This is a genomic window from Saccharopolyspora sp. NPDC049426 (assembly GCF_040676935.1).
In the GTDB taxonomy this organism is placed as follows: domain Bacteria; phylum Actinomycetota; class Actinomycetes; order Mycobacteriales; family Pseudonocardiaceae; genus Saccharopolyspora.
Map to the genome: position 1 here is coordinate 1 of NZ_JBFAPZ010000001.1, position 57,671 is coordinate 57,671.

The 57,671-nt window shown below is 70.3% G+C and carries 53 protein-coding genes and 1 tRNA gene (1 of these 54 running past the window's edge); 18 read left to right on the forward strand and 36 right to left on the reverse strand.

What is annotated here, in order from left to right; genetic code table 11:
• Together AB0J78_RS00005 and AB0J78_RS00010 are read right to left on the reverse strand one after the other, a co-directional pair.
• On the reverse strand, positions 1-182 hold a 182-nt coding region (locus tag AB0J78_RS00005; protein WP_363785156.1), incomplete at its 3' end, for a hypothetical protein.
• A 258-nt stretch (positions 183-440) separates the two neighbouring features.
• Complete coding sequence (locus tag AB0J78_RS00010; RefSeq protein WP_363785158.1) at positions 441-824, reverse strand: HAD-IA family hydrolase; 384 nt, start codon at positions 822-824, stop codon at positions 441-443.
• 111 nt (positions 825-935) lie between these two features.
• Between AB0J78_RS00010 and AB0J78_RS00015 the strand changes: the two genes are divergently transcribed.
• The gene (locus tag AB0J78_RS00015) at positions 936-1,349 is read left to right on the forward strand and encodes an Rv3235 family protein (RefSeq protein WP_363785161.1); all 414 of its coding nucleotides are present in this window, start codon (positions 936-938) and stop codon (positions 1,347-1,349) included.
• Here the strand turns inward: AB0J78_RS00015 and AB0J78_RS00020 are convergent.
• The 7 genes from AB0J78_RS00020 to AB0J78_RS00050 form a co-directional block, all read right to left on the reverse strand.
• A complete protein-coding gene (locus tag AB0J78_RS00020; protein WP_132626876.1) occupies positions 1,346-2,494 on the reverse strand; it encodes a GAF domain-containing protein in 1,149 nt (382 codons plus the stop codon). The genes AB0J78_RS00015 and AB0J78_RS00020 overlap by 4 nt on opposite strands.
• Before the next feature lie 56 nt (positions 2,495-2,550).
• A complete protein-coding gene (cydD, locus tag AB0J78_RS00025; RefSeq protein ID WP_363785164.1) occupies positions 2,551-5,781 on the reverse strand; it encodes a thiol reductant ABC exporter subunit CydD in 3,231 nt (1,076 codons plus the stop codon).
• Complete coding sequence (gene cydB, locus AB0J78_RS00030) at positions 5,778-6,800, reverse strand: cytochrome d ubiquinol oxidase subunit II (RefSeq protein ID WP_363785167.1); 1,023 nt, start codon at positions 6,798-6,800, stop codon at positions 5,778-5,780. The genes cydD and cydB overlap by 4 nt, the downstream gene beginning before the upstream one ends.
• A gap of 9 nt (positions 6,801-6,809) precedes the next feature.
• A complete protein-coding gene (locus AB0J78_RS00035) occupies positions 6,810-8,327 on the reverse strand; it encodes a cytochrome ubiquinol oxidase subunit I (RefSeq protein WP_363785170.1) in 1,518 nt (505 codons plus the stop codon).
• Positions 8,328-8,498: 171 nt separating this feature from the next.
• On the reverse strand, positions 8,499-9,185 hold the full coding sequence (locus AB0J78_RS00040) for a helix-turn-helix domain-containing protein (RefSeq protein ID WP_363785172.1): 687 nt from the start codon (positions 9,183-9,185) through the stop codon (positions 8,499-8,501).
• A gap of 4 nt (positions 9,186-9,189) precedes the next feature.
• Positions 9,190-10,395: a fumarylacetoacetate hydrolase family protein gene (locus tag AB0J78_RS00045; protein ID WP_363785174.1), complete on the reverse strand. Its 1,206-nt coding sequence runs from the start codon at positions 10,393-10,395 to the stop codon at positions 9,190-9,192.
• On the reverse strand, positions 10,392-11,273 hold the full coding sequence (locus AB0J78_RS00050) for a hypothetical protein (protein WP_363785177.1): 882 nt from the start codon (positions 11,271-11,273) through the stop codon (positions 10,392-10,394). Before AB0J78_RS00050 ends, AB0J78_RS00045 begins: the two co-directional genes overlap by 4 nt.
• Before the next feature lie 334 nt (positions 11,274-11,607).
• On the opposite strand from AB0J78_RS00050, the gene AB0J78_RS00055 reads away from it, so the two are divergent.
• Positions 11,608-12,390 carry a DUF2470 domain-containing protein gene (locus AB0J78_RS00055; protein WP_363785180.1) on the forward strand — a complete coding sequence of 261 codons (783 nt, stop codon included), beginning with the start codon at positions 11,608-11,610 and terminating at the stop codon, positions 12,388-12,390.
• An 85-nt stretch (positions 12,391-12,475) separates the two neighbouring features.
• Here AB0J78_RS00055 and AB0J78_RS00060 read toward each other — a convergent pair whose 3' ends face one another.
• The gene (locus tag AB0J78_RS00060) at positions 12,476-12,853 is read right to left on the reverse strand and encodes a hypothetical protein (RefSeq protein WP_363785182.1); all 378 of its coding nucleotides are present in this window, start codon (positions 12,851-12,853) and stop codon (positions 12,476-12,478) included.
• Positions 12,854-12,988: 135 nt separating this feature from the next.
• On the opposite strand from AB0J78_RS00060, the gene AB0J78_RS00065 reads away from it, so the two are divergent.
• From AB0J78_RS00065 to AB0J78_RS00075, 3 genes are all read left to right on the forward strand, one after another.
• Complete coding sequence (locus AB0J78_RS00065) at positions 12,989-13,798, forward strand: CPBP family intramembrane glutamic endopeptidase (protein WP_363785185.1); 810 nt, start codon at positions 12,989-12,991, stop codon at positions 13,796-13,798.
• A 119-nt stretch (positions 13,799-13,917) separates the two neighbouring features.
• Positions 13,918-15,138, forward strand: a complete 1,221-nt coding sequence (locus AB0J78_RS00070) for an arginine deiminase (protein WP_363785188.1) — start codon at positions 13,918-13,920, stop codon at positions 15,136-15,138.
• Between the two features lie 272 nt (positions 15,139-15,410).
• Positions 15,411-15,971, forward strand: coding sequence for a ferritin (locus AB0J78_RS00075; protein WP_363785190.1), 561 nt, complete (start codon positions 15,411-15,413; stop codon positions 15,969-15,971).
• A gap of 27 nt (positions 15,972-15,998) precedes the next feature.
• Here the strand turns inward: AB0J78_RS00075 and AB0J78_RS00080 are convergent, their stop codons facing one another.
• The 15 genes from AB0J78_RS00080 to AB0J78_RS00150 form a co-directional block, all read right to left on the reverse strand.
• Positions 15,999-16,526: a hypothetical protein gene (locus AB0J78_RS00080; protein WP_363785193.1), complete on the reverse strand. Its 528-nt coding sequence runs from the start codon at positions 16,524-16,526 to the stop codon at positions 15,999-16,001.
• Entirely contained in the window at positions 16,526-17,026 is a 501-nt protein-coding gene (locus AB0J78_RS00085) for a SigE family RNA polymerase sigma factor (RefSeq protein WP_363785196.1), read from the reverse strand. Before AB0J78_RS00085 ends, AB0J78_RS00080 begins: the two co-directional genes overlap by 1 nt.
• 378 nt (positions 17,027-17,404) lie before the next feature.
• The gene (locus tag AB0J78_RS00090) at positions 17,405-18,352 is read right to left on the reverse strand and encodes a DUF5926 family protein (protein WP_363785198.1); all 948 of its coding nucleotides are present in this window, start codon (positions 18,350-18,352) and stop codon (positions 17,405-17,407) included.
• Between the two features lie 24 nt (positions 18,353-18,376).
• A complete protein-coding gene (locus AB0J78_RS00095) occupies positions 18,377-19,162 on the reverse strand; it encodes a glycerophosphodiester phosphodiesterase family protein (protein ID WP_363785201.1) in 786 nt (261 codons plus the stop codon).
• Positions 19,163-19,213: 51 nt separating this feature from the next.
• Complete coding sequence (locus AB0J78_RS00100; RefSeq protein ID WP_363785203.1) at positions 19,214-20,125, reverse strand: DUF4328 domain-containing protein; 912 nt, start codon at positions 20,123-20,125, stop codon at positions 19,214-19,216.
• Positions 20,122-20,454: a rhodanese-like domain-containing protein gene (locus AB0J78_RS00105; RefSeq protein WP_363786324.1), complete on the reverse strand. Its 333-nt coding sequence runs from the start codon at positions 20,452-20,454 to the stop codon at positions 20,122-20,124. Before AB0J78_RS00105 ends, AB0J78_RS00100 begins: the two co-directional genes overlap by 4 nt.
• Positions 20,455-20,656: 202 nt before the next feature.
• A complete protein-coding gene (locus AB0J78_RS00110) occupies positions 20,657-22,180 on the reverse strand; it encodes a cation acetate symporter (RefSeq protein ID WP_363786326.1) in 1,524 nt (507 codons plus the stop codon).
• A 104-nt stretch (positions 22,181-22,284) separates the two neighbouring features.
• A complete protein-coding gene (locus tag AB0J78_RS00115) occupies positions 22,285-22,599 on the reverse strand; it encodes a DUF485 domain-containing protein (RefSeq protein ID WP_207922257.1) in 315 nt (104 codons plus the stop codon).
• A gap of 352 nt (positions 22,600-22,951) precedes the next feature.
• The gene (locus AB0J78_RS00120) at positions 22,952-24,694 is read right to left on the reverse strand and encodes a cation acetate symporter (RefSeq protein WP_363785205.1); all 1,743 of its coding nucleotides are present in this window, start codon (positions 24,692-24,694) and stop codon (positions 22,952-22,954) included.
• A 150-nt stretch (positions 24,695-24,844) separates the two neighbouring features.
• Positions 24,845-25,249, reverse strand: a complete 405-nt coding sequence (locus tag AB0J78_RS00125) for a hypothetical protein (RefSeq protein ID WP_363785208.1) — start codon at positions 25,247-25,249, stop codon at positions 24,845-24,847.
• Positions 25,250-25,259: 10 nt separating this feature from the next.
• Positions 25,260-26,096: a LytTR family DNA-binding domain-containing protein gene (locus AB0J78_RS00130; RefSeq protein ID WP_363785211.1), complete on the reverse strand. Its 837-nt coding sequence runs from the start codon at positions 26,094-26,096 to the stop codon at positions 25,260-25,262.
• A 301-nt stretch (positions 26,097-26,397) separates the two neighbouring features.
• A complete protein-coding gene (locus tag AB0J78_RS00135) occupies positions 26,398-27,309 on the reverse strand; it encodes a S49 family peptidase (RefSeq protein WP_363785214.1) in 912 nt (303 codons plus the stop codon).
• A 9-nt stretch (positions 27,310-27,318) separates the two neighbouring features.
• The gene (locus tag AB0J78_RS00140; protein ID WP_132677624.1) at positions 27,319-28,572 is read right to left on the reverse strand and encodes a histidine kinase; all 1,254 of its coding nucleotides are present in this window, start codon (positions 28,570-28,572) and stop codon (positions 27,319-27,321) included.
• 168 nt (positions 28,573-28,740) lie between these two features.
• On the reverse strand, positions 28,741-29,592 hold the full coding sequence (locus tag AB0J78_RS00145; protein WP_363785217.1) for a DNA-formamidopyrimidine glycosylase family protein: 852 nt from the start codon (positions 29,590-29,592) through the stop codon (positions 28,741-28,743).
• Positions 29,593-29,699: 107 nt separating this feature from the next.
• Positions 29,700-30,137 carry a DUF983 domain-containing protein gene (locus tag AB0J78_RS00150; RefSeq protein WP_363785219.1) on the reverse strand — a complete coding sequence of 146 codons (438 nt, stop codon included), beginning with the start codon at positions 30,135-30,137 and terminating at the stop codon, positions 29,700-29,702.
• A gap of 248 nt (positions 30,138-30,385) precedes the next feature.
• Between AB0J78_RS00150 and AB0J78_RS00155 the strand changes: the two genes are divergently transcribed.
• Positions 30,386-30,784, forward strand: a complete 399-nt coding sequence (locus AB0J78_RS00155) for a PPOX class F420-dependent oxidoreductase (RefSeq protein WP_210968004.1) — start codon at positions 30,386-30,388, stop codon at positions 30,782-30,784.
• A 105-nt stretch (positions 30,785-30,889) separates the two neighbouring features.
• Positions 30,890-30,962, forward strand: a tRNA-Gly gene (locus AB0J78_RS00160).
• A gap of 138 nt (positions 30,963-31,100) precedes the next feature.
• Here AB0J78_RS00160 and msrA read toward each other — a convergent pair.
• Complete coding sequence (gene msrA / locus AB0J78_RS00165; RefSeq protein WP_363785222.1) at positions 31,101-31,757, reverse strand: peptide-methionine (S)-S-oxide reductase MsrA; 657 nt, start codon at positions 31,755-31,757, stop codon at positions 31,101-31,103.
• 20 nt (positions 31,758-31,777) lie between these two features.
• Positions 31,778-33,196, reverse strand: a complete 1,419-nt coding sequence (locus tag AB0J78_RS00170) for an acyltransferase (RefSeq protein ID WP_363785224.1) — start codon at positions 33,194-33,196, stop codon at positions 31,778-31,780.
• Between the two features lie 221 nt (positions 33,197-33,417).
• Between AB0J78_RS00170 and AB0J78_RS00175 the strand changes: the two genes are divergently transcribed.
• Entirely contained in the window at positions 33,418-34,662 is a 1,245-nt protein-coding gene (locus AB0J78_RS00175; RefSeq protein ID WP_363785227.1) for a hypothetical protein, read from the forward strand.
• Between the two features lie 78 nt (positions 34,663-34,740).
• On the opposite strand, the gene AB0J78_RS00180 is transcribed toward AB0J78_RS00175, so the two are convergent.
• The gene (locus AB0J78_RS00180) at positions 34,741-37,962 is read right to left on the reverse strand and encodes a glycosyltransferase (protein ID WP_363785230.1); all 3,222 of its coding nucleotides are present in this window, start codon (positions 37,960-37,962) and stop codon (positions 34,741-34,743) included.
• A gap of 139 nt (positions 37,963-38,101) precedes the next feature.
• Between AB0J78_RS00180 and AB0J78_RS00185 the strand changes: the two genes are divergently transcribed.
• From AB0J78_RS00185 to AB0J78_RS00205, 5 genes are all read left to right on the forward strand, one after another.
• The gene (locus AB0J78_RS00185; RefSeq protein ID WP_363785233.1) at positions 38,102-38,386 is read left to right on the forward strand and encodes a hypothetical protein; all 285 of its coding nucleotides are present in this window, start codon (positions 38,102-38,104) and stop codon (positions 38,384-38,386) included.
• Positions 38,355-39,833, forward strand: a complete 1,479-nt coding sequence (locus AB0J78_RS00190) for an ATP-binding protein (protein WP_363785236.1) — start codon at positions 38,355-38,357, stop codon at positions 39,831-39,833. The genes AB0J78_RS00185 and AB0J78_RS00190 overlap by 32 nt, the downstream gene beginning before the upstream one ends.
• Positions 39,830-40,492 carry a response regulator transcription factor gene (locus AB0J78_RS00195; protein WP_363785238.1) on the forward strand — a complete coding sequence of 221 codons (663 nt, stop codon included), beginning with the start codon at positions 39,830-39,832 and terminating at the stop codon, positions 40,490-40,492. The genes AB0J78_RS00190 and AB0J78_RS00195 overlap by 4 nt, the downstream gene beginning before the upstream one ends.
• Positions 40,493-40,740: 248 nt before the next feature.
• The gene (locus AB0J78_RS00200) at positions 40,741-42,162 is read left to right on the forward strand and encodes an SLC13 family permease (protein ID WP_363785241.1); all 1,422 of its coding nucleotides are present in this window, start codon (positions 40,741-40,743) and stop codon (positions 42,160-42,162) included.
• 18 nt (positions 42,163-42,180) lie between these two features.
• Entirely contained in the window at positions 42,181-43,317 is a 1,137-nt protein-coding gene (locus AB0J78_RS00205) for a glycerate kinase (RefSeq protein ID WP_363785243.1), read from the forward strand.
• A 2-nt stretch (positions 43,318-43,319) separates the two neighbouring features.
• Here the strand turns inward: AB0J78_RS00205 and AB0J78_RS00210 are convergent, their stop codons facing one another.
• On the reverse strand, positions 43,320-45,122 hold the full coding sequence (locus AB0J78_RS00210; RefSeq protein ID WP_363785246.1) for a gamma-glutamyltransferase family protein: 1,803 nt from the start codon (positions 45,120-45,122) through the stop codon (positions 43,320-43,322).
• Between the two features lie 170 nt (positions 45,123-45,292).
• Positions 45,293-46,600, reverse strand: coding sequence for a UDP-glucose/GDP-mannose dehydrogenase family protein (locus tag AB0J78_RS00215; protein WP_363786328.1), 1,308 nt, complete (start codon positions 46,598-46,600; stop codon positions 45,293-45,295).
• A gap of 160 nt (positions 46,601-46,760) precedes the next feature.
• On the opposite strand from AB0J78_RS00215, the gene AB0J78_RS00220 reads away from it, so the two are divergent.
• Both AB0J78_RS00220 and AB0J78_RS00225 read left to right on the forward strand, forming a co-directional pair.
• Positions 46,761-47,717 (forward strand): aldo/keto reductase, encoded by a 957-nt coding sequence (locus AB0J78_RS00220; protein ID WP_363785249.1) that lies wholly within the window; start codon positions 46,761-46,763, stop codon positions 47,715-47,717.
• Between the two features lie 116 nt (positions 47,718-47,833).
• Positions 47,834-48,592, forward strand: a complete 759-nt coding sequence (locus tag AB0J78_RS00225; protein ID WP_363785252.1) for an SDR family NAD(P)-dependent oxidoreductase — start codon at positions 47,834-47,836, stop codon at positions 48,590-48,592.
• Between the two features lie 61 nt (positions 48,593-48,653).
• On the opposite strand, the gene AB0J78_RS00230 is transcribed toward AB0J78_RS00225, so the two are convergent.
• On the reverse strand, positions 48,654-50,288 hold the full coding sequence (locus AB0J78_RS00230; RefSeq protein ID WP_363785255.1) for a TM0106 family RecB-like putative nuclease: 1,635 nt from the start codon (positions 50,286-50,288) through the stop codon (positions 48,654-48,656).
• Positions 50,289-50,463: 175 nt separating this feature from the next.
• Here AB0J78_RS00230 and AB0J78_RS00235 point away from each other — a divergent pair, with 175 nt between their 5' ends.
• Entirely contained in the window at positions 50,464-51,219 is a 756-nt protein-coding gene (locus tag AB0J78_RS00235) for a DUF6474 family protein (protein WP_363785258.1), read from the forward strand.
• 54 nt (positions 51,220-51,273) lie between these two features.
• On the opposite strand, the gene AB0J78_RS00240 is transcribed toward AB0J78_RS00235, so the two are convergent.
• From AB0J78_RS00240 to AB0J78_RS00260, 5 genes are read right to left on the reverse strand one after another with little or no spacing between them, the layout of a single operon-like run.
• On the reverse strand, positions 51,274-52,272 hold the full coding sequence (locus AB0J78_RS00240) for a glycine betaine ABC transporter substrate-binding protein (RefSeq protein ID WP_363785261.1): 999 nt from the start codon (positions 52,270-52,272) through the stop codon (positions 51,274-51,276).
• A complete protein-coding gene (locus AB0J78_RS00245; RefSeq protein ID WP_363785263.1) occupies positions 52,269-53,036 on the reverse strand; it encodes an ABC transporter permease in 768 nt (255 codons plus the stop codon). Before AB0J78_RS00245 ends, AB0J78_RS00240 begins: the two co-directional genes overlap by 4 nt.
• Entirely contained in the window at positions 53,033-54,247 is a 1,215-nt protein-coding gene (locus tag AB0J78_RS00250) for an ATP-binding cassette domain-containing protein (protein WP_363785265.1), read from the reverse strand. Before AB0J78_RS00250 ends, AB0J78_RS00245 begins: the two co-directional genes overlap by 4 nt.
• Positions 54,240-54,887: an ABC transporter permease gene (locus AB0J78_RS00255; protein WP_363785267.1), complete on the reverse strand. Its 648-nt coding sequence runs from the start codon at positions 54,885-54,887 to the stop codon at positions 54,240-54,242. The genes AB0J78_RS00250 and AB0J78_RS00255 overlap by 8 nt, the downstream gene beginning before the upstream one ends.
• 4 nt (positions 54,888-54,891) lie before the next feature.
• Positions 54,892-56,619 carry a BCCT family transporter gene (locus tag AB0J78_RS00260; RefSeq protein WP_363785270.1) on the reverse strand — a complete coding sequence of 576 codons (1,728 nt, stop codon included), beginning with the start codon at positions 56,617-56,619 and terminating at the stop codon, positions 54,892-54,894.
• Between the two features lie 336 nt (positions 56,620-56,955).
• Between AB0J78_RS00260 and AB0J78_RS00265 the strand changes: the two genes are divergently transcribed.
• Positions 56,956-57,432, forward strand: coding sequence for a hypothetical protein (locus tag AB0J78_RS00265; RefSeq protein WP_363785273.1), 477 nt, complete (start codon positions 56,956-56,958; stop codon positions 57,430-57,432).
• Positions 57,433-57,486: 54 nt separating this feature from the next.
• Positions 57,487-57,671 carry the 5' portion of a YcnI family protein gene (locus AB0J78_RS00270; protein ID WP_363785276.1) on the forward strand. Its footprint extends 544 nt past the window's final position, so 185 of the gene's 729 nt are visible here — the first part of the coding sequence; it begins with the start codon at positions 57,487-57,489; the stop codon falls past the right edge of the window.

Consider the following 57,671-nt stretch of genomic DNA (forward strand, 5'->3'; position numbering starts at 1 on the left):
CCAAAACAGTCCACTGTTGAGTTCTCAAAGAACACACCCACACCATCGCCACAACCCCACTTCCAGGGCGTGAACTCCGGGGAGTCATTTCCTCGGTGATTCCCGCTCTCGCGGTGTTTCCCACTGTAGACCATCCTGATTTCCTCGGTCAAACCGGGGGTCTCATTCTCGTCCGTCGCCATTCCGTGACCTACAAGCAAGCCCCGTACCCGGCGACATCAAGCGAAAACAACCGCTCAATCGGTATTCACATTATCAAAAGGTCTTACCCGTTTTTCCCGGGTCCCACCACGCTAACACCCTCAGGTTTAAGCGAGGTTCTCGGGGCCCCGTCAGGCCCGGCCCGGTTTTCCCGGCCCGTGTCGCTCTGACCTGAAATACTTTACGCACCCCGAAAAACCCCATGAACACCACCCCCCCTTTAAGGGTAAAACCCCAGGTCAGAGGCCAAGTTCGAGGTCGAAGAGGGCTTGGAGCTCCATGACCGTGGATTCGAGACCGGAGTGGTGGACCCCGACCATTCCCGCGGTGACCGCGCCATCGACATTGCGGCGGAGGTCGTCGACGAACACGCACTCCCCCGGTTCGAGTCCGAGGCGGCGCGCTGCGAGCCGGTAGATCTCGGCATCGGGTTTGGCGAATCCGACGACTCCGGAGAGGACGACCGCGTCGAACGCATCCGGCAATGCCGGATCCGCGAGTCGATCGGCGTTGGAAACGACGGCGGTGCGCACTCCGGCGCCGCGCACCGCTCTCGCCACCGCGGCCATCCCCGGTTCGTCGAGCACCCCGGCGTAGTCCAGCAACAGTCCTCGCAGATCCACGTGAAGCACCGTAGGCCACACGATCGAGTGGCACTGGCCGAGAAGTGACCGGAACAGGGGTCCTCGCGCCTCTTCCACATCGAAGGCGACATCAACGATGAGGGAGGCGCCATGACCGCAGTCCAGCCCAGCACCGACCTGCTGCCGAGCACCAACCTGCTGCCCCGCACCGATACACCGCTGTCCGCCGTCCCCGATCCCGCTCAGCGCACGGCGGTGTCGGTGGCATCGGTGATCGGCAGGCAGGTCTTCGACGTGCTGGCCGGGCGATCAGGTGCGGGGAACGTGCGCGAGCACCTGACCGCCGCGGTGTTCGGCAAGCTCCTCGGTCTCCGACTGCGGGGAGCCGACCACCCGCAGTACCGGCTGCGCTCGGTGCACGCCTGCGCGATCGGTGACTCGGCCGTGGAGGCGTGCCTGGTCGTGGGCGCGCACCGGGTTCGCGCGCTGGCGCTGCGGCTCGAACGGCGGGCGGAGCGCTGGGTGTGCACCCGGCTGTCCCCGATCGAGCGGAACGCGATCTAGGCGAGCGGGACTTCCCAGGTGACCGTCGTACCGCTGTCCGGGGAGGAGGTGAGGGTGCAGCGGCCACCGGCAGCGGCGGCGCGTTCTTCGAGGTTGCGGAGTCCGCGCTTGCTCACGTCGCGGGGGATGCCGCAGCCGTCGTCGACGACCTGCAAGCGCAGCCCGGGCTCCGACCGGCGGACCCGGACCAGGACGGTGCGAGCACCGGAGTGGCGCACGACGTTGGACAGCGCCTCGCGCAGCGCGGCTCGTGCGTGGTCGGCCACCGGGACCGGTACGTCGGTGAGGTCGCCGTCGATCTCCAGCTTCGGCGGCCGCCCCAGCAGCTCGCCGGCGATCTGCACCTCGGAGCGGATCGAGTCGTCGAGCGCAGGTGCCTGGGTGGGTGTCTCCGGGTCGGCCGAGCGCAGCGTGCGGGCCGTGGCGCGGACTTCGGCGATGGCCTGGTCGATCTGCTCGACGGTCTCCGCCAGCCGGTCGGCGTCCGCGGTGTCGAGGCTGCCCGCGACCCGTCGTTGCAGCACGTCCAACTGCACGCCGGCGGCGTAGAGGCGCTGCACGATCACGTCGTGCAGGTCGCGGGCGATGCGTTCGCGCTCCTGGTAGACGGCGATCCGCTGGCGAGCGGTGGAGCCTTCGGCGAGCACGAGCGCGAGTCCGGCCTGAGCGGCGAAGGAGGTGAGCACGTCGACGGCGACGCGGTTGAAGGTCGAGGCGCCACGCCGCCGGTAGACGGCGAGCGCGCCGAGACGTCGTTCGCGGGTGCCGAAGGGAGCGACGGCGAACGGGCCGTAGACCCGCAGCGACGCGGGCACGTACGGCGCGGTCAGCGGATCGTCGATCAGGTCGTCGACGACCACGGGAACGCCGCTGCGCGCGACGCGGGCGGCCGCGGAACGGGAGGACAGCACGGTGCCGACGGGGTCGGCGAGCGGACCGGTGGCGCTCGGTGCGCCGTAGGCGGCTTCGACGGTGAGCCTGCCGTCGTCGGAGCGGACGGTGACCACGCCGAGGTCCGCTTCGGCCAGTTCCGCGGCGCGGCGGACCACCAGCGGCAGCACGGCCTCGGGGTCTTCCGCGGACAGCGCCACTCTGGTGATCTCGGTGGACGCGGTGAGCATCCGTCTGGCGAGAGTGGAATCCATGACGCTTTCGAGGCTATAGCGCCCGTACACGCGATGAAGGGAGTCGCGACTGCGGTTCATGACACATCCGCCGTGGTCACGGCTGAGACGGTGCCGCCGTCCACCCGCAGCACCAGGTCGGCGCCCGTGGTCTCGGTGATCCGGTGCGTCACGTGCACGACGGTCCGGCCTCGGAGGTCGGTGCGAAGGCGGTTCAGCAGCGCGTCGGCCGTCTCCGCGTCGAGGTGCGCGGTGGGTTCGTCGAGCAGCACCAGGTCGGCGTCGGCGAGCAGGGCGCGGGCCAGGGCGAGCCGCTGGGCTTCGCCGCCCGAGAGCTCGGTCCCACCGCTGCCGACCGGTGTGTTCAGGTCCCAGCCGGTCAGCGCGGCGGCGTCGAGCGCTTCGGCGAGTTCGGCGTCGGACGCGCGTGGGGCCGCGAGCCGCAGGTTCTCGCGGATGGTGGTGGTCACCAGCTGCGGGTCCTGCGGGCACCAGGCGACGCGCTCGGGCACCCGGGCCAGGCCGCGCGAGGCGGGCAGGAAGCCGAGCAGCAGCGCGAGCAGGGTCGACTTGCCCGCTCCGGAGGGTCCGACGACGGCCACGTGCGATCCCGCGGGCACGTTCAGGTCGAGGCCGGTGAGCACCGGTTCGCCGTCGGGCCAGGCGACGTCGGCGCCGACCAGTTCGATCTCGCCGCCGGTTCGAGCCAGCGGGGTTTCGGCCTCCCGGCCGGTGAGGAGTGGTGCGATCCGGTCGTGGGCGGTGCGCATCGAGCGCCACTGCTGCGCGGCGGGCGGCAGCAGCGCGACGGCTTCGGCCGCGGCCAGCGGGACGAGCCCGAGCAGCGGTGCGAGTTCGGGGGCCAGGCGCCCTTCGGCGACGGCGACGGCCGCGAGGTGGGCGCTGCCGAGCACTGCCGCGCCGATCAGCAGCGTGTGCGCGGCGGTCGCGGCACCGGTTCCGAACGCGGCGCGGCGCGCGCGGGCGGCGAGCCGCGTGTCCGCGGCGGCGAGTTCGGCTCGGCGGCCGGTGTGCGCGCCGAAGGCGAGCAGCTCCGCGGCGCCGTCGAGCAGCGCCAGCACCTTCGCGGCCACGACGCGACGGCCTTCGGCGACCGCGTCGCTGGCGCGGCGTTCGGCGATCACCGCTGCGGCGGGGGTCGCCACGCTAGCCACGGTCAGCGCGGCGGCGAGCACGAGACCGGCTTCGGGCAGCACCAGCACCTGCACGACGACGGCGGCGACGAGCACGGCGAACGCGATCAGGGGTGGCAGCAGGACGCGCGGGATCAGGTCGCGGACCTTGTCGACGTCGTCGACGAGTCGCGCCACTCCCTCGCCGCGCCGGAGTCCGGCGGTGCGGACCGGTCCGAGGCGGACCAGCCCGACCCACAGGCGTTCCCGCAGGTCACCGGCAGTTCGGAAGGCGGCGTCGTGGGTGACGAGGCGTTCGACGTAGCGCAGCGCGGCACGCGAGAGCGCGAAGGTCCGGACACCGACGACCGCGACGGACAGCGTCAGGATCGGGGGTTGCTGGGAGGCGCGAGCGATCAGCCAGGCGGACACGGCGGTGAGCGCGAGACCGGACAGCAGCGACAGCGCCCCGAGCCCCGCGCCGGCCAGCATCCGGGGGCTGATCAGGTCGCGCAGCCGCCCACGGCCGGTGGCCGCCTCCTCGGCCTGCGCCTCGACGGCCGGAGCGGACATCTCGACCTCGGCGCCTTCACCGGTCGGGCGGTGACTGGCCAGGACGACGGTCGCGCCCGATGCCGCGGCGCGTTCGATCGCCGCGTCGACGTGCCGCGCGCTGGCCGCGTCCAGGTGCGCGGTCGGTTCGTCGAGCAGCAGGAAGGTCGCCGAGCCGCGCAGTCGCAGCAGCGCGCGGGCGACGGCGACGCGCTGCCGCTCGCCGGCTGACAGCTCGTCGATGCGGCGGTCCCGCAGGTGGCCGGCGGACGCCTCGGCCAGCGCCTCGTCGACGTGCTCCACCAGGTCCGGCTGATCGGCGGTGGCCACCAGCAGCTCGTCGCGGACCGTTCCCCCGGTGAAGGTCGGGTGCTGCGGGACCCAGGCGATCCGCCGGCGCCACTCCGCGACGCCGGGGGTGGCTCCGCCGCAGGTCACCGTGCCGGAGTCGGGGCGGGTGAAGCCGAGGAGCACCGACAGGGTCGTGGATTTCCCGCTGCCGCTGGGACCGACGTCGCCGAAGGCGAGCCGCACCACGGATCCGGGGCGCGCGGTGAAGCTCAGCCCGTCCGGCACGAAGGCGTCGCGGCGTCGCACTCGCAGTCCGGACACCCGCAGCACGCCGGGCTCGTCGTCCGGCGAGCCGGAGATCGCGAAGCCGGTCTCCTCGGGCGCGGACACGATCTCGTCCACCCGCCGGACGGCTTCCACACCGTCCTCGCTGGCGTGGTGCGCGGCACCGACCGCGCGCAGCGGCAGGTAGCACTCCGGCGCCAGGACCAGCACCAACAGCCCGGTGGTCAGGTCGAGGTCGCCGCCGACGAGTCGCAGTCCGATGCCGACGGCGACCATCGCCACCGACAGCGACGAGAACAGCTCCAGCACCAACGCGGACAGGAACGCGATCCGCAGCGTCGCGACGGTGCTGCGGCGGTGCTCCTCGCTGACCCTGCGCACGACCTCGCGCTGCGCCCGCGCGCGGCCGAAGGCGGTGAGCACCGGCAGCGCGCGGATCAGTTCCAGCAGGCGTGCGGACAGCCGGTGCTCGGAGTCGGTGGCGCGGGCGATGCGCTGCTCCGTGAAGCGGCCGACGAGCCAGGCGAACAGCGGGATGAGCGGCACGGTCAGGACCACGACCAGCGCGGACACCCAGTCCGACCAGAGGATCCAGGCGCCGACCAGCGGCGGCACGATCGAGGCGGTGACCAGCGCGGGCAGGTACTTGGTGAAGTAGGCGTCGAGCGCGTCCAGGCCGCGGGTGGCGAGCGCGGTCAGCTCGGCGGGGCCGCGCCTGCCGATCCACTCGGGCCCGCGCCGCAGGGCGGAGTCGAGCAGCAGCGCGCGCAGTTCCTCCTTGGCACCGGCGGCGGCGCGGGCGGACACCGACTCGGTCGCCCAGCTCAGCACGGCGCGGGCGATCACGGCGGCTGCCAGGACCACCAGCCGGTCGCCGATCTCGGCCGCGGGCACGCCGCGCACGACGACGTCGGCGAGGGCGCTGCCGATCGCCCACGCCTGCGCGATGAGCGCGATCGCGTTGCCCGCTGCGAGCAGTCCCGCGACCACCAGGGCGCGCCGGGTCGCTCCGGACAGCCGGGGCAGCGCGCCGAGCGGCCCGGTCACGGCGCGTGCACCGGCGGGATGTGCTTGGTGCCGATGCGCTTGCGGAACACCCAGTAGGTCCAGCCCTGGTAGATCATCACGGCCGGGGTTCCGAACGCGGCGACCCACGTCATGATCATCAGCGGGTAGTCGCTGGCGGCGGTGTCCTCGATCGACAGCGAGAACGCCGGGTCCACTGTGGACGGGATGACGTTCGGCCACAGCGCTCCGAACAGCGTCACCACGACGCCGGTCAGCGCGACGGCCTGCAGGAAGAACGCCTGGCCCTCGCGATCGGCGGCGACCCTGGCGACCCCGAGCAGTCCGGCGGCCAGTGCGATGACCAGCGGGATCCAGGTCCAGGCCGAGCCCTCGCGGAACTGGGCGAGCAGCACCAGCGCGACCACCGGCAGCAGCAGCGGCACGCCCGCGCGCAGCGCGAACCGCCGGGCGCGCAGCCGGATCTCGCCCTCGGTCTTGAGCGCCAGGAACACCGCGCCGTGCAGCATCGAGAAGGTGACCACGGCGATCGCGCCGACGACGCTGGGCAGGCTGAAGATCGTCCACCAGCCGCCGACCCGGTCACCGTTGGCGTCCAGCGGCAGTCCGAAGACGTTGGCCGACAGGACCAGTCCGACCATGGCCGGTGCGATCCAGGACGCCAGCACGATCACGGTGTCCCAGGTGCGGCGCCAGCGGTCGGTGTCGACCTTGCCGCGGTACTCGAAGGCGACGCCGCGCCCGATGAGCGCGAGCAGCAGCAACAGCAGCGGCAGGTACGCGGTGGAGAACAGCGAGGCGTACCAACCGGGGAAGGCGGCGAAGGTGGCGCCACCGGCCACGATCAGCCAGACCTCGTTGCCGTCCCAGACCGGGCCGATGGTGTTGATCATGACCCTGCGGTCGGTGTTGCCGTGCTCGCTGCGCCGGGGCCCGAAGATCGGCAGCAGCATGCCGACGCCGAAGTCGAAGCCCTCCAGGAACAGGTATCCCAGCCACAGCAGGGCGATCACGAGGAACCAGAAGGTGGGCAGATCCATCTCGGCCTCTCAGTACGCGAAGGACAGGGCTTCGTCGGAGTCGGACTCGCCGGGTTCCTTCTCCGGTGGCATCACGGCCGCGAAGCCTCCTCGGGCGAAGCGGATCATCAGGAAGACCTCCACGACCAGCAGCACCCCGTACAGCGCGGTCAGGCTGATCACCGAGGTCAGCATCTCGCCGGGCGTGACGCCGGAGGACACGGCCGAAGCGGTGTACATGAAGACACCGTCCACACCGGACGGGTTCGGGTTGGGCGCGACCACGAACGGCTGGCGGCCCATCTCGGTGAACACCCAGCCCGAGATGTTGCCGACGAACGGCGCTCCGATGCCCAGCAGCGCCAGCGGAACCCACAGCTTGCCCTTGGGGAAGCGCTGCTTGCGGGTCAGCCACAGCACGACCAGGCCACCGAGCGCGGCCAGGCCGCCGAAGCCGATCATGAACCGGAATCCCCAGTAGGTCACCGGCAGCAGCGGCTGGTAGTCGATCGGCTGTCCCGCGAACTGCCCCAGCCTCGGGTCGTTCGGGTAGTGCGTGCCGTACTCGGCCTGGTACCTGGGGATCAGCTCGTTGACCCCGTCGACCTCGCTGGTGAAGTCACCTTCGGCGAGGTAGGACAGGATGTAGGGCACGGTCAGGCTCTTGACGTCCTCGCAGTTGGGGCTCCTGACGTCGCCGACGGCGAAGATCGAGAAGCTGGCGGGCGCCTCGCTGTGGCACAGGGCTTCCGCGGAGGCCATCTTCATCGGCTGCTGGTCGAACATCAGCTTGCCCTGGACGTCGCCGCTGATGGCCAGGCCGGCGAAGGCGACGACGGCCACCCAGGCACCGAGGCGCATCGACCCGTGCCAGGTCCTCCGGTCCTCCTCGTCGACGGGTTCCCCGGCCTCGTCGGCCTGCTTGCGCTGCCGGACGATCTGCCAGGCCGCGATGCCGATGAGGAATCCGCCCGCGACCGCGAAGCAGCCGAAGATCGTGTGCGGGAACGCGGCGAGCACCGTCGAGTTGGTCAGCACCGCCCAGATCGAGATCAGCTCCGGCTTGCCCTCGACCATGCGCACGCCGACGGGGTGCTGCATCCAGGAGTTGGCGGCCAGGATGAAGTACGCCGACAGCACGGTCGCCAGGGAGAACGCCCACGCGCACGCCAGGTGCACGCCCTTGGACAACCGGTCCCAGCCGAAGATCCACAGGCCGAGGAAGGTCGACTCGACGAAGAAGGCGAGCAGGCCCTCCATCGCCAGCGGTGCGCCGAAGACATCACCGACGAAGCGGGAGTAGGCGCTCCAGGCCATGCCGAACTGGAACTCCTGCACGATCCCGGTGACCACACCCATGGCGAAGTTGATGAGCATCAACTTGCCCCAGAACTTGGTCATCTTCAGGTATCGGCGGTTCCCGGTCCGGTACCAGGCCGTCTGCATTCCGGCGACCAGGATCGCCAGTCCGATGGTCAGCGGCACCATCAGGAAGTGGTAGACGGTCGTGATCCCGAACTGCCAGCGCGCGATGTCGAGCAGATCCACAGCACCACACTGCCGTCCGCGCACCCGCGCGCGCAGGGGCAAGGGCCCCCAATCGCCCGGTCGAGCGTCCTGGTTTCAACGGGACCAAGGTCCTCTCCACGCAGCGCGACCTCGGCCACCCGCCCGGAAGAACCTCCCCCAACGATCAGGTGGGCTGCCCGACGCGGACCGTCACCGCAGGGCTTCCGCGACGGTCTCGGCCGTCTCGACGACCATCGGCCCGATCTCGTCGGCCGCGATCGGCTGCAGCGCCACCACTCCGACGCTGGCGCGCAGCCCCGGGACCCCGCGCACCGGCGCGGCCACGCCGAACGCGCCCTGCTGCAGGTCACCGCTGCTGGAGATCCACCGCGGAGAGCCCACCGGCAGGTCCACCGCCTGCCCGGCGGCACCGCGCTGGACGGGATGACGCGTGCCCACCCGGTAGGACACGTGGTAGCTGGTCCAGGACGGTTCGACGACCGCCACGGCCTGGGCCTCGCTGCCGTCGGCGACGGTCAGGTGCGCGGTGGCACCGACCTTCTCCGCCAGTCCGCGCAGCGCGGGCGTGCAGGCGACCCGCAGCTGCGGCAGGACCCGTCCTGCCAGCCACAGCACGCCCAGGCCCAGCCGGACCCGAGATCCTTCGCGACGCACCAGCCCGCGGCTCTGCAGCGGTCCGAGCAGCCGGTACACCGCGGCGCGGCTCACGCCGATGCGGGCGGCCAGGTCGCTGATCGTGGGCGCTTCGCTCTCCGCGTCGGCCACCGCCTGCAGCAGGCTCAGCCCGCGCTCGAGCGTCAGCGAGCTCTCCTTGGTGCCCGCCGGCACCTCGGGTTGCAGGCGCGGGGCGGCGTGCGCCGGATCAGGTCTGGCCATCGCGTCACCTCCGAGCCGCCGCGAGCACCGTGCCGGTCACCTCACCGAGCCCGACGACCGAACCGCCAGGACCCGGCGCGCTGCCACTCAGTGTCACCCGGTCTCCGTCCTGGAGGAAGGTCCGCTGCTCGCCGTCGGAGAGCGTGATCGGTTCCGATCCGCCCCAGGTCAGCTCCAGCAGGCACCCGCGCTGGTCGCGTTCGGGCCCGGACACGGTCCCGGAGGCGAACAGGTCGCCGGGCCGGGCCGGTGCCCCGCCGACGGTCATGTGCGCCAGCTGCTGGGCGGGCGACCAGTACATGTCCGCGAACCTCGGCTGCGACAGCAACGTCTCGTTGCAGCGCACCTCCAGCCGCAGGTCGAGGCCCCATGGTTCGTGCTCCACCAGGTACTGCTGCAACGGCTGCTCCGGCGGCGGGGCGGCGATCCTGGCTTCTTCGAAGGCCTCCAGCGGCGTGATCCAACCGGCGATGGAGGTGGCGAAGGACTTGGCCAGGAACGGGCCGAGCGGCTTGGACTCCCACGCCTGGACGTCGCGCGCCGACCAGTCGTTGACCAGCGCGACGCCGAAGACGTGATCGGAGAACTCGGAGGTGGGGATCTGCGCGGCGGCCTCGCCGCCGCAGACGAACCCGACCTCGGCCTCGAAGTCCAGTCGCCGGGTCGGGCCGAACGCCGGGTGCGCGTCACCGGCGGCCTTGCGCTGACCGCTGGGCCGGTGGACGTCGGTGCCCGAGACGTGGACCGTCCCGGCACGACCGTGGTAGGCGACCGGCAGGTGCGTCCAGTTCTCCGGCAGCGGCGCCGAACCGCGCGCCAGGATGCGGCCGACGTTCTCGGCGTGGTGCCGGGAGGCGAAGAAGTCGACGTAGTCGCCGACGGTGAACGGCATCGACAGCGTGTGCCAGTCGGTGCGCACCAGCTCCGCGCCGGAGGGCGCGCGGTCGGCGGTCACGATGCCGGTGAGCCGTTCCCGCAGCTCGCGCCAAGCGTCGCGGCCCGCGGCGAGCAGCGGGTCGAGGGAGTCACCGGAGATCAGCTCCGCCAGACGAGGACCGAGTTCATCCGCGATGCCGCGCAGCGGCAGGGCGTGCCGCCCGACGCGCACGGCGACCACCGGACCGTGGCCCGTGACCAGCACCCCGTACGGGAGGGTCTGCGGGCCGAACGGCTTGTCCGGGGCGAACTCCGCGTCCTCGATCCAGCTCAAAGCAACCCCAATCCTTCCAGTTCGGCGACGGGGTCCTTCAGCGAGCACGAGCCGTACGAGGCGAAGACGTCGCGCACCGCGTTGGCCGCGTCGTCGGACAGCGAGCGGGCCTCCTCGGCCAGCGCGGCGCCATCGGTGCTTACCAGCGCCGCCCGCACATCCTTCCCGGAAAGGGACCGCCCGGTCGCGACGAGCAGGTTGAGGAAACCGTGATGGGTGAACCCGGTTTCCGGATCCTCGCCCCGGACGGCGGCGTGCAGACCGGTGGTGGCCTTGAACGGCACGTCGAGCGATCCGGCGACGGCGAGGAACTCGGCGACCTCGTCGACGGTGGGGACGGCTTCGGCGGTCTGACCGCCGGTGCGCACCTTCGGCCAGCAGCCGTGCTCGGCGACGCGGCGAACGCCGTCCAGCCATCCCTCGCCGCCTCGGCGCGGTTCGACGACCCGGGTGATGTCCTCGGGCACGAACTCCGAGACGCGCTCCAGCCAGATGTCGTCGACGTCCGACGGCGCGGGCATCTCGACCATCCGCAGGGCCAGCAGCTCCTGGCGTCCCTCGATGATCGACAGCGCCTTGGGGACCCCGCCCAGACCGGTGTCGCACACCAGCGACAGCGGGACCGGGGAGGACGGCTTGGCCTTGGCCAGCTCGGTGATCAGCTCAGCGAGCCGCGACGCCTGGCACAGCATCGGGCCGAGCAGACCGGCGAACTCACCGGCCCGCGCGTCCAGGTGCTCGGCGACCGCCTGCGGCACCGGAGTGGCCGCCTCGTTGCGGTTGCCGGGTGGGAACAGCGCGGCGTCATCGACCAGTCGGGCGAACAGGGGTGGGATGCCGCGCGGACCTGGCGCGCGAAGCTCAACAGCGCTTGACACGGTGGACACGCTAGTGCCGTTGCGGCCAGTGAACAAAGATGCCCGAAAAACGGACGTCTGACCGGGTCATATGCAGCTCCCTGGGACGAGTTTGGCCGACATCATGCACCCCTGCGTAGTCAGCGCACCCACCACCCGGGTGGTTCGGTCCGAAATACCACCCGCACGGCCCTCCGCTCACTACTCCGGTCGGCTCCCCATCGCGTCGTCGCACCTGGTAGTAAGGGCGTTGCATCGCGTGGGAAGTCCGCGAGATCCGCGATCCGCTCACCGGACCGGGGGCTTTCGCCACGTTCAAACTTAAGTTAGGCTTGCCTAAGTAGGAGGTGAGCAGGTGGGCGAGAAGACGATCCGCAAGCCGGCCAGACCCAGTGTCGCGGAACGAGCCAGGAGCATTGCCAAACGTGGTGGGAAGGCGGCACTGCTGCCGTCCGGCGAGGTCTCGGCTCGCGTCGCCCCCTTGCTGCACCACGTGCACCCGGACGGCAGCGCGACCGTGCTGCTCGCCGACGACCACCCGCTGATCGCGGCCTGCTGGCACGCACCGCGCGGCGAGCTCGCCGCCGTCATCGAGGTCGCCGACCCGACCCCGGTGCGCCTGCGGGAACCGGTCCGCGGACTGCTGTGGCTGACCGGCTGGCTGCGCGTGCTGGATCCCGAAGAGGCGCACCACGAGGTGCTGTCGATCGTCGACGACCGCCCGGACCCGCGGCTGCTGGACGCCGGTCACGGCGCGAGCGTGCTGCGGCTGGAGTCCGCCTCGATCGTGCTGGCCGACGCCGAGGGCTCGGATTCGGTGGACTCCACCGAGTTCCAGGCCGCGACCCCGGACCCGTTCTGCACCTTCGAGGACGACTGGCTGCGGCACCTGGAGCTCTCGCACCGCGACGTCGTCGGCCTGCTCGCCCGGCACCTGCCGGAGCAGCTGCGCGGCGGGCACATCCGCCCGCTCGGCCTGGACCGCTACGGCCTGCGGCTGCGCGTCGAGTCCTCCGACGGCGATCACGACGTCCGGCTCGGCTTCTCCCGCCCGGCCGACACCACCGAGCGCCTCGGCTTCGAACTCCGCCGACTCGTCGGCTGCCCCTTCCTCGCCCAGCAGCGCAAGGGTTCCTGAGCTCGGCAGCGGACGGTCCTGGTCCGAACCGACCGGACGAAGTGGACTTCGATCATGGTCGGTTCGGACCGGAACCGCCCCGCGCTCAGGAGAGCTCGTCCGAGAACCACGTGGCCGCGCGGGTGATCCGCCCGTGGCGGAACCGCAGCGATCCGTCGTCCCCGCCGAGGAGGACGGCTTCGGCGACCTGGGGCTGGCGCGTCACCAGCCACAGGAACGCGTGCGCCACCGACCACGCCCGGCCTTCGCGGAGACCGTCGGAGAACCGGACCTGCAGACCGCCCGGATCCGCGTACTGGAACTCCACCAGCACGCCGTCGCGGATCCCGAAGAAATCGGTCGCGCCCAGCGCGCAGTTGATCGAATCGAACTCCCGAACCTCCCGCAGCACGCGCATGGCCAGTGCCGGCAATGTCTCGGCCATGGGCTCGGCTTCCTGCGTGCCCCACACGTAAACGTCCACGCCCACCCTCCGGCGTCGGCGACCACTCCCTACGACGGGATTTGGGCCTCCCGCGGTTCCAACCGAAATCTCCCCCTCCACGACGAGGCGCGACATCCGGATGGCGACAACAAGACGCCGGGTACGGTTCGTCCGGTGAGCACCCTGCGCGCCTGGCTGAGCCCTACACGCCCCGGTGATCCCGAGGAGTTCACCGATCCGGCGGAGCGCAAGGCGATCGGCATCGAACTGCTCGTGGTGTTCGCGGTGACCCTGGGGATGTCGGGGTTGCAGAGCCTGATCTCGCTGCTGGACGCGCTCCTGCAGACGACTCCGCTGGCGCAGCAGCAGGTCGCGATCAACCAGCCTCAAGCCGATCTCGGACTGCTCGACATGCTGGCGCAGCTGGTCAACGTGCTGCGCCTGGTCGCGTGGGGCGCGCTGGGCGCGTTCCTGCTGTGGCGCGGCGGCATGGCGCTGTGGCGGATCGGCCTGGACCGCACCCGGCTCGGCGGGGACGCGCTGCGCGGCGCCGGACTCGCGGCGCTCATCGGGATTCCCGGCCTCGGGCTGTACCTGCTGGCGCACGCGCTGGGCCTGAGCCTGACCGTGCAGCCTTCGACGCTGACCGACGCCTGGTGGCGGGCACCGGTTCTCGCGCTCGCGGCGTTCGGCAACGCCTTCGCCGAGGAGGTGCTGGTCGTCGGCTACGTGCTGACCCGGTTGCGACAGCTCGGCTGGAGCGAGAACCGGTCGCTGTGGCTGGCGGCGGTGCTGCGCGGCAGCTACCACCTCTACCAGGGCTTCGGCGGCTTCGTGGGCAACATCGTGATGGGCCTGGTCTACGGGCGGATCTGGCAGCGCACCAACCGGCTGGTCCCGCTCATCGTCGGCCACGCGCTGATCGACGTCGTGGCGTTCGTCGGCTACTCGGCGCTGCGCGGCCACGTCGGCTGGCTCCCGTGATCTTGGAATCCCGCACTAGACGCAACACATCGATGGTTCAGTGGCCCAGAAAGTTCATGTTCCATCGAAAATGAGCGTGATCAGCGACGATTCTGTTCGTCCGGGCTAGGCTTCGGGATGTGACTCGACCGCACGTCCAGAGCGAAGTCGGACCGCTGAACTCGGTGGTGCTGCACCGGCCCGGTTCCGAGCTCAAGCGCCTCACGCCGCGCAACAACGACCAGCTGCTGTTCGACGCGATCCCCTGGGTCGACCGGGCGCAGGAGGAGCACGACGCCTTCGCCGAGGTGCTGCGCGGACGCGGCGTCGAGGTGCTGCTGCTGCGCGACCTGCTCACCGAGGCGCTGACCGACGCCCGCGCCCGAGCCGCGGCCGTGCACGCCGGTGTCGACGAGCTCAAGCTCGGCGGCGCCGTGGCGGACGCGCTGCGCTCGCACCTGTCCGGCGTCACCGACGCGACGCTGGCCGAGGTGCTCATCGGCGGCATGACCTTCGAGGAACTGCCCCGCGCCGAAGGCGACTCGCTGGTGCGGCGGATGCACCGCCCGCACGACTTCGCCATCGAACCGCTGCCGAACCTGCTGTTCACCCGCGACTCGTCGGTGTGGATCGGCGACCGGGTGGCGATCGCGGCGCTGGCGATGCCTGCCCGGCGGCGCGAGTCGGCGATCACCGACCTGATCTACGCCTACCACCCGCGGTTCTCGCACGCGGCCCGCGCGTACGGCGCGCACTCCGCGCCGGTGGAGGGCGGCGACGTGCTGCTGCTGGCCCCCGGCGTGGTCGCGATCGGCGTCGGCGAGCGCACCACACCCGCGGGCGCCGAGTCGCTGGCCCGCTCGATGTTCGCCGACGACCTCGCGCACACGGTGCTGGCCGTGCCGATCGAGCAGGCGCGCGCGTCGATGCACCTGGACACCGTGTGCACGATGGTCGACCGGGACGCCGTGGTGATGTACCCGGCGATCCGGCATTCGCTGCGCGCCTACGCGCTGCGCCCCAAGGACGGCGAGCTCGACGTCTCCGGCCCGGAACCGTTCCTGGACGCGGCGGCGGAGGCGATGGGCATCGACCGGCTGCGGGTCATCGACACCGGTCTCGACCCCGTCACCGCCGAGCGCGAGCAGTGGGAGGACGGCAACAACACGCTCGCGGTCGCTCCCGGCGTGGTGGTGGCCTACGAGCGCAACGCCGAGACGAACGCGCGGCTGGAGGAGGCCGGCATCGAGGTGCTGCGCATCAGCGGCTCGGAACTGGGTTCCGGTCGGGGTGGCCCGAGGTGCATGTCGTGCCCGATCAGCAGGGCACAACTGAGCGACACGGGAATCCCCACCGCCTGATCGGGCGAACATTTTCAGGTGTGATCGAGAACAAGCCGAAGATCTTCGGAGGACAGATTCGCGAACGTGTATGCGTTCGGCAGGTCCACGAATCCGCAACTGGCCGCATATGCCCAGCTCGTAGCGCTGCTACCAGCGAAAACGGCAAGGTATGGCTTGGCTTGATTAATTGAGGCTAGCCTTTCTTCGGCCGCCTGAGAACTAAGGCTACCCAAATCATAATTAGGCTTACCTTGAATGTAACTGGACCAATTCAAGGTTATATTGATGCCATGGCTGTCACCGCGAAGAAGATTCAGCACAAGGAATCGAAGTTCGAACACCTGCTGCAGGAACAGGTCAAGAACGAGTTCACCGCCTCGCAGCAGTACATCGCGGTCGCGGTCTGGTTCGACGACAACGATCTGCCGCGGCTGGCGTCGCACTTCTACAAGCAGGCGCTCGAAGAGCGGAACCACGGCATGATGATCGTCCAGTACCTGATGGACAACAGCATCAAGCCCCAGATTCCGGCGATCGAGCAGGTCCGCAACGACTTCTCCGAGACCCGCGAGCTGATCGCGCTGGCCCTGGAGCAGGAGCGCGAGGTCACCCGGGAGATCGAGACGCTGGCCAAGACCGCCCGCGAAGAGGGCGACTACCTCGGCGAGCAGTTCATGCAGTGGTTCCTCAAGGAGCAGGTCGAGGAGGTCTCCTCGATGTCCACGCTGCTCAACGTCGTGGACCGCTCCAAGGGCAACCTCTTCGACGTCGAGAACTTCCTCGCCCGCGAATCGGTGGGCGACGAGGGCACCGACCCCACGGCCCCCAAGGCCGCCGGCGGCACGCTCTGACGCCCCGTCCCCATCACCCCGGGTGGCTCAGCCGCCCGGGGTGATGTGCATTTCGCCGGGCGGGCTCTGCTCCGACGGCGCGGGTTTCTGAGAGGTCTCCGGATCCGGCTGCTGGGAGGTCTCCGGGTCCGCCGTCTGGGATGGCTCGGTGCGCAGGATCGACGGGTCGAACGACTCGCTGACCGAGGGGTCCGGCTCCTGCGGGTTCGACTGCGGCCACCGGGTGTCCGGCTGCGACGGCGGTGGGAGGACGTGCCCGCTGTGCGGCGGCGCCACGGATCCGCTCGAGGGGAGCGGAGGCGGCACCTGCGGGCCGGGCTGCTGGACCACCGGCGGCCGGGCGGGCGGCAGCGGTGCGGGATCGTGGCTGACCAGCGCGACTCCCCCGCCCACCAGCAGCACCGATCCGATCGCGGCGGCCGTGGCGGCGAGCATCCCGTTGCGCTGGCGGCGGCGACGCGCGGCGGCGACCAGCGACCACTCCGCGCCGGTGCGGACCGGAACGTCCAGCCGGTCGTCGCGCAGCAGGCGCTGCAGCTCATCGTCCAGATCCATCACACGTCACCTCCCTCGACGGTCTCGCCGAGCCGCTTCCGCAAGGAGGTGAGCGCCTTGCTCGCCTGGCTCTTCACAGTTCCGCAGCTGACACCGAGGGTGTCGGCGATCTCCAGTTCGGAAAGACCTTCGTAGTAACGCAGCACGACCACCGCGCGTTGCCTCGGCGGCAGATCGCGCAGCGCCTGCCACACCGGCTCGTTCTCCAGGCGGTCCTGCTGCGGGATGGCCGGGACGTCGGGGAACTCGGCGAGCAGGGTTTCGCGACGAGTGCGGCGCCAGCGGCTGATGTGCGCGTTCGCCATCGCCTTGCGCACGTAGGCGGTGGGGTCGTCGGTCGTGCGGCTGATCTTGCTCCAGCGCGCGCCGACCTTCTCCAGCACCGTTTGCACCAGGTCCGCGGCGTCGTGCGGATTGCCGGTGAGCGCGTGCCCGTAACGCATCAGCCCAGGCAGAGCCACCCGGACGAATTCGGCGAAATCGTCTTCTGTCGCAGCCATGTCCCCCCGGCGCGCCTGCCCAACAGGTACTCCGGACGCCTCGGCAGCGGCCGGCACGGCAGGCGAGTGCGCGGTCACCCCTCCACCCCCTAGACGCCGGGTACCACTGTGGAGGGATACGCAACTAGCCGCCACTTCGTTGCCCAGGGGCGTGGAGATCACTCGAACGGAGCACGTGACGTCAGGCAAGCGGCGAAGCCGCTTTCTCCTTCACCACCTGAGCAAGCTGCACCGCCGGGGGTTCTGAGCGGCTTCGTGGCGAGCACGCCGCGACGCCGTGTATTGGTCATACATCAGGAGTGGCGCGCGGAGTCCACGGAGCCGCTCAGGTTCCCCCACCCGCACCGCCCAGCAAGGCGAGTACCACCAAAGTGACGATCAGCGGATGGTGATTTGGCGTCCTCGTAGACCGTCTCGGGCTCGGCGTTCCGAGCTGGTGAGCGGCTCGCTGTCCAGGGAGGCGAGGGCTTCGTCGATGCGCCGGCCGAGGGCGACGGCCGGTTCGTCCCACTCGCGGGCGTGCAGTTCGCGGTCGAGGTCCCAGACCGGGACCAGCAGGCCGTGCGCGCGGAACGAGCCCGCGTAGCGGCTCTCCTCGCCCAGGGCCAGCTCGCCGCGAGCCGACAGCCGGGCCAGCGCGGCGAGCAGCTGCTCCTCCGGCTCCGGGCGGACCCAGCGCAGGTGCGCCTTCTCGCCGGCGTCGACCCAGTACGCCGAGGTCACGCCCTTGAGGCGATCGGTGGGCATGATCGCGGCGTTGGCGCGTTCCAGCGACAGCGCGACCTCACCGGTCGGGTCCACGTCCTCGGGCAGCCACCAGCCGAAGTCGGCGTACAGCTCGACGTCGAGGGCGGCGTCCGGGTCGATCAGGTCCTGCAGCCGGGTCGGGACGGAGCCCGCCTCGGCGGTTTCCGGGCCCACGACCGACAGGGACTGGCCGGTCTCGGCCTCCTTCACCCACTCGATCGCGCGGGCCAGGTCGCGGCTGATGTCGCCGGAGTGCGTCTGCACCTGGAGACCCACGAAGCGCACGCCGTCGTTGCGGTGCAGCGCGGCGGCCGCCATCGGCAGCACCGTCGCCAGGGTGATGTCCGAACCGTCGCGCATGGGGAGCTTCGCGATCGCCGACGGGACGAACTCGCGCAGCGCGACCAGCTCGCACTCGGCGGCCAGGCCCTCGAACGGCCGGGTCACGATCACGTCCGCCGAGCCACCGGCCTTGCCGTGGCACGCCTTGTAGCGCTTGCCCGACCCGCACGGGCAGGGCTGGCGGGGACCGACGGCGCCTTCGGGCTGGGCTGGCTTGGTCGCGGCTCGCTTCGACACGGCTGTTCCAATCGCTGGCGGTGACTACCCCGTGACGCTACCGAAGTGGGCGGCATCGGGATCAGCCAGGTGGAGCCGGGTTCCCCCGGGCGAGTTCGTCGCGAGGTACCGCACGCCCGCGCTCCGGCACAGATCGATGTCGGCGGGCGCGTCGACCGTCCAGCAGTAGGTGTCGCGGCCCAGAGCGGCGGCGCGCGACACGAAGCCCGGGTCCTCGCGCAGCAGTCGCACGTCCGGTCCGGCCAGGTCCGCCCACGGCGGCAGCACGCCACCCCGGCGAGTTCCGGTGAACCGCGAGAACAGCAGCACCGTCGGCACCCGGGGCGCCGTCTCCTTGAAGCGGCGGACCGCTGCGGGCGCGAAGGACATCATGAAGACCTGGGAATCGCGCGGGTCGTCCGGCGCGGCCAGTCCGTGCCGGGCCAGCAGCGCGACCAGCTTGTGCTCGACCAGACCGCCGTAGCGGACCGGGTGCTTGGTCTCCACGAACAGCCTCGTCGGGCGCGCGTTCGCGCGCACCATGCCGAGCAGTTCGTCCAGGGTGAGCACGCCGTACTCGGCGGCGGAACGGCCGAAGTCCACCTCCGCCATCGCGGCCACGGTCAGCGCGCTGACCACGCCGCGCCCGCTGGACGTCCGGTCGATGCGGCGGTCGTGCACGCAGACCAGATGACCGTCGCGGGTGACCCGGACGTCGCACTCCAGGGCGTCGGCGCCCTGCTCCAGCGCCAGCTCGTAGGCGGACCGGGTGTGCTCGGCGCGGTGCGCGGACGCGCCCCGGTGCGCGACGACCTCAGGAATCTCCGCCACCCCACCAGTATCCGGACCGGACGCGAACACCGCCGTCACTTGTGACCCACCTCAGCGGCGAGCCGTGTCCGGGCGCGCGGCGCGCGGCGGCGGAGGAGCGGCGCGGACCGCGTGGACCCGCTGCCGGTTCAGCTCGGCCGGGTCCGGTGGCAGCAGCAACCGCATGAAGTGGTCGATGAGCCGCGCTGTGACCACCGCCAGCACCGTGACCAGCGCGTTGTTGACCGCGTGCAGCACGACGCCGTCGGCCAGGGCCTGGACCCCGTCGCGGAACGTCCAGCCGAAGGCGAGCAGGCCGACCACCACGGTGGCCGCCCACAGCGCCCACCAGAACCGGACTCGCAGGCTCGGCCACGGGCGCGCGCCCTTCTCCCGGTCGCCCTCGGCGACCAGCAGCGAGTGCTCCAGCTCGGCCACCGCCGCGCCCGGGATCAGCAGGTTCGCTCCCGGGATCAGGACGCCGGCCACGACCTGCCAGTCCGGCCGGGCGCTGCGGACGCCGATCCGCTCGGCCGCCGCGGCCCGCGCGCGCAGACCCCACAGCACGACGAACACGCCGGTCAGCACGCCCATCAGGACCAGGATCAGGCCCGTGGTGCCGACCAGCGCGTCGGAGATCGCCAGCACCGTCCGCGAGAGCGCCTCACCCCTGCTGAACAGCAGCAACACGTAGCGCCACGCCTCGGCGAAGGTCGCCAGCGCCGCGACGCCCGCGGTCACCCACAGGGCCGCGATCGCGGTGGCGGCCTTGGCCCCGGCCCGTTCCGCCTGGTCGACCCGGCCGTTCGTGGGCAGCGCCAGCGGCCAGCGCCAGGCCAGCAGCGGGAAGCCCCAGCGCGGAGGCGCCGGATAGGACGGCGGGCCGGTGTACGGACGCGGCCGTCGCCGCTGCCGGGTGCGACGCGGACCGCCGGGCGGAGTGGCGACCCACTCCATCCGGTCGTGCTGGGGCGGAGGGGTCACAGCACGTACGGCTCGCCGTCGGACCCGTCGGACACCAGCGGACGGCCGATGGCCGACCAGCCGTTCATGCCGCGCTCGACGTTGACCGCGTCCCAGCCGTTGGCGTTGAGGTACGCGGTGACCTTCGCCGAACGACCGCCCGAGCGGCACACCACGTAGATCTGGTCGGCTTCCGGGATGTCATCGAGGCGCTCGACGAGCTTGCTCATCGGGATGTGCACGGCCTCGGGGGCGTGCCCGGCCTGCCACTCGTCGTCCTCGCGGACGTCCAGCAGCACGCTGCCCTGCGGCAGCTTCTCGGGCAGTTCCACCGGCTCGACGCCGGGCACCTGTCCAGGAGGTGGAGTAGTCACGCCCCGATGCTGCCACGTCGGAAGTCTCTTCGGTGTGAGGGTGCGGGCGGTTTTGTCCGAACCGTTCATGATCGATGTCGCATTCGCCCGGCCGGTTCGGACCGAACCGCCCCCGCCTCGAACGAAGCGCCCCGGACCTGGGCAGGTCCGGGGCGCGTTCGTCACGAGGTGGATCGGGTCAGTGCTGGACCGCCTTCTCCGCGCCCGCACCCGTGAGGGAGCGGACCTCCATCTCGGCGTACTTCTTGCCGCCGTTCTCGTCCTTGCTGAAGATCGTTCCGAGGTAGCCGAGCAGGAACGACAGCGGGATCGACACCAGGCCCGGGTTCTTCAGCGGGAACAGCGCGAAGTCCATCGCCGGGAACATCGCTTCGTCGTCGCCCGAGACCGCCGGCGAGAAGATGATCAGCACGATGGTGATCGCCAGACCGCCGTAGATGCTGAACAGCGCGCCGGTGGTGTTGAAGCGCTTCCAGAACAACGAGTACAGCAGCGTCGGCAGGTTCGCCGAGGCGGCGACGGCGAAGGCCAGCGCGACCAGGAAGGCCACGTTCTGCCCGTTGGCCGCGATGCCGCCCAGGATCGACACGACGCCGATGACCAACGCGGTGATCCGCGCGACGCGGACCTCCTGCTGCTTGTCGTCGACCTTGCCCTTCTTGATCACGTTCGCGTAGATGTCGTGCGCGAACGAGGCCGAGGCCGTGATCGTCAGACCGGCCACCACCGCCAGGATCGTCGCGAAGGCGACCGCCGAGATGAAGCCCAGCAGCAGCGGACCGCCCAGGTAGGAAGCCAGCAGCGGAGCAGCCGAGTTCACCCCGCCCGGGGCGTCCTTGATCGCGTCCGGTCCCACCAGCGCACCGGCGCCGTAACCCAGGACCAGCGTGAACAGGTAGAACAGGCCGATCAGCCAGATCGCCCAGACCACCGAACGACGCGCCTCCTTGGCGGTCGGCACGGTGTAGAAGCGCATCAGCACGTGCGGCAGACCGGCGGTGCCCAGCACCAGGGCGACGCCCAGCGAGATGAAGTCCAGCTTGCTGGTCTCCGTCTTGCCGTACTGCGCGCCCGGGTTGAGCACCTTCTCGCCTGCGACGTCGGCCGCGTGGCCGAGCAGCGCCGAGAGGTTGAACCCGTACAGGGCCAGGACCCAGATGGTCATCACGAAGGCACCGGCGATCAGCAGCGCCGCCTTGATGATCTGCACCCAGGTCGTGCCGCGCATGCCGCCGACCAGGACGTAGAGGATCATCAGCGCGCCGACCACGGCGATCACGATGGCCTGCCCGCCCTTGTCGGTGATGCCCAGCAGCAGCGCGATCAGGCCACCGGCACCGGCCATCTGCGCCAGCAGGTAGAAGAAGCTCACCACCAGCGTGGACAGCGAGGCCGCCGTGCGCACCGGGCGCTCCCGCATCCGGAAGCTGAGCACGTCACCCATCGTGTAGCGACCGGTGTTGCGCAGCAGCTCCGCCACCAGCAGCAGGGCGACCAGCCAGGCCACCAGGAAGCCGATGGAGTACAGGAACCCGTCGTAACCGTTGACCGCGATGGCGCCCGCGATGCCGAGGAACGACGCCGCCGACAGGTAGTCGCCGGAGATCGCGATCCCGTTCTGCGGCCCGCTGAACGCGTGCCCGGCGGCGTAGTAGTCCGAGGCGGTCTTGGTGTTCCGGCTCGCCCGGAACACGATCACCATCGTGACGGCCACGAAGATCGCGAAGATTCCGATGTTCAGCAACGAGTTGCCACCGGCCGCTTCTGCAGCGATCGGCTGGGCGGCGGAAACAGCTTGGAACGTGCTCACTTGCCGCCCCCCTCAACGTCTTCCCGGATCTTCTCGGCGACCGGGTCCAGGTTCTTGTTGGCGTAGCGGACGTACCAGGTCGTGATCACGAAGGTCGACACGAACTGAAGCAGGCCGAGCACAAGTCCGACGTTGATGTTGCCGACCAGCTTGATGCTCATGAAGCCGTGCGCGTAGTCGGCGAGCAACACGTACACGAGGTACCAGACCAGGAACAACGCCGACACGGGGAACACGAAGTTGCGCAGTCGCTTGCGCAGTTGGGCGAATTCGGGACTGCTTTGCGCAGCGGCCCAGGTTTCGGCGTCAATACCGGACCCGGACCCGTTTTGGTCCGTGGCGCTCACGGCTCTCCTTCCACAAAGAAAGGCTCAGCCTCGCGTTATCGCCAAGCATGAGCCTGAATCACACAACGCCGGAACGCTACGGAACCTGGCGCATCGGTGGGTAGGCCCGTTGGGAGTATGTGCGCTAACGATCGAGTGAAGTTAGCACCTCAACAGGATGCATCGAATTGTGCCGATTGGGAAGCTTTTCATTCGGACGGAGTATTGATTCCTCGGAATATCATGGAATTGTCGACGGAAAGTAGTCAAACTCGCAGCCAACCACACGGTTGGCGGGGTGAAGAACGTTCAGCGGGACAATTGATCCCGCACAGCCTCAGCGCTCGTGGCGACCGTGCTTGGAAACGGGCTCGGAGACCGGCCTGCTGTCCACGAAGCCCAGCCGGTCCGGCGCGTGCAGCCGCAGCATCAGCCGCGAGACACCGCCCGGCACGCGCGCCCGGGTCGCCAGGCTGACCAGGTAGGTCACCGCGAACGCCAACGGCACCGTGAACAGCGCGGGCTGCGACGCGAGCTGCGCCCACCAGGTGGTGTGCCCGGCGAGGTGCGCGGCGAAGGCCGAGATCAGCACCAGCGATCCGCCGGTGACCATGCCGCACGCCGCACCGGCCGCGGTCAGCCCGCGCCACCAGATGCCCAGCACCAGGACCGGGCAGAACGTCGAGGCGGCCATCGCGAACGCCAGACCCACGCTGCGCGCGAGGTCGTGGTCGTCCACCGCCAGCGCCAGCACCACCGGAACCGCGCAGGACAGCACCGCCGCCGACCGGAACCGCATCGTCCGGCCCCACAGCACGTCCCGCGCGGACAGCACCCCGGCCAGGCTCATGACCAGGCCCGAGGAAGTGGACAGGAACGCGGCGAACGCACCCGCCGCGGTGATCGCGGCCAGCACCCCGCCGACCCAGTTGCCCAGCATCGCGTGCGGCAGCAGCAGCACCGCGGCATCCGTCTGGCCGGTGACCAGCAGCTGCGGCACGTACAGCCGGGACAGCAGCCCGAAGATCGTCGGGAACAGGTAGAACGCCCCGAGCAGTCCCAACACGTAGAGCGCGGTCCGGCGCGCGCCCGCGCCCGAGGGGTTGGCGTAGAAGCGGGCCAGCACGTGCGGCAGGCCCATCGTGCCCAGGAACGTCGCGATCAGCACCGAATAGGTCTCCAGCAGTCCGGTCAGCCCGTCCTGCTGGGGTCGCAGCCAGCTCGCGTTGTCCGGCACCGCCCCGGTCACCACCGGGACTGCCGCACCGGCGGGGAACCGCAGCTCGCTGCCCGCCTGGACCGGGTGCTCCCCCGGCTGCAGGTACATCGCGCCCGCCTGCCCCGAGCCCTCGGTGGCGGTGAGCCAGACCGGCTCGCTGACCTGGAGCACCACGTCGGTCTCGACGCGGACCGCGGTGTCCTGCTGGAAGAACGGCGTGCGCGGCTCGTCCAGCGCCTGCTGCTGCCCGCCGACCAGGAACACCATCAGCAGCGCGAACGCGGGCAGGGTGATCGCGAACAGCTTCACCCAGTACTGGAACGCCTGCACCAGCGTCACCGCGCGCAGCGCGCCGCTGACCACGCTGACGTGCACGATCACCGCCACCACGAGAATCCCCGCGTGGTACTCGGACCCGACGATGGCGGAGAGCATCATCCCGGCCGCCTGCAACTGCGGCACCAGGTACAACCAGCCGATGACCAGCACGATCACCGTGGACAGCGAGCGCAGATCCAGCGAATTCAGCCGCGCCTCGACGAAGTCCGGCATCGTGTAGGCGCCGGAGCGGCGCATCGGCGCCACGACGAACACCATCAGCGCCAGGTAGCCGGCCGCGAAACCGATCGGGTACCAGAGCGCGTCGACACCGTCCTTGAGCACCAGACCCGCCACGCCCAGGAACGACGCGGCCGACAGGTACTCGCCGGAGATGGCCGCGGCGTTGCGCTCTTCCCGAACCGGCTTGCGCGCGGCGGAGAAATCGGTGGTCCGGGCCGAACGCGAGCCCCACAGGCCGATGCCCAGCGTCGCGACGACGATCAGCACGACGCCGCCCAAAGACCACAGATTCGAGAACATCTCACCCAGCCATCTGGCGCCTCAGAGTCGCACCCACTTTACGCAGAGCAGCGACCGCGGCCGAAACAGCGTCGGGCAAGCGGCGAACTCGCTCGCCCGCCCCGGAGCCGAAGGACGTCCGAGGTTCCGCCGCTGCCGAGCATCGGGGACCTACTCCTCCAGCATTCCCAGGAAGTCCTCTTCGTTTCGCTCGGCCTTGCGGGTGAACAGCAAGCCGATGAACACCAGGAACGGGTAGGCCAAGACACCGAGGACCAGCCAGGGCAACCGCAGCCCGAAGACCTCGAACTCACCGAGGGACGGGACCAGCCAGAGCGCCAGCGGCAAGCCGAGCAGCACCGCGCCGACGACGCCGGACAGCAGCAACGCCGCCCGCAGCTGCTTCTCGACGAGGTCTCTGACCAGCCCCTCCAGCGCTCCGGTCTGCTCATCGACCTCGACGCGGACCCGGGGGACGTGCGGTCCGCGCCGGTCGGCGAGCACGACGCGCTTGCGCCTCGGCCGGGGCGAGTACTCGCTCAGCCGGGCGCGGACGTCGAAGCCCTCCGGGCTCATCCGTTCCCGCTCACTGCTGGCCCCAGTTGTCGCGCGGCGCCTTCACCAGGCGGTCCTTGAGCTCCCTGGTGTGCCGACGGGACACGGGCAGTTCCTTGGGAGGCCCGCCGCCGAGCACCACCGAGTAGCCGGACGAGGACATCCGCAGTTCGGTGACCAGCGCGAGCGAGACCAGGTACGACCGGTGGATGCGCAGGAATCCGGCTTCGCCCCAGCGCTCCTCCAACTGCGCCAGCGGAATCCGGACCAGGTGGGAGCCCTCGGTGGTGTGCAGCCGCGCGTAGTCGCCCTGCGCCTCGACCCAGCGGACCTCCTTGCGGGGGATCATCCGCGTGGTGCCGGCGAGTTCGACCGGGATGACCTCGTCGTCCTCGGGCGTCGCGGCTTCGAGCGGCTGGGGCGAACCGCTCTTGCCGGACTGCTGCTTGTTCTTCTCGATGCCGCGCAGCGCGCGGTCGACGCGGTCGGAGTTGGCGGGCTTCATGATGTAGTCCAGCGCGCCGACCTCGAACGCTTCCAGGGCGTTCTCCTCGTGCCCGGTGATGAACACCAGCGCGGGCGGGTTGCGGAACGCGGTGAGCACCCGAGCCAGCTCCATCCCCGACAGCCCCGGCATCGAGACGTCCGCGAACACGGCGTCCACAATGGACTCGTCCTCGTCGCGGCGGCCGATCAGCTCCGGATCGTCGCTGCGCAGCAGCCGCAGCGCCTCGGCGGCGTCGAACGCCGTCAGCACCCGCCCGACGCGAGGGTTGCTGCCGAGCAGGAATTTCATCTCGTCAAGCCCGGCCCGCTCGTCGTCGACGGCGAGGACGACCAGTCCGGCGGGGTTCTCTCGTGTACTCAATGCAACGCCATATCGTGCCGCGCCCTCGGCGCACTGTCCATGTCCCGATGTCCCATCCGGCCTCCCGCCGATCCCGCGAATGTGGCCGCAGAACCCTAGTTGTTAGCGCAGCACGGGGGTTCTCCACGAGGGGCCAGCGGCAAGAATCTGTCCTGCGGAGCCGATTTTCGCCCGAATGGATCAACGTGCAGGGCTGATCGAGCGATCGACCCCTAGCCGAACCGGACCAGTTTTGTCCGCAACACCACGCAAAACGGGTCCCCGCCGAGTCTTCCCCGGCAGGGACCCGAAGCACAAGCCTCTACAGGCCGAAACGATCCCACATGGCGCGGTGTTCGAGCGCGTCGAGCCCGGAAAACAGGTTCGCCACGGGATTTCTGGACACGCCCGATGACATCCCGAGGCGCGCCAGCAGCGGTTTGCGGCCCTCCACGGTCTGCACCTGGGCGTCCGGGTACTTGCGCTCGATGATCTCGCGCAGCGTGCCGACGCCGTCGATCAGCCCGAGCTCAGCGGCCTTCGCGCCGGTCCAGACCTCACCGGAGAACAGCTCCTCCTCGCTGCCGTTCAGCTTGCCGTCGCGGCGCTCGCGCACCCAGTCCCGGAACTGCCCGTGCAGCTCGTCCTGCAGGCCGCGCAGCCACTGCACGTCCTCGGCCTTCTCCGGGCGGAACGGGTCGAGCCGCACCTTGTTCTCACCGGCGGTGTAGACCCGGCGCTCGACGCCCAGCTTGTCCAGCAGCCCGGTCATCCCGAAGCTGGCGCTGACCACGCCGACCGAGCCGACCAGCGAGGTCTGGTGCGCGTAGATCTCGTCGGCGGCGCAGGCCAGCCAGTAACCACCGGAGGCGGCGACGTCCTCGCAGTAGGCCATCACCGGGACGTCCTTCTCCGCCGCCAGGCCGCGGATCCGGTCCGCGACCAGCGCGGACTGGGTCGGCGCACCGCCCGGCGAGTTGATCGACAGCACCACCGCGCTGAGGCGGTCGTGCGAGAACGCCCGGTTGAGCGCCGAATCCACGTTCTGCAGCGAGATCGAGGGCCGCCCCATCGGCGACGGCTGCGGCGTGATGACGCCGTGCAGCTTGACCACCGCCACGACCGGGCCGCGCTCGTTCATGCCTGGCAGCTTTCCGCTGAACTTCTCGGTCAGCTCCTTGGGCAGCTTGGCCGTGACCGCGTCGACGAACTTCTGGGGTGCCTTCTCGTCCATACCCCGACGCTACCGGCCCGCGGCGGGTCCGGCGGCCAAACCCACGCCCGGCTCGTCCACGGGCGCCAGCGGCTCCGGCCGGACACCGGGGGCGAACTTGGGCACTCGCATGATGACCTTCATGCCTGCGCCCTTCTCGGTCTCGACGACGAGCCCGTAGTCGTTGCCGAAGGTGGCGCGCATCCGGTTGTTGATGTTGCCCAGCCCGACGTGCGCACCGGTGAGGTGGGCGTTGGCGAGCTCGGCGTCCAGCAGCTCCGGGTCCATCCCGATGCCGTCGTCGTCGACGCTGATCAGCGCTTCGGACCCGTTGTCCTCGGCGGTCACCGAGACCGTCCCGCCGCCGGGCTTGTTGGCCAGGCCGTGCCGGACGGCGTTCTCCACCAGCGGCTGCAGCGCCAGGAACGGCACCACCACCGGCAGCACCTCGGGAGCGATCTTGAGCTGCACGTTGAGCCGGTCCGGGCCGAACCGCGCGCTCTCCAGCGTCAGGTACCGGTCGATGTTGCGGATCTCGTCGGCCAGCGTCGTGTAGAGCCCGCTGTTGCGGAACGAGTAGCGGGTGAAGTCGGCGAACTCCTGCAGCAGGTCGCGCGCGTGCTCCGGGTCGGTGCGGATCAGCGAGGAGATCGTGTTCAGCGCGTTGTAGATGAAGTGCGGGGAGATCTGCGCCCGCAGCGCGCGCACCTCGGCCTGGGCCAGGCGCTCCTTGGACTCCTGCAGCTCGGCGAGTTCGAGCTGGGTGGACACGTGGTGGGCGACCTCGGCGGCGGCGCGCAGGAGCCGCTTGCGATCGCCGTCGGCGATGACCGTCAGCACGCCGCGGACGTGGCCCTCGACCTCCAGCGGCACCACGGCCGCGTGCCGCATCGGGCACGGCCGCTGCTCGCAGACCACGTCGCCGTGGTCGAGGAAGTCGCGCTTACCGGTGCGCAGCACCTGCTCGATCTTGGTGCGCAGGTCGGCGTAGTGGTGATTGGCCTCGCCGTCCCAGGTCAGCAGGGTTCCGTCGCCGTCGACGATGCCGACCGCGACGCAGGCCAGCAGCTCCCGGAGATGCGGACCGGTCTTGTCCGCCGATTCCTGGTTCAGGCCCTCGCGCAGGTAGGGCGCCGCTCTGGTCACCCGGTGCAGAGCCGCCAGCGTGGCGTCCTCCACCGAAGTGCTCACCCGACGCGCCCGGCACAACAGCACGAACATGCCCAGCACGGCGAGCGCAGCGAGCGTGGTCAGGACCGTCCGCTCTGTCAACAACTCCGCCACAACATCAATCTGCACGAGCGGCACGCCGCGAATCAAGACGGCTACGGCCAGTGCGGGGTTTCCGTCGGTGAACGGTACAGATGCGTTCCATTCAGCGGAATCCACTCGCCCGTTCGGCAGACAATCCCTGTGCACAACCCCAGCAGTTGTCCACAACCTGTGGACAACTCACTTGAGCAGCCGGGACATCCTGCGGTCCGCCAGCTGCTTCCCACCGGTCTGGCACGTCGGGCAGTACTGCATCGACCGGTCTGCGAAGGAGACTTCCCGAACCGTGTCACCGCACACCGGGCACGGCAAACCGGTGCGGCCGTGCACCCGCATCCCCGACCGCTTCTCCGCCTTGAGCCGCGCGGCGTCCTGGTTCAGCGAACGCTCCACCGCGTCGCGGAGGATGTCCTGGACACAGGTGTGCAGCCGGGTCACGGCCGCGGCGTCGAGCCTGCCGGCCGTGGCGAACGGGGAGAGCTTGGCGGCGTGCAGGACCTCGTCCGAGTAGGCGTTGCCGATTCCCGCGATCGTGGACTGCTCGGTGAGCACGGTCTTGATCCGCTCGGTCCGCCCGTCCAGCAGCGCGGCCAGCCCGTCGGCGTCGAGCTCCAGCGCGTCCGGCCCCAGCTTCGCGATGCCCGGGACCACGGCCGGGTCGTCGACGATCCAGGCGGCGAGGCTCTTCTGGGTGCCTGCCTCGGTCAGGTCGAAGCCGACGCCGCCGAGGTTCACGCGCAGCGCGATCGGCCCACGACCGGGCTTCGGCGGGGTCGTGGCGAGCTTGTCCGACCAGCGCAGCCAGCCGGCCCGCGCCAGGTGGCACACGAGGTGCAGGCCGCCGCAGTCCAGGTCGAGGTACTTGCCGTGCCTGACCGCACCGGTGACCTCGCGTCCGTGCAGCGCGGTCCACGGCGGATCTGCGGTCTTGAGCACGCTCATCGAGGCGACGTCGACGCGCGCCACCGTCCGCCCCACGGCGTGGTCGCGGAGGTGCTGGGCCAGCGCCTCCACCTCGGGAAGTTCGGGCACGACCCCAGTGTGCCGCAGGAACGTCGGCGGAGCGGCGGAATGTGCTCCCTCCCCACCTGAGCGACTGGCACCGCCGCTGGTCGGGTTCGGCTACCCGCGCCGCCTTCTCATTCCGTGGGCTGAAGCCTGCCGTTCATGTCCGGCTCCGCGTACAGCTCGATGTGGCGGGCCACCTGCGAGACCTCGGTGCGCACCTCGATGAACCCGCGCACGACGCCCACCCAGGTCTCGGGCGGGTTCTCGTCGGCGTCGCCCGGCGTGGACGCCGTGAGGGTCCACGGGCGGTGCAGCACCCAGCGGATCGGGAAGAACAGGATCGCGAGCACGATCACCGCGATCAGCCAGCTCGGGATGATGACCTCGGCGGGCGTCCAGGCGATGAACACCACCACCAGGGACGCGAGGGCCGCGCCCACCACGATCGCCGGCGTCGAGCCGCCGTTGACGTCGTGCTCGAACTCGTCCACCACGATCGGGTTGGACCACTCCAGGTTCGCCCTGATCGTCCACTCCCGGCCGTCGGAGCCTCGAACCACCCGGTTCATCGTCGCCTCCCCGCCCACCCGGGCTGGTCACTCGAACGCCAACTCGCCACTCGAACCACGTCTGTCACCGAGCGTGGTGCCACGGTACCGCTCCTGTCATCGGCCCGGAGGGTGATGGCACGCACGAAGCGGGCCGCCAACACCGCGCTCATTGTCGATCATGTGCGGCGTCCGAGCCAACCCTCCGGGCCGGAAACAACCCGGCTGAACCACTACGCTCCGAGCACATCTGATTCGGGAGGTGCCGGATGGACGTCGACGAGGCCCGCGAGCTGATCCGCGACCAGCACCGCGCGGTGCTGGGAACCCCGCGCACCGACGGAACACCGCTGATGACACCGGTCCTGGCGACGGTCGACGAGCAGGGCCGGGTGGTGATCAGCACCAAGTCCGGTTCGGGCAAGGTGCGCAACCTCCGCCGCGATCCGCGCGCCTGGCTGTGCGTGCTGCCGGACGCGTTCTTCGGGCGCTGGTTCCAGGTCGACGCCGACGTCGAGATCGTCGAACTGCCCGAGGCCCTGCCGCTCCTGGAGGACTACTACCGCTCGATCTCCGGCGAGCACGAGAACTGGGAGTCCTACCGCGAGGCCATGCGCTCGGAGAACCGGGTCCTGCTCCGGCTCACCCCCACCCGCGCGGTCGGCTGAGCGGACGCGGAAGGGGGACCCCCCGGTGAACGGCCTCCGAACCGTGGGCTAAAGTGTTCACCAACAGCCCACCGGGGGCGGAAGTCACCGGGAGGCGATGAATACGCGGATGTAGCGCAGCTGGTAGCGCATCACCTTGCCAAGGTGAGGGTCGCGGGTTCGAGTCCCGTCATCCGCTCGCAGCAGTGGGGCCGAGGTCATCAACCTCGGCCCCACTGCTATTTCACGTCCTGGGAACTCCTGCAGACCGGGCGACGCGGTCATCGATCGTGGACGGGTCGGACCGGAACCGTCCACGATCGCGCTCCGCGGGAGGTCAGCTCTCGACGCCGAGGCCGATCGGGCAGGAGACGCCGGTGCCGCCGAGGCCGCAGTAGCCGTTGGGGTTCTTGGCGTCCGAGAGGTACTGCTGGTGGTAGCTCTCGGCGTAGTAGAAGTCCTGGAGCAGGGCGATCTCCGTGGTGATCTCGCCCTTGCCCGCCGCCGTCAGGGCCTGCTGGAAGGCTTCGCGGCTCGCTTCCGCCTCGGCCTTCTGCTGGTCGTCGACGCAGTAGATGGCCGAGCGGTACTGGGTGCCGAGGTCGTTGCCCTGGCGCATGCCCTGGGTCGGGTCGTGGTTCTCCCAGAACGCCTTGAGGACCTGCGCGTAGCTGATCTTCTTCGGGTCGAAGACCACCAGGACGGCCTCGGTGTGGCCGGTCAGCCCGGAGCAGACCTCTTCGTAGCTCGGGTTCGGCGTGTAGCCGCCCGCGTAGCCGACCGCCGTGCTCCACACGCCCTCGGTCTGCCAGAACACGCGCTCCGCGCCCCAGAAGCAGCCCATGCCGACCACCGCGGTGACCAGGCCCTCCGGGAACGGCGGAACGATGCGACGCTCCGGGAACACCGCGTGCCGCTCGTCCACCGGCATCGCCGTGTCACGGCCGGGCAGCGCCGACGACGGGTCGATCATCTTCAGCTTCGCACCGAACATGTTTCCAGGGTACGCGGTGGTCAACGGCGATCCAGCCGGTTGGGATCGCCGCGACGACCCGCATCCGGCGGCATCGGCCGGCGCGCGTGCCTGCCCTGCGGCTGCTCGTCGATCTCACCGGACAACCGCCGCGACAACGGCGACTCCTCCGGCGGCAGGCGACGCGGGAACCCCCGGTCCGGCGGGTACGCCCGGCCCGGCGGCGGTCCGACGGGCCGCTGCGCACCGCCCACCGGCGGGCGCGGTGGCGCGTACCGGGGACGTTCGGGCCGGTCCGGGGCCCGGTGAACGCCCGGTTCGGGCAGGGGGAGGGACTTCTCGGTCGGAACGTCCTCCGGATCGGGCTCCGGTTCGGGTTCGCGCTTCTTCGCGGGCGCGGTGTCGAGGAGGTGGCGCAGCCGCATCGTGGGGTCTTCGACGTACTTCCACGACAGGGTGCCCAGGACGTAGGCGATCGGGGCGGCGCAGAGCAGCATGAGCCACTGGTTGCCGATCCCGGCCATCGCCAGCAGCTGCTGCACCGGGAAACCCCAGACGTACACGCCGTAGCTGCCGTTGACCCACACGCCCGGAACCGTCAGCCGCGACGGCCAGAAGTGCCCGGCCACGATCACGGCGTAGCTGACCGCGAAGGCCATGAACGCCGAGGCGGTGATGTTGTTGCCCATCACCACCAGCACGACCAGGCCCGCACCCGCGGCCAGTGGCGACAGCGGGATCCGGTAGAGGTTCAGCAGCACGCCCAGCGCGAAGGCCACCAGGAACGCCACCAGCGACTCGACCGGAACGCTCAGCAGCGAACCCGCCGACTCGGCGCCCGGGGTCTGCTCCAGGTGCCGGTCCCAGGCGATCAGGCCGATCAGCGCGACCACCGTCAACCAGCGGAAGTCCTTCTTGGCGGTGCCCAGCAGCAGCAGCGCGAACAGGCCGCCGTAGGCCAGCAGCTCCATCGGCAGCGTCCACAGAGAACCGTTGACCGCGTCCGGCCACGGGTTGTTCTCGAACACCCCCGGCAGGTCGTGCCGCAACGTCAGCAGACCCGCGTTGTTGACGATGTAGCCCCAGGTCTCGTGCGCGCGGAAGTACTCGCCGAGCGGCAGCGTGGTGATCACCGGGCCGACGATCAGGGCCATGCCGACCGACACCGTGAGCATCGGCGGCCACAGCCGCAGCACCCGCTTGACCGCGAAGCGCAGCGCGTGCGGATCGCGCATCCAGCTCTCGGTGATCTGGAAACCGCTGAGCGCGAAGAACCCCATCAGCACGCCCTCGTCAGGCTGCACCGGCCACTCCGGCGGGAACAGCTCGCCGCTGCCCACCAGGGGGGAGCTGTGACCGTAGATGACCAGCAGCGCACCGATCATGCGGATCCAGGCGAAGCCGTGGTTCGGGGCGGCGAACAACTCAGGGCGAGCGTGCACGACGCGCGCAACACTCAACCCGGATCACCCCATCGATTCGCGCCCGACTCGGACGTCAACGCTGCGTAGCCTAGCCGGGGTCTCCGCGGTTCGGGACCCTTTACAACCCGGACACCCGTCCGGACCAGACCGCAGACCGTATCGTTATTCGGCCGGTGCACCGCGAACCTGTCGCTCAGTGCCAGAATGGCGTCGTTCGCAGCAGCGGCGTTCATGGAAATCCGGAAAGGGCGCTATCGGTGACCTGGCAAGACGAGTTGCAGAACCTCGACGCCGAACTCGCGGCGGGACGAATTTCCGCCGAAGAGTACCGACAGCGCAGGGACACCGTGCTGGGCAGGGCGCAGGGCGGTCAGACCGGGCCACCGCAGTCGAACCCGGACGGCTTCCCGCAGCAGGACCAGACACAACAGGCTGATCCCTCGTCCGGGGGGTTCCCGCAGCAGCAGCCCGCCCAGCAGCAACAGCAGCCGTCGAGCCCGTTCCCGCCCGCGTTCAGCTGGGGCGACGCCGCCAAGCAGCAACAGCCGCAGCAGGGCGACGACGCCACGCAGGTCGTGCCGAACCCGTTCCACCAGCAACAACAGCAGCCGCCCGCGGACGCCAACAGCACCCAAATCGTCAGCGTGCCGCAGAACCCGCAGCAGCAACAGCAGTGGGGCCAGTCGCAGCCGCCGTGGGCCGGTCAGCAGCAGGGCCAGCAGGGCTGGGGGCCGGTGGAGACCACCGGCACGCCGTGGGGCGATGGCCTGCCCGGTTCCAGCGACTCCGGCGAGGCGTCCTGGATGCGGCAGGGCCCGGAGGTCTTCGAGTCCGCGGGCAAGTCCGGCAAGGGCAAGCTGATCGCCGGTCTGTCCATCGGTGCCGTGCTGCTGGTCGTCGTGATCGTCGCGGTGGTGTTCTACTTCACCAGCAGCGGCGGTGACCAGCCCGAGCGCGAGACCGCCGCTCCCCCGCCGCCCGCGCCGACCACCACGCAGCTGCCCGCACCGCCCGCCGCCAAGGCGCCGCCGGCGACGACGCAGGAGGTGCTGGTGGCGGCGAACGGCCCGGCGCACCCGTGGGTCGGGCTGCTGGACCTGCCCAACCTGCAGGGAGCCAAGGGCGGACTGCTGCAGCCGAAGACCGTGCTCGACACCGCGTTCCAGAACGGCCTGGTCGAGGGCTGGTTCAACGGCACCGAAGGCGCGCAGCCGAAGACGACGCTGCTCGCGCTGAAGATGCCCGACACCAACGCCGCCAAGACCGTCGTCGACAAGTACCTGGCCGCGCAGCAGGGCCTCACCGAGATGGAAGCCCTCTCCTACCAGGGCGTTTCGGTGGTCTCCACGGGTTCGACGTTCCGCACCGCCTACGTGGCGCACAACTACGCGGTGATCATCGACGTCAGCGGCCCGCCGGAGCAGAAGGACGCGGCCCAGCAGTCGTTCAAGGCCGTCCTGGACCAGCAGCTCACCCAGACGCCGCCCACCGTCACCGAGTAAGCCGCCGCGCTCGAACGGCCGCTCCCCTCGAACTCCGAGGTGAGCGGCCGTTCTTCTTCGCGCTGACGCGGCCCCGGGTCAGGCGGTGGTGTCGAGCTTGGTGAGGAGTGACCTGAGCGCCGTTCGCGACGCTGTCGGGCCGAACTGGGCCTCGACGGCCGTGCGACCCGATTCGGCGAGGGCCGACCAGGTCTCGTCCTCGGTGAGGAGCCGGGTCACCGCGACGGAGAAGGACTCCTCGTCGTCGGCGACCAGGACGTCCTGCCCCGGCTTGAGGTGCATGCCCTCGATCGCGACCGACGTGCCCACCACCGGGACCCCGACCGCGAGGCTCTCGCCGACCTTGCCCTTCACCCCAGCGCCGAAGCGCAGCGGCGCGATCGTGACCCGGGCCCGCGCGTAGTGCGGCTCCACCGACTCGACCCAGCCGTGCACCTCGACCCCCGGCCCCTGCAGGGCGCGGACCTCGTCGGTCGGGTTGCTGCCGATGACGTGCAGGACCGCGTCCGGGCACTGCTCGCGGACCAGCGGCATGATCTCCCGAGCGGCCCAGCGAGCCGCGTCCACGTTCGGCGGGTGGTCGAAGCTGCCGACGAACACCACGTCGCGGCGTCCCTCGACGTGAACCGGCGCGTGGTCGATCTCGTGCACGTTGGACAGCACCCGCACATCGGCCTCGGGCACCAGCTCGCCCAGCAGCGTGCGCTCGGTCTCGGAGACCACCAGCGTCACGTCGCAGGCCCTGGTCAGGCCCAGCTCCATCTGCTTGGACGCGAACGCCTTGCGGCGCAGCGCCTCCGCGCGGTCGGCCTCGCCCTGCCGCTCGGCGAGCTCGGCCTCCCGCTCCAGCCGCAGGAAGTGCACGTCAACAGTGTCGTAGGCGATGACGGCCTGCGGTGCGCGGGTGCGCAGCTCTTCGACCAGGCTCCACGCGACCTGCGGACGCGACAGCAGCGCGAGGGAGATCTCCGACCCCGCCTCGTGCAGGAACGCCTGCTGGAGCTCCGGCTGCGGCAGCACCGTCACGCCGATCTGCTGCAGGTTCTCGGTGTAGGGCTGCAGCGGCGCGTGGTTGGCGGGGAAGAACACCACCCGGTAGCCCAGCTCCACCAGCTGCTCCAGCACCCGGAAGATCCGCACCGAACCCGAGTCGAAGTCCGGCCGCGGCACCTGGTGGTCCTTGACCAGCACGATGGGACCGCGGTGACCGCGCGCGCCGCGCTGGCGCGCCAGCCACAGGTTGCGCGGAGACGCCTCCGGGAGGTGCTCGGCGCGCAGCACGTCCGCCCACTTCTCGACGAAGACCTGCCGGTTGAGCTCCTGGTGCTTCTTCACCCCGGAACCGATGTCGGTGCCGTTGGAGACGCCTTCGTGGTGCACCACCACGGCCTTGGGCTGCACGACGGTGCGGTATCCGGCGGCGCGGATCGCGAACGCCAGGTCGGTGTCCTCGTAGTAGGCGGGCGCGAACCTCGTGTCGAAGCCGCCGACCTCGCGGAACAGCTCCGCGCGCACCAGGATCGCCGCGCCGGAGCAGTAGTCGACGTCGCGCAGCACGTTGAACTCCGCGCCGCCGCCGTCCGTGCCGCGACCGTAGTTCCAGCCGTTGCCGTCGGCCCAGACGATGCCGCCGCACTCCTGCAGCCGACCGTCCGGGTACACCAGCTTGGCGCCGACCAGTCCGATCCGCGGATCGGAGGTGATGGTGTCGACCAGGACGTCCAGCCAGGACTCGGTGACCTCGGCGTCGTTGTTGAGGAAGAACAGGTGCTCGCCGCGCGCGTGCTCGGCGCCGAGGTTGCAGGCGCCGATGAACCCGAGGTTGCGCTCGGCCCGCACCAGCCGCACGCCCTCGCAGGCGGCGAGCTTCTCGGCGCTGTCGTCCGGCGAGGCGTCGTCGACGACGATCACCTCGAACGGCACCGACACCAGGTGACCGCCGAGGAACCGCAGGCACTGGCGGGTGTAGGACCACTTGCCGTGCACCGGAACGATCACGCTGACCAGCGGCGAATCGCTGAAGGGCACCGGCAGCGGCCCGGTCTCGGCCTGCTCGGCGACCGCCGGGACACCGGGCTTGCGGCCCAGCGCGATCTCGTAGGCATCGCGACGGGTGGTGCCGCGCGGGGCGACCCGCTCGACGACCTTCCGGTACTTGCCGACCGCGCGCTGCACCAGCGCCGAGTTCTGCGCGGACAGCTCGGCGTTCTCGGCGGTGAGCCGCTCCGCGCGGCTCTCGGCGTCGGCGAGCTTGCCTTCGAGGCGAGCGGCGGTGTCGCGCAGCCACTCCACGCGGGCGGCGTCGCGCTGCGCCTGCAGACCGCGCTCGCGCAGCTGCTCGCGGAGTTCGGCCAGCTCCCGGTTGTGGACGTCGGCGCGCTGCTCCTCGGACTTGCGCAGCTCCTCCAGCCGCGCGATGGCGCCCTTGAGCTCCTCGGCCTCGTCGCGACTGCGCTGGTAGAGCTCGTTGAGCTTGGCCACGTCGGCGACCGCCTCGTCGCGCTGCTCGATCAGCGCCGCCGTGTCGCCCGCGCGGGCCAGGGTCAGCTTCGCGTCGGTGAGCACCGCCGCCGCGGGAAGCTTCGGCAGGTGCTTGTCGGAGGCCACGCCCAGCAGGTAGGTGTGCGGGACTCCTTGGCTGACCGCCCAGTCGCCGGCCTCGTTGCGCTCGATGGTCTGCAGCCGGACGCCCTCGATCGCGGTGTCGCGGTCGCCGTGGTCGGCGGGCACCACCAGCGATCCGACCGTGACGTTCTGCTTGAGCACCGCCACGTGCCGGAAGGATTCCTCCAGCATCGACTCGTACTCGCGGGCGCTGAGCTCCTTGACGTGGAACGGGTTGTCGTTGCCGTGCTCGTGGGTGTAGACGGCGGTGTCCGGGGTGCTGGACAGGAACAGCCCGCCCTGCTTCATCCGCGACCGGACCAGCCGCAGGACCGCCGCGTGGTCCTCGACGTGCTCGATGGCCTCGAAGCACACCACGACGTCGAACGGCTTGGCGTCGGCCAGGAGGTCCGGGTCGGTGATCGAACCGACCTCGAAGCTCACATCCCGGCCCGCGTAGTTGTGCCGGGCGTGCGCGACGGTCCGCTCGTCGATGTCGACGCCGACGACCTCGGCTCCCCCGGCGGCCAGCAGCGCGGCGCCGTAGCCCTCGCCGCACGCGAGGTCCAGGACCCGCTTGCCCCGCGCGAAGGGGGCTGCCAGGGCGTACCGGTGGTAGTGCTCGTAAACCACCTGCACGTCTTCGGTCCAGGGCACGCAGCGCTCCCCGGTCCAGTCGATCAGCCGCTCGTCCATGGGCCCCTCACCGAGTTGTGAATCCGCTCGCAGGTTATCGCCCCTCGGCAGGCTGCTGCGGCCGGTTCGGGCGAGGAACATGAGGACGTTCTCATCCCGGTTTCACCCGCGGTTGTCCCCGACAGGTCAGAGTGGGTGCATGCGTTCCGTTCCCCGGGGAGTCCTGCTGCTCGCGGCCCTCGCACTGCCCATCGTCGCCGTGCTGATCAGCTTCGCGCTGACCGGCGGGGTGCGCTCGCCCGAGATCCCGGAGAGCGTGCGCGTCGGCAGCACGCCCAGCCCGAGCAGCCCCGGGCCGTCCGCGGACGTGCCGGTGCCCGTCGTTCCCGGTCCGTCCGACGTGCCGCCCCCGCCCGCCGAGCTGCCGCCGCCCGCGCCCAACGATGACGACGATGACGACGCGACGGACGGCCATGACGACTGATTCGCCCACCCGCCCGCTGACCAGGCTCGCCGGTCGCCGCGGCACCCGGGTTCCTGCCAGGGCCCAGATCATGGGCTGGCTGCTGCTGGTGCTGGTCCTGGTGCTGCTGACGGTCATAGTGATCGTCCGCGAATACCTGCACGACGAGGTCGACCGCCGGGTCACCAGCTCGCTGGAGCAGGAGGCGAAGGAGTTCGTGGCCTTCGCCGAGAGCGGCCAGGACCCGGTCAGCGGCCGGATGCTCGCCGACCCGGGAACGCTGCTGCACAACTACCTCGGCCACCAGTACCCGGACACCGACGAGGCGCTGATCGGCGCGTGGCCGGCCGCGCGCGGTCTCGGCGTGGTCTCGCAGGAGCAGACCGAGCCGATCAAGGCCGTCGCGCACGACCGGACCGTGCTGCAGCGGATCATCGACGACCCGCGAGCGCACGGCGATCTGGACACCTCGGCGGGCCCGGTTCGCTGGGTGAAGGTGCGCGCCGAGACCGCGCAGGGCGGCAGCGCCTGGTTCGTGGTCGAACACCACATCGCCGCCGAGACCGCCGAAGTCGACCGCAGCGTCAGGGTTCTGCTCCTGGTCAGCGCACTGGGCGTGGTGCTGGCCGCGCTGATCTCCTGGGTGGTGGCGGGGCTGATCCTGGCCCCGGTGCGGGCGGTGCGCCAGGCCGCGGCCGAGATCACCGAGCACGACCTGACCAGGCGCATCCCGGTGGAGGGCCGCGACGACATCGCCGCGCTGGCCGACCAGTTCAACGCGATGCTGGACCGGTTGGAGGACGCGTTCCGCATCCAGCGGCAGTTCGTCGACGACGCCGGCCACGAGCTGCGCACCCCGATCACGATCGTCCGCGGCAACCTGGAGCTGATCGGCGTCGATCCCGCCGAGCGCGACGAGGTGGTGCGGCTGTGCACCGACGAGCTGGACCGGATGACGCGGATCGTCAACGACCTGCTGGTGCTGGCCAAGGCCGACCGGCCGGACTTCGTCTCCCCCACCGAGGTGTCGCTGGCCGAGCTGACCAGCGACATCGACGCGAAGGTGCGGTCGCTGGGCGACCGGCGGTGGGTGCTGGCGGAGATGGGCGAAGGCGAGTTCTCGCTCGACGGGCAGCGGGTCACCCAGGCGATGGTGCAGCTGGCGCAGAACGCGGTGCAGCACACCTCCGCCGGGTCGACGATCCGCATCGGCTCCGCCGTCGGCGACGGCACCGTCGAGCTGTGGGTCAGCGACGAGGGGCCGGGCGTCGACCCCTCCGAGGTGGAGAAGATCTTCGAGCGCTTCAGCCACGGCAACGGCCGCAAGGGCGGGGCCGGGCTGGGCCTGGCGATCGTCCGGGCCATCGCCGACGCGCACGACGGCCGGGTCCTGGTCCGCTCCGCTCCCGGTTCAGGAGCGACCTTCCGGCTGGAACTGCCCGCGAAGACCACGGGAGACGAGGCATGAGCAAGATCCTGATCGTCGAGGACGAGGAGCGCATCGCGGCGTTCATCGAGAAGGGCCTGCGCGCCAACGGGTTCACCGCCACCGTCGTCGCCGACGGGGACACCGCGCTGCACCACCTGGTCGACGGCGGTTACGACCTGGCCGTGTTGGACCTGGGACTCCCCGGCCGCGACGGGTTCGCGGTGCTGCGCGAGGTGCGCGCGAAGCGGGTGACGCTGCCCGTGGTGATCCTGACCGCGCGCGACACCGTGCACGACACGGTCGCCGGTCTGGAGGGCGGCGCGGACGACTACATGACCAAGCCGTTCCGCTTCGAGGAGCTGCTGGCCCGCATCCGGCTGCGGCTGCGTTCGGCGGAGCGCGCCGAGGAGGTCACTGTGCTGCGCGACGGCGAGCTGTCGCTGGACCTGCGCACCCGCCGCGCCCAGGTGCCCACCGGCACGGTGGACCTGACGGCCCGCGAGTTCTCGCTGCTGGAGCTGTTCTTACGGCATCCCGGCCAGGTGCTGAGCCGCGAGCAGATCCTCTCCCACGTCTGGGGCTACGACTTCGACCCCGGCTCCAACGTCGTCGACGTCTACGTCCGCGCGCTGCGGCGCAAGATCGGCAACGGCCACATCGGAACCGTGCGCGGCATGGGCTACCGGCTCGGCGGCTAGGACGCCGGAGGCGTGAACCCGCTGGTGGCCTGGGCGGGGCGCGCGGTGTGGAAAAGCGCCCGCGAGCGGTGTGCACAGCTGTGGATAAGTCTGTCCACAACTGTGCATAACCACGCCTGAGGGTCACCATCAACGCAGCTCACAAGCCTGTGGATAACTCTATTCACAGACTTGTGGAGAACCCTGGATGAAGGCGCTCTCACCGGAGGTTCACGGAAGCCTCAGGCCGGCCCCGGAGAGTCTTCCTCGTGCAGGTCAACAGCGTGGAAGCAGACCCGGTCGCCGGGTGGGGATGGGCCGTGGCGTTCACCCTCGCCGGCGTCGGCGTCTTCGGGGTCCTGGCCGTGCTCACCGTCCCGGCCCAAGGGCTCGACGGGTCGTTGAGCCGAGACGCCGTGCTGACGCTCGTGGTGTTCGGCGCGGCCATCATCGGGTGGACGCGCGCGAAGGTCGACGACACCTTCGTCGCACTGCTGGCCGCCGCCGTGCTCGCCGTGCTCGGGGTGCTGGAGTCCGAGCGGCTGTTCGCCGCGCTCGGCGAGGACCAGATCTGGCTGCTGGTGGCCGCGTTCATGCTGGCCGCCGGGATCAACCGGACCGGACTGCCCGCGCGGCTGGCCCTCGGACTGGCCGGCCGGGCGCGATCGCCCCGGTCGCTGTGCCACCTGCTGACGCTCGGCCTGGTCGGCACCGCGCTGCTGATCCCGAGCACCAGCGGCCGGGCGGCGATGGCCGTGCCGCTGCACCGAGGCCTGGCGTCCGCCCTGCCGGACCGGCTGGTCCGGACGGTCGGCCTGCTCGTGCCGGTGGTGATCCTGCTGTCCGCGGTCGCCACCCTCACCGGAGCCGGAGCGCACCTGATCACCAGCCAGGTGCTCGCGGCGACCACCGGCGAAGGCATCCCGTTCGGCTGGTGGCTGTGCTGGGGACTGCCGTTCGCGCTGGTCAGCTCGCACCTGGCCGCCGAACTCGTGCTGTGGACCGGCGGCGCGGACCGGCGGACGCCGCTGCGCGTCGACGTGGCGGAGCTGCGCGCCCGGCTGGACGTGCCCGAACGGCTGCGGCCCGCCGAAGTCCGGGCCGGAACGCTGCTGGGCGTCGTGGTGCTGCTGTGGAGCACCGAGTCCTGGCACGGGCTGCCGCCCGCGCTGATCGCGCTGGGCGCGGCGCTGCTGGTCACCTCGCCCCGCTTCGGGACCGTCCCGATGAAGGCCGCCGTCGGCGAGATCCCCTGGTCGCTGCTGCTGTTCATGGCCGCGACCGGTGCGCTGGGCACCGCGCTCACCGACTCCGGCGCGGCCGGCTGGATCGCCGGTCACGCGCTGGTCGGCGACAGCCCGGTGACGCTGCTGGTGGCGGTCGTGGCGCTGAGCACCGCGCTGCACCTGCTGGTCGCGTCCCGGTCGGCGCGATCGGCGGTGCTGATCCCGCTGCTGGTGCCGGCGGCGCTGGCCGTCGGGGCCAACCCGATGGCGGTGGCGTTCGCCTCGACCGCTGCGGCCGGTTTCTGCCACACCCTGCCGTCCTCGGCGAAGCCCCTCGCGATGTTCGCCGAGCACTACGAGCCGCGCGAGCTGCGCAGGCTCGCGGTCGTCCTGGGGCCGCTGACGGCCGCGCTGGTGCTGCTGTTCTCCCTGCTCGTCTGGCCCCTGCTGGGTTTGTCCGTCTAGTCCACCGTGGAGGAAAGAATGTTCCGCATCGTCGTCGCGCCGAGCGGTTTCAAGGAATGCCTGGACGCCGAGCAGGTCGCCGACGCGATCCAGGCAGGCATCCGGCGGGTCATCCCCGGAAGCGTGGTCGACACCGTGCCGCTGATCGACGGTGGTGAGGGTTCGGCCCGGCTGCTCGCCCGCGCCACCGGCGGCACGCTCGTGCCGGTGACCGTCACCGGTCCGGTAGGCGATCCGGTCGTGGCCCACTTCGCGCTGCTCGACGACGACACCGCGTTCGTCGAGATGGCCGCCGCAGCGGGCTTATCGCTGGTCCCGCCCAGCGAACGCGAACCCGGCCGCACCACGAGCCGGGGCGTCGGCGAGCTGATCCGCGCGGCGCTGGAGACCGGAGCGCGGCGCTTGGTCGTCGGCTGCGGCGACTCGGGCATCTGCGACGGCGGCGCAGGTGCGCTGCAGGCCCTCGGCGTGCGGATCACCGACGAAGCCCGCCGGGAGATCGGGCCCGGTGGCGCTGAGCTGCTGCGCGCCCGCCACGTCGACGCCTCAGGCCTCGACCCTCGCCTGTCCGAAGTGGACATGACGGTCGCCGTCAACCCGCGCAACGTGCTGTGCGGACAGGACGGGGTGGCCCGCCGCTACGGTCCGCAGAAGGGCGCTTCCGCGCAGGACGTCGAGCTGCTGTCCTCGGCGATGTCGAACTGGGCGCGGCTGCTGGACCCCGACCTGGCCGAGCTGCCCGGCGCCGGGGCTTCGGGCGGACTGGCCGCCGGACTCGCCGGAGTCCTCGGAGCGCGCCTGGAATCCCGCTTCGACGTGTTCCTGACCAGCACCGATCTGGATCAGCGGCTGCGCACCGCCGATCTGGTGATCACCGCCGAGGGCGCCATCGACGCGTCCACCTCGCTCGGCAAGATCCCCACCGAGGTCGCGCGCCGCGCCAAGCAGCACGGCAAAGCGGTGATCGCGCTGTGCGGCACCATCGGACCGGGCGCAGACACCAGCTACGAGCACGGGATCGACGCCATCACCGGAATCCTCACCGGCCCGGTGGCGCTGCCCGACGCCATCACCAGAGCACCGGCGCTCATCACCGATGCGACCGCCCGGACCCTGCGGATGCTGCTGCTCGGAACCACCCTCCCGGCCGCGTGAGCTCAGCGGCCCGCCGCGTACCCCTGCGCACCGCGCGGGTTGGCGGCGGCCTTGAGCAGGCCCGACTCCGGATCCCGGGACACCGCGGAGAGGCGGCCGAGGGACCACGGACCGTTGTCCTCCACCAGGTGCCCGCGGGCCCCCAGCGCGGCGATGGTGTCGGCACCGAGGCGGGATTCCACCGCCACAGCACCGGGTTCCCACTCGCGGGGGTAGAACGAGCGCGGGAACGCGGTGCTGTGCCAGGCGGGCGCGTCGATGGCGGCCTGCAGGTCGAGCCCGCCGTGGACGTGGGCCAGCCAGAAGCACAGCTGCCACTGGTCCTGCTGGTCCCCACCGGGCGTCCCGAAGGCCAGCGCCGGGACGCCGCCGCGCAGCGCCAGCGACGGGCTCAACGTGATGCGCGGGCGCTTGCCCGGCACCAGCGAGTTCGGCAGCCCCTCTTCCAGCCAGAACATCTGGGCGCGGCTGCCCAGGCAGAACCCGAGTTCGGGGATCGTCGGCGAGGACTGCAACCACCCGCCGGACGGGGTCGCCGAGATCATGTTGCCCCAGCGGTCCACGACGTCGATGTGCACCGTGTCGCCCCGGCTCTCACCGTTGGGCAGCACGGTCGGCTCGCCGATGCCGACACCGCTCGGATCCGACAGCCCGCCCACACCGCGGCTCTCGGCGACGAACGCCGGTAACTCGGGCGTGCGTCCGCCGGGCGAGCCGGGCCGCAGGTCCAGCGACGCGGTCGCGCCGATCAGGTCGCGGCGCTGCGCGGCGTACTCGTCGGAGACGAGGTCGGCGAGCACACCGGGGTCGGCGGAGTCGCCGTACCACGCCTCGCGGTCGGCGAACGCGAGCTTGGTGGCCTCCACCGCCGCGTGCACCACGTCGACCGGCGGAACACCGTCCGCGTAGGACACGGGCAGCCCTTCCAGCAGCTTCAGCTGCTGGGCGAGCGCCGGTCCCTGCGACCAGATGCCGAACTTCGCCAGCGTCCAGCCGCCCGGCAGGTCGACCGTCAGCGGCTGCTCGTAGGTCGTCTCGAACTCCGCCATGTCCTGCGCGGTGAGCACACCCGCGTGATCGCGGCCCGAGTTGTCCCGGTGCGGGATCCGCGCGAACTCCTCCACGGCTTCGGCCACGAACCCCTGCGACCACGCCCGGCGCGCGGCATCGATCTGCGCCTCCCGGCCGGTCACCGACTCGGCCTCGGACAGCAGCCGCTCCCAGGTGTCGGCGAGCACGGGATTGCGCACCACCGAACCCGGTTCCGGCACCGAGCCGTCCGCGTTGAGCCAGCGCTCCGCCGAGGTCCGCCAGTGCTGCCGGAACATGTCGGCGACCAGACCGATGGTGTCGCTGATGCGCGGCACGATCGGACATCCGCCGCGCGCGTAGCCGATCGCGTAGGTCAGCACCTCGCGCAGCGTCTTGGTGCCGTGGTCGCGCAGCAGCGTCAACCAGCCGTCCCAAGCGCCGGGCACCGTGGTGGCCAGCAGTCCCGTGCCCGGGATCAGGTCCAGGCCGAGTTCGTCGCGGTAGTGCTCGATCGTCGCCCCGGCCGGCGCCGGCCCCTGCCCGCACAGCGCGCGCGGTTGCGGGTCGGCGGCGGTGGCGAACAGCGCCGGAACCTCACCGCCCGGCCCGTTGAGGTGCGGTTCGACGACCTGCAGGACGAATCCGGCCGCCACGGCTGCGTCGAAGGCGTTCCCGTCGTCCTCCAGCACCGCCATCCCCGCTGCCGAGGCCAGCCAGTGCGTCGAGGCGACCATCCCATGAGTACCGGCGAGCTCCGGGCGAGTCGTGAACACCCGCCCACCCTAGATCTCCGACACCCCCATGACGAGAGTCGAAACCCACCCCTCGTCCCCCCACGCCACACCGGTTTTCGACGTGGCCAACCCGGATTACCGCCGTATTCCGGGCGCCGATTACCGCAGTAATCCGGGTCACCTCCGGGGGAGGCGGTGGGGACGCGGGTTCAGGAGAGGGCGGCGACCGGCAATCGGCCGACTCCTCGCCAGGAGAGGCCGGCTCGGCGGAGGACGTCGGGGTCGAGGTGGTTGCGGGTGTCCACGACGACCAGACCGTTGAGGGCTTCGGCGATGAGGTTCCAGTCCAGGGCGCGGAACTCCTGCCACTCGGTGAGCAGCACCAGCGCCGACGCTCCCTTCGCCGCCTGGTACGGGTCGTCGACCAGCGTCAGCCCGACCGGCAACTCCGGTTCGTCGCCGCGCAGACCCGGGTCGTAGGCGATCAGCTCGGCGCCCTGCTCACCCAGCAGCTGGGCGACCTCCAGGGCGGGCGAGTCGCGCAGGTCGTCGGTGCCCGCCTTGAACGTCAGGCCCAGCAGCCCGATCCGCTCGCCGTCCAGCGAACCGCCGCAGGCCTCGCGGACCTTGCCGACCATCCGCTGCCGCTGGTGGGAGTTGGACGAGATGGTGGCCTGCAGCAGCGGGAAGTCGAACTCGACCGCCTCGGCCACCTGCAGCAGCGCCGCGGTGTCCTTGGGCAGGCAGGAACCGCCCCAGCCCGGTCCGGGCTGCAGGAACGACTGGCCGATCCGCCGGTCGTAGCCCATGCCCTCGGTGACGTCGGTGATGTCGGCGCCCAGCTGCTCGCAGAGCTCGGCGATCGCGTTGACGTAGGACAGCTTGGTGGCCAGGAAGCAGTTCGCCGCGTACTTCACCATCTCCGCGCTCGCCGCGTCGGTGAGCACTGTCGGCGCGCCCAGCCGGGCGTAGAGGGCGGCGACGCGCTCAGCGGCGTCCTGGGTGTCGGAGCCGACGACGATGCGGTCCGGGTTGAGGAAGTCGTGCACCGCCGAACCCTCGCGCAAGAACTCGGGGTTGCTGACCACCGCGACGTCCTCGCGGCCCAGGTGCTCGGCGAGCCGCTTCGACGTCCCCACCGGGACCGTCGACTTGGTGACCATCACGCACCCGGTGGGCAGCACGTCGCGGACCTCGCGGGCGACGGCCTCCACCACGGCCAGGTCGGCGGCGCCGCCGGAACCCATCGGGGTCGGCACGCACAGGAACACGACCTCGGCCTCGGCGACCGCACCGGCGGAACCGACGACGAACTCCAGCCGCCCGGCGGCGATCCCCTCCTGCACCAGCTCGGCCAGGCCGGGCTCGTGGATGCGGACCTCGCCGCGGGACAGCTCGGCGACCTTCTCCTCGTTGACGTCGCTGCAGACCACCCGGTGGCCGAGCGAAGCCAGACACGCACCGGTGGTCAGTCCGACGTACCCGGTGCCGACAACGACGATTCGACGGGCGAACACAGGCCCCAACCCCTTCACCTCGTACGACCAGGCGGTCGCCTCTGCCCCCTCGAAAATCGATCGTGGCACATCTTCGAGCTGGGAAAACCCGCTTCGCTCAGAGTTCACGAGCTATATGTCGCAGGTGACGAGTTGGGAACCTGCCGTTTAGGCTGCGCGCGTGGATCAGAGACGTCTGGGGGAATCGGGTCTAGCGGTGAGCGCGGTCGGTCTCGGCTGCAACAACCTCGGAAGGCCCGGAACCGCCACCGAAACCCTCGCCGGAGCCCGCGCCGTCGTCGACGCGGCGCTGGATGCCGGCATGACCTTCTTCGACGTGGCCGACGCCTACGGTTCACCTCGCGGACGCAGCGAGGAGCTGCTCGGGCAGTCGCTGTCCGGGCGGCGCGACATGGCGGTCATCGCCACCAAGTTCGGCATGGACATGCAGGGCACCAACGGCCCGGACTTCGGTGCCCGCGGTTCCCGCCGCTACGTGCGCCGCGCGGTGGAGTCCTCGCTGCGACGGCTGGGAACCGACTGGATCGACCTGTACCAGCTGCACCGGCCGGAACCGCTGACACCGCTGGAGGAAACCCTCTCGGTGCTCGACGACCTGGTCCGGGAGGGCAAGATCCGCTACGTCGGGCACTGCAACCTGCCCGGCTGGCAGGTCGCCGACGCGTCCTGGACGGCGAAGTCGGCGGGCTTGACCGCGCCGGTGTCCAGCCAGCACCACTACTCGCTGCTCTCGCGCGAGGTGGAACGCGAGGTCGTGCCCGCCGCTCAGCGCTTCGGTCTCGGCCTGCTGCCGTACTTCCCGCTGGCCAACGGCCTGCTGACCGGCAAGTACCGACGCGACCAGATACCTCCGGCGGACAGCAGGCTGGCCGGACGCGCGCAGCTGCTGTCCGACGCGCCGTGGGGGCGGATCGAGAAGCTGCGGATCTTCGCCGAGCAGCGCGGCATCACGATGAGCACCGTGGCGCTCGGCTGGCTCGCCGCTCAGGACCCGGTCGCCTCGGTCATCGCCGGAGCCACCACCCCAGACCAGGTCCAGGCCAACGCGCAGAGCGCGAACTGGGTTCCGGGACCGGACGACCTCGCGACGCTGAACAGCATCTGCCCGGCGGCGTGAGTCCGACGACACGATTCAGGGCGGTGCAAGCGGCGAAGCCACTTTCTCTCCACCGCCTGAGCAGCTGGCACCGCCAAGCAGGCTGACCACAACTCTCCATGGGAGGAACAGCGACAATGCAGATCACCGACACCGCAGCGATCGTCACCGGCGGTGCCTCCGGGCTCGGGGCCGCGACGGCCCGGGCGTTGGCCGGGCGGGGCGCGAAGGTGTTCGCGGTGGACCTGCCAGGCGCGATCGAGAAGGCTCCGATCGTCGACGGCATCACCTACACCGCGGCCGACGTCACCGACGCCGACCAGGTGCAGACCGCCGTCGACCAGGCCGCGGGCTCCGGCAACCCGCTGCGGATCGTGGTGAACTGCGCGGGAATCGGCCCGTCCGCCCGCATCGCGGGCCGCAAGGGCGTGCACGACCTCGACCTGTTCCGCAAGGTCCTGGAGATCAACCTGCTCGGCAGCTTCAACGTCATGCGGCTGGCCGCCGCCGCGATCGGCGAGACCGAGGCCGACCAGCACGGGCAGCGCGGCGTGGTGATCAACACCGCGTCGGTGGCGGCCTACGACGGCCAGATCGGGCAGGCCGCCTACGCCGCGTCCAAGGGCGGCGTCGCGAGCCTGACCCTGCCCGCCGCGCGCGACCTGTCGTCGAGCGGGATCCGGGTCATGACGATCGCACCCGGCATCGTGGACACCCCGATGCTGGCGACCGTCAGCGACGAGTTCCGGCAGGGCCTGGCCGACGGCGTCCCGTTCCCCAAGCGCCTCGGCACCCCCGAGGACTACGCGCAGCTGGCGCTGAACATCGTCGAGCACGACTACCTCAACGGCGAGGTCATCCGCATGGACGGAGCCCTCCGCATGGCACCCCGCTGACCGCTGGTGGTGGGCCTGACGCCCGGCAGGCCCAGCCCGGGAGGGCCCCTCGCGTGGTGCGTCAGAGGTCTTCGGCGTAGGGGATCTGGTCCGCCGCGTCGGAGGTCATCCAGGTCCGGATGGTGTACGTGGCGCGGACGTCGTCCTCGTTGTAGGTGAGGAGGCGTTCGCGCTGCGTGAGGTCCCGTTCGCCGCCGTCCAGCGCGACCGCGTCGCGGTACCAGCGCATCGAGTTCTCGCCGCTGGCCTCCGGGTCGCGCCAACCGAACCCCGCGCTGGGGGCGATCACCTTGAGGCCCTTGCCGTTCGGGCACAGGAACTGGTCGCGGACCACCGCGAACAGATCGACCCACTCGGCGGAGTTGATGAACTCCTTGACCTCGGAGACCGGCGGAACACCGGGCTTGCCCGCGAAGCGCTCGGCGGAGCCCAGCATCCAGCGGTTCTCCGCCAGCTCGTTGTAGCAGTAGGCGCGGAAGCTCAGGCCGCGCTCGAAGGCCTTGCGGCGGACACCGGTGAACCAGCTCCAGAACTCCGCGAACGACCGGGCCTCGTCGTCGTTCGGCAGCGGCTCCCAGGTGACGAAGGCCCGGTAGCCCTGCTCCTCGCCGATGTCGGTGCCCGACAGCCAGCAGCCCCACATGTAGGCGCCGGCGTCGGCGTAGCTCTCCATGTCCACGTCGATCTCGACGTCACCGCGCGGCACGTCGAGATCGCGGACCCGCCGCACCAGCGGCATCTCCCGCAGCCACGCCTTGGCCAGCAGGATCGCGTCGGTGTTGCGCACGCCCGTGAGCTGCAGGTCCTCGGCGCCCTCCAAGGGCGTGCCCGCCAGCTGGTCGATCGTGGCGATGCCCCGCTCGCGCAGCACGGTGGCGTCCTCGCCGCGCACCACCAGGCTCACGTCGCGCCGGTCGCGCAGCTGGGACTCGCAGGTCGGCCACCACGGGCAGCCGCGGCATTCGGTGATCCGGGAGGGCTGCGCCAGCGGTTCGCCGCCCTGGGCGGCGGCGGTGGCCACCGCGAGCCGGTCGCCGAAGCGCGCGTCGTACTCGGCGAGCGCGGTGCGCCCGCCGGGCCAGTTGGGGCTGCGCAGGTCGTGCCAGACGACCACGTCGGCTTCCACGCCGATCGCGCCGGCCGTGCGGTCTCCCGCGCCGTACCCGCACGCCTCCAGCAGCCGGACCGCGTGCACCAGCCGGAGCTGGTCGCGGGGCTGCGGGCGGACCTTGCGGGTCTTGTCGACCTTCGCCGCCTCGGGCACCGGTCGTTCGATCGGCGAGACCTTCGCCCCGTTGCCGGGATCGGTGATCTTGTGCCGGACCACCAGGACCGGGACGTAGCCGTTGCCGCTGCGCACCAGCAGGTCGATCGCGCCGCGGCGACCGCCTTCGGCGTCGTCGGGCAGCTGCGCGCCGGAGATGTGGGGGACGCCCTCGCCCATCGCGTCGAGGGTGAGCCGCGCGCGGTCGGCGTAGGGCGCTCCGCGCGGGATCTCGGTCCAGTCCGCGCCCAGCAGCTCGCCCAGCTGGGCGGCGACGGAGCGGCGGTGTTCGGCGGCGTCGGCGATGCGCTGCTCGACGCCCAGGTCCAGCGGCGCGGTCGAGACGTCGCGCATCTCCGGGTCGTTCTCCAGGTGCACGCGTCGACGGCAACGCGTCACCACGCCTGCGTCGAGCAGCACCTCATCCTTCACGGGTAAAGGGTATGCGGTGGCCCTGACAGGCGCGCCCATCACCCCGGTGACATCGCGTGCCGCCGATGACCACTCCCGGTGCACACACGATCGCGTTCTGCTTTCGTGCACTGCTCCATCCGGACTTATGGTGATCGCGGTGCTGGGAATTCGCGGATCCGGGGAGGTGTGCGCGGTGAGGAAGCTCGCCAGGCGACGCGGGAAGATCACTCAGGGTGCCCAGCGGGGGTGCCGGAAGTGCGCCGTCAAGAAGACGAGGGCCGAGAAGAAGGCGCGGCGCCAGGTCGACAAGGCGGCCCGGAAGGTGGCGGCCCGCAGCAAGGCCGCCGAGAAGGAGGCCGCCCGGAAACCGGCGGCGGCCCACAGCGCTCCCGCGCAGCAGGCCGACCTAGCGACACCCCCGCCGCTGACGTCCGCACCGGTCGGCAAGAAGGCGGCGAAGGCGCTGCTCAAGGCCGACAAGCAGGCCGCGAAGGCGATCAAGAAGGGCGAGTTCGGGACGGTCACCCCGGGCAACGCAAAGAAGATCGTCGGGATCGCCAAGATCGTCGGTCCGGTGCTCCTGCCGTTCGCGCTGCGCGCGGTGAGCACGGTGCGCGAGAACTACGACCGCTCGCGCGCCCGCAAGCTGGGGGTCCCGGTGGACGACCTCGGCAAGTTCACCGGTCACGGGGCCTCGCTGCACGCCCGCATCGCCGGCGACTCGGTCGCCCTGCGCGACCTGCGCGAGCAGTCCACAGGTGAGGAGCGCGGCCACGCCAGGACCTACGCCGACCAGGCCGAAGCCCGCCTCGCGCAGCTGACCAGCGCGGTGCGAGCCGCCGAGCGGATGCCCTCGCCGCGCCGCAAGTCCGCGCACCGCGCGGTCGACCAGGAGCTCTCGCGCATCGAGAGCGAACTGCTCACCCGCTTCGGCGTGCCCACCGGGTGAAGACGAAGGCGGGGCGCCTCCTCCGCGGAGACGCCCCACCACTCGCAGCGTGGATCAGCCCTGACCTGGGATCTTCACCAGGCCCTGTTCGGCCATCCAGTCACGCGCGACGTCGGCCGGGTCCCGGCCTTCGACGTCGACCTGCGCGTTGAGCTTCATCAGTTCCTCGTTGGTCAACTTCTCCGAGACCGGCTGGAAGACCTGCGCCAACTGCGGGTAGCGCTTCAGCATCTCGTCGCGGAGAGTGACGCCGATGTTGTACCGGGGGAAGAACTGCTTGTCGTCGGCCAGCACCTTCAGGTCCAGCGACCTGATCCGGCCGTCGGTGGTGAACACCTCGCCGAACGTGCACGTCCCCTGGGCCGTCGCCTGGTAGATCGCACCCTCGGTGAGGACCTTGACCTTGCTCGGGTCGGTCTTGAACCCGTAGGTCTGCTCCACGCCCGGCAGGCCGTCGTTGCGGCTGGCGAACTCCGTGTCCACGCAGAACGTGGCGTCCTCCGGGTGCTCGGCCATGATCCGCGGGATGTCCGAGTTCTCCTCCACGCCCAGGCGCTTGGCGGCGTCCTGGTTGACCGCGAACGCGTAGGTGTTGTCCACCTGATAGTCGATCGCGGTCCAGGCCACCCCGTTGCGCTCGAGGTCCTGCTTCTTGACGGCCTCGTACTGGGCGCGGGCGTCCGGGATCGGGTCGTTGTTGCCGTTGTAGTTGACCCAGGACGTGCCCGTGTAGTCCCAGAGGATGTCGATCTGGTCGCTGGTCAGCGCGTTGCGCGCGGTCGAGGAGCCCTGGATGGAGCTCAAGTCCCGCACGTTGGCGCCGGCCGCGGACAGCGCGAACTCGCCGAGGTAGCCCAGGATGAGCTGCTCGGTGAAGTTCTTCGACCCCACCGTGATCGTCTGGCCCTCCAGCTCCGGAACGGGCTGGATGATGCCCGGCTCCACCGCCAGCGGAACCGACGAACCCGAGCTGAGCCCGCATCCCGACAGCATCAACCCGGCCATCGCCAGCGAGGCCGCTTTGAGCGCACGACTGCGCTTGCGGAGCTTCATCGCAACCCCCTCGGCGACAGGTAGGTCTCGGCCAGCGCACCGAGCCAGTCGACCAGCAGCGCCAGCGCCATCGCCAGCACCGAGCCGACGATCATGACCGTGTAGTCGTTGAGCTTGTAACCGGTGTCGATGAGCTCACCCAGGCCCCCCGCGCCGACGAACAGCGCCAGCGTCGCGGTTCCCACCGCCAGCACCAGCGCGGTCCGCAGACCGGCGAGGATGAACGGCACGGCCAGCGGCATCTCGATGCGCATCAGCACGCTCGAACCGGACATGCCGATGCCGCGACCCGCGTCGACCAGCGACGCGTCCACCGACTGCAGCCCCACGATGGTGTTGCGCAGGACGGGCAGCAGCGCGTAGAAGGCGATCGGCAGCGTCGCGATCCAGAACCCGGTGGAACCACCGGTGAACAGGAAGAACAGCACCAGCAGACCCATCGAGGGCGCCGCCTGACCGATGTTGGCGATGCCGATCACCAGCGGTGCGATGCGGCGAGCCCAGCTGCGGCTGAGCAGCACGCCCAGCGGAACCGCGACCAGCACCACGATCAGCGCCACCGCGATGCTGATCAGGAAGTGCGTCCAGGTCAGGCTCAGGATCGTCGTCGAGTTGAGGCTTCGCTGCGTCACCTCGTCGTTGTCCCTGGTGAACGCCCAGCCCAGCACCGCCGCGACCAGCACGACCACGGTCACCGGCTGCGCCAGCAGCCGCAGCCGCTCGGCGCGCCCGGACCCGGAGTCGGAAGCGAAAGTGCTGCTCATGAGGCGTCAGCCCCAGACCCGGCAGCGTCCGACCCCGCGGGCTCCTCCACGTCGTCGGAGGCGTTCTCCTCGCGCAGCGCCTTGATCGTGTTCATCACGGTGTCGATGTCGACCACGCCGACGTACTCACCGCGAGAGCCCACGACCACGGCCACCCCGTCGTCGTCGGTCAGGATCGCCTCGAGGGCGTCCTGCAGGGTCGAGGCCCGCGACACCGAGTCCTCCACCGGACGGCCGGCCCGCGACAGGTCGGAGACCGAGCCCGCCTCGCGAGCGGTCGCCCAGCGCAGCGGACGGTTGCGCTTGTCGAGCACCAAGCCGATCGCGCCACGGCGGGTGCCCAGACGTTCGCGCAGCACCGAAGGTGCGTCGTCGACCGTCGCGGACGGAACTTCGCCGACCTCGATCTCGCGCACGCGGCGCAGCGTGAGCTGCTTGAGGGCCGCGCCCGCCCCGACGAATCCGGCGACGGTGTCGTCGGCCGGGTTGGTCAGGATCGCTTCCGGGGTGTCGTACTGAAGGATCTTGGAGCGCTCGCCCAGCACCGCGATCCGGTCGCCGAGCTTGACCGCCTCGTCGAAGTCGTGCGTGACGAACACGATCGTTTTGCCCAGGTCTGCCTGCAGGCGCATGAGCTCGTCCTGCAGCACACCGCGGGTGATCGGGTCCACCGCGCCGAACGGCTCGTCCATCAGCAGCACCGGCGGGTTGGCCGCGAGCGCGCGGGCGACGCCGACGCGCTGCTGCTGTCCACCGGAGAGCTGCCGCGGGTAGCGGCCCCGGTACTCGGCCGGGTCGAGGTTGACGAGGTCGAGCATCTCGTCCACGCGCTCGGAGATGCGCTTGGAGTCCCAGCCGACCAGGCCGGGAACCATGCCGACGTTGTCGCCGACGGTCATGTGCGGGAACAGGCCCGCCTGCTGGATCGAGTAGCCGATCTCGCGACGCAGCTTGTCCGCGTCCAGGCCGAGCACGTCCTGCCCACCGATGGTGATCTTGCCGGAGGTCGGCTCGATCAAGCGGTTGATCATGCGCATGGTGGTCGTCTTGCCGGAACCCGAGGGTCCGACCAGCACCACCGTCTCCCCCGCGGGGATCGTCATGGTCACCGACTCGACGGCCGCCTGCTTCTGCCCCGGGTAGCGCTTGGAGACCTCTTCGAGCTTGATCTCCACGCCGTGCCCGGCGGTCTTCTTCTCGTCGTCAGCCACGGATACCTCTCGAAGTCGTCAACCGCCCGAACAGCACGAACAAGGCGTCGAGCGCCAGCGCCAGGATGACCACCCCGACGGTGCCCGCGAGGGCCATGTTCAGCGCGTTCGCGCCGCCCAACTGGCCCAGGCCCATGAACAGCAGGTTCCCCAGACCGGGACCCTTGGCGTAGGCCGCGATGGCGGCGATGCCCATCAACATCTGGGCGCTCACCCGCATGCCGGCGAGGATCGCCGGCCAGGCGAGGCGGAGTTCGACGCGGGTGAGAACGCTGAACCGGTTCATGCCGATTCCTCGCGCCGCGTCCAGGATCGGCTGGTCGACGTTGGACAGGCCGACGATCGTGTTCCGCACGATCGGCAGGAGCGCGTAGAGGACGAGCGTCACCACCGACGGGGCCACTCCCAGACCGAACACCGGGATGAGCAGGCCGAAGAGCGCGAAGGACGGGATGGTCAAGATCGCGCTGGAGAGAGCGGTGGCGATCGCCGCCCCGGCGGGGCTGCGGTAAACCGCAACCCCGACCAGGACGCCGATGATCGTTGCCAGCAGGATGCACTGAACCACCATGCTGACGTGCTGGTACGAGTTCACCAGCAACGATTGCCACCTGGATGCAACGTAATCCAGGAGATTCAATTGTTTACTCTTTCTTGCCGGCTTCCGCCGATTCGGACTCCTCGTCGGAGGACTCCGCAGGAGTCGTGACCAGCTGGAATTCGCCGTCGTGCTCTTCAGTACCGGCGATGACGGCCTGCTCGAGCACCTCCGCACCCTTCTGGTCGCGAACCGTGATGGCGTCAGAGCGCAGGTCCTTCGTCATGGCCACGCACATGAAGATCATCACGATCGCGAACGGCAGGGCACCGATGAACGTCAGGTTCTGGATGCCTTCCAGGGCCTTGTCCTGGCCGATCACCAACATCACCGCGGCGACCGCACCGGTGGCGGCACCCCAGAAGATGACGACCCACTTGCTCGGCTCGATCGCGCCCCGCTGCGACAGCGTGCCCATCACGATGGACGCGGCGTCGGCACCGGAGACGAAGAAGATCGCGACCAGGACCATCACCAGAACGGCGGTGACCAGTGCCAGCGGCAGGTGGTCGAGCACCGCGAAGGTCTGCGCCTCCGCGCTGCCGTCGCCGTAGACGTTGGTGCCACCCTTCTGGGTGTCGATCGCGGCACCACCGAAGATCGCGAACCACACGAGGCTCACGACGCTGGGCACCAGCAGCACGCCGCCGATGAACTGGCGGATCGTGCGGCCCCGGCTGATCCGGGCGATGAACATGCCCACGAAGGGCGTCCAGGAGATCCACCAGGCCCAGTAGAAGACGGTCCAGCTGGACAGCCAGTCCTGCATCTCCGCGCCACCGGTGGCACCGGCCCGCGAAGCCATCTCGCCGAACTCGCTCATGTAGGAGCCGACCGCCGTGGGCAGCAGGTCCAGGATGAACACCGTCGGTCCGAGGATGAACACGAACAGCGCCAGGATGGCCGCCAGCACCATGTTGATGTTGGACAGCCACTGGATCCCCTTCTCCACGCCCGAAACCGCGGAGAGGATGAAGCAGAGCGTCAGCACGGCGATGATGGCGACCAGCACGTTGGTGCCGGCCTCACCGATCGGCCAGTTGGCGGCCTGCATACCGGCCTTGATCTGCAGCGCACCGAGACCCAGCGAGGCCGCGGAGCCGAACAGCGTCGCGAACAGCGCCAGGATGTCGATGACCTTGCCCAGCGGCCCCTCGGCTGCCTTCTTGCCGATCAACGGCGTGAAGACACCCGAGATGGTCTGCTTGCGGCCGCGGCGGAAGCTGCTGTAGGCGATCGCCAGACCAGCCACCGCGTAGATCGCCCACGGGTGCAGGGTCCAGTGGAACAGCGAGGTCGACATGGCCGTCTGGATGGCCTCTTCGCTCTCGCCCGGGACGGTGCCCGGCGGCGGGGAGACGAAGTGGCTCAGCGGCTCGCTCACGCCGTAGAACATCAGACCGATGCCCATACCGGCGCTGAACATCATGGCGATCCAGGACACCGTGCGGAACTCGGGTCCTTCGTCGTCACCGCCCAGCGGGATCCTGCCGTACTTGCTGAAGGCCAGGAACAGCGCGAAGACGACGAACCCGGTGGCCGCGAGCACGAAGCCCCAGCCGGTGTTCTTGATCAGCCAGGTCAACGCCGTCGAAGACGCGTTGCTGAGCGAATCGGTCGCCAGGGCGCCCCAGGCGACCACCGCGAACATGATGAGCGCAGTGACACCGAAGACGACCCAGTCCGTTCTGGGCTTGCCGAGGAACTCGGCATCTGGTTCGGAGGAATGACCGCCCTTGGCGGGTCCCCCACTTTGTTCAGTTTCGGTCGACACAGGTATCGGCGCCGACTTTCGGCGACGCCCCCTCCTCTCCGTCGTCGGTTACGACGTTTTCGGAACCAATCGAACCGCCTATTCGGGCGGTTGGTGGCTCCAAATCGTCGGCAACCTATAAACCGTGACCCAATCGGGTTAACAAGGCAAGCTCACCTGCGGTCAGCGTGGCCGAACCGACACCTAGACTGGCCAACCGTGAAGGCTGGTCTGACACCTACGCAGGGCGCGCTGCGCGTCCTGCGCGGTGCCGGTTTGGCCTGCACAGCGGCGTCACTGTCCGTAGCCGCTCACGCGGCCGCGGGCGGGTCGCTCCCAGGCCTGGGAACGACCGTCGTGATCACCGTTCTGCTGACCGGTGCCGGGGTGGCACTCGCTGATCGCAAGCGCGGGTCGTGGGGCATTCTAGGGGCACTGTCGGTCAGTCAACTGGCACTTCACTTCTTTCTCGAGCTGACGGCCCTCGGCCACCACGGGTTCGGGCACCTCCACGGCCCACCGCCGATCCCGGTCTCGCCGTGGCTGATGACCCTCGGCCACATGGTCGTCACGCTGGTGACCGCCCTGGTCATGGCCCATGCCGAACAGGTACTGTTCGTAGTCACCCGGTTGTTGCAAGCCATCTTCCCCAGGAAGACGACGCCGTTACCGGTTGTGACGCCGCCGCCTGCGGTCTGCGTGCCCGCGCCGGTTCCGCGGACCCTTGCGCAACTGATCTACCAGCGGATTCACGCACGTCGTGGACCCCCGAAATCTCCCGTTGAAAGCAACGATCCGGTGTATATCGCCGTTCGATCATTGCTATTCCGATGAATCGCGCATACGCGCGCGCGATTATCCGACGAGCACGGGAGATCCCAAGAGAACATGTCGACAAATCGATTCCTGGCGCGGTCCGCGAGTTGGATCACCGTGGGCGGCATCGCCCTCGCAATGGGCACCGCTCCCGCCTACGCGCACGTGAGTGCACAGCCCGAAGAGGCCGAGAAGGGCGGCTACGCGAAAATCGCGTTCCGCGTCCCCAACGAGGACCCGGTGGCAGGAACCGTCCA

Excerpts from the sequence above, each read along its gene's own strand:
- AB0J78_RS00110 (WP_363786326.1), bottom strand. The coding sequence starts at position 22,180 with ATGGTGATCGTGTTCCGGGCGAGCCGGAACACCAAGACCGCCTCGGAC.
- AB0J78_RS00150 (WP_363785219.1), bottom strand. The coding sequence starts at position 30,137 with ATGAACCGGGTGGTTCGAGGCTCCGACGGCCGGGAGTGGACGATCAGG.
- AB0J78_RS00245 (WP_363785263.1), bottom strand. The coding sequence starts at position 53,036 with ATGAGCAGCACTTTCGCTTCCGACTCCGGGTCCGGGCGCGCCGAGCGG.
- AB0J78_RS00020 (WP_132626876.1), bottom strand. The coding sequence starts at position 2,494 with ATGGATTCCACTCTCGCCAGACGGATGCTCACCGCGTCCACCGAGATC.
- AB0J78_RS00080 (WP_363785193.1), bottom strand. The coding sequence starts at position 16,526 with ATGGATCTGGACGATGAGCTGCAGCGCCTGCTGCGCGACGACCGGCTG.
- AB0J78_RS00185 (WP_363785233.1), top strand. The coding sequence starts at position 38,102 with ATGCGTTCCGTTCCCCGGGGAGTCCTGCTGCTCGCGGCCCTCGCACTG.
- msrA (WP_363785222.1), bottom strand. The coding sequence starts at position 31,757 with ATGTTCGGTGCGAAGCTGAAGATGATCGACCCGTCGTCGGCGCTGCCC.
- AB0J78_RS00085 (WP_363785196.1), bottom strand. The coding sequence starts at position 17,026 with ATGGCTGCGACAGAAGACGATTTCGCCGAATTCGTCCGGGTGGCTCTG.
- AB0J78_RS00125 (WP_363785208.1), bottom strand. The coding sequence starts at position 25,249 with ATGAGCCCGGAGGGCTTCGACGTCCGCGCCCGGCTGAGCGAGTACTCG.
- AB0J78_RS00190 (WP_363785236.1), top strand. The coding sequence starts at position 38,355 with ATGACGACGCGACGGACGGCCATGACGACTGATTCGCCCACCCGCCCG.
- AB0J78_RS00015 (WP_363785161.1), top strand. The coding sequence starts at position 936 with ATGACCGCAGTCCAGCCCAGCACCGACCTGCTGCCGAGCACCAACCTG.
- AB0J78_RS00075 (WP_363785190.1), top strand. The coding sequence starts at position 15,411 with ATGGCTGTCACCGCGAAGAAGATTCAGCACAAGGAATCGAAGTTCGAA.
- AB0J78_RS00155 (WP_210968004.1), top strand. The coding sequence starts at position 30,386 with ATGGACGTCGACGAGGCCCGCGAGCTGATCCGCGACCAGCACCGCGCG.
- AB0J78_RS00205 (WP_363785243.1), top strand. The coding sequence starts at position 42,181 with ATGTTCCGCATCGTCGTCGCGCCGAGCGGTTTCAAGGAATGCCTGGAC.
- AB0J78_RS00135 (WP_363785214.1), bottom strand. The coding sequence starts at position 27,309 with ATGGACGAGAAGGCACCCCAGAAGTTCGTCGACGCGGTCACGGCCAAG.
- AB0J78_RS00195 (WP_363785238.1), top strand. The coding sequence starts at position 39,830 with ATGAGCAAGATCCTGATCGTCGAGGACGAGGAGCGCATCGCGGCGTTC.
- AB0J78_RS00240 (WP_363785261.1), bottom strand. The coding sequence starts at position 52,272 with ATGAAGCTCCGCAAGCGCAGTCGTGCGCTCAAAGCGGCCTCGCTGGCG.
- AB0J78_RS00120 (WP_363785205.1), bottom strand. The coding sequence starts at position 24,694 with ATGTTCTCGAATCTGTGGTCTTTGGGCGGCGTCGTGCTGATCGTCGTC.
- AB0J78_RS00225 (WP_363785252.1), top strand. The coding sequence starts at position 47,834 with ATGCAGATCACCGACACCGCAGCGATCGTCACCGGCGGTGCCTCCGGG.
- AB0J78_RS00040 (WP_363785172.1), bottom strand. The coding sequence starts at position 9,185 with ATGGCCAGACCTGATCCGGCGCACGCCGCCCCGCGCCTGCAACCCGAG.
- AB0J78_RS00180 (WP_363785230.1), bottom strand. The coding sequence starts at position 37,962 with ATGGACGAGCGGCTGATCGACTGGACCGGGGAGCGCTGCGTGCCCTGG.
- cydB (WP_363785167.1), bottom strand. The coding sequence starts at position 6,800 with ATGGATCTGCCCACCTTCTGGTTCCTCGTGATCGCCCTGCTGTGGCTG.